This is a genomic window from Streptomyces sp. NPDC045956 (genome assembly GCF_056430705.1).
This window is the reverse complement of record NZ_JBWKKZ010000001.1, coordinates 657,632-712,625: the sequence shown is the minus strand read 5'-3', so window position 1 is coordinate 712,625 and position 54,994 is coordinate 657,632. Positions and strand designations below refer to the sequence as shown.

Genomic DNA, 54,994 nt, shown 5'->3' with positions numbered 1-54,994 from the left:
GCCGGTCAGCCCGAGGCGCAGCAGCGCGCCGTGCAGGGACTGGTTGGCGAGGTCGTCGGCCGCGCCGCCGAGGCCCACGCCGGCCAGGTGGTGCACCCAGTAGGTGTAGGAGTCCTCGGCCATGGCGGCCCAGGCGACGGCCGTGCAGGCGAGGAAGGTGACTCCGGTGGACACGGCGGCCCGTCGGCGGTCGGTGAACCACAGCAGGGGGACGAAGAGGAGCACGGTCGGCTGGAAGGCGGCGGCGACGCCGATCAGCACCCCGCCGACCCGGTCGGCGTGCTCGCCGCGCACGGCGAAGCAGCCCAGCAGGACGAGCAGGACCGGGATGATGCTGGTCTGGCCGAGCCACAGCGCGTTGCGCACGGGCAGGGACAGCATCAGCAGGCTGACCGCGACCGGCGCCGCCAGCAGCGCCGTACGGCGGCCCACCGGCTTCGGCAGGGCACGGGCGGCGACCAGGCCGAGGGCCACCACCAGCAGCAGCGAGCCGAAGGTCCAGCCCCAGCCGAGGGCCTGCTCGGCGGCGCGGGTGAACGGTTTGAGGACCAGCCCGACGAACGGCGTGCCGGTGAACTGCGTCGAGTCGTACAGCGAGCCCTCGACGTGCAGGACTCCGTGCGGCCCGACCCAGGTCTCCAGGTCCGTCAGCCGTTCCCCCCGCGGGGTGCTGAGGACCGCCGCCAGCTGTCGTACGACGAGGAGGGCGGCGACCAGCCACAGCCCGAGGCGCGCGGCCCGCAGCCGCGCTCTGGTCGCATCGACGGCCGGGGCTCCGAAAGCCTCCGCCGGTCGCCCACTGTGCTCCGCATTCGCCACGCCTCGTCGGCCTCCCGCCCCGCTCCCACCGCGCCCGTGTACGCGATGTGTTGTTCCTGCGAACCCTATGAGGCTCGCACCGCCCCCGGAGGGAGACGCAGGCAACCCCCGCTCAACCTGACCGCCGCCCGCCTTTCGCTCCGTTTTTTCTTGGACCTTCCGGCCATGTGTTCGACCGGTGACGGTGCGGAGCGGACGGGGACGCCTCCCCCCGGGAGCGAGAAGGATCACAGGTCACAGGGGGTGGAGGCGGGCCGTGACGCGGGGACGTCCCTGCGTGCACGCCCTTTCGGTGCACAGTGCAACGATAAGCGTACCGGGCGTAAGCGGCGCATCAGCGCCTATGGTCTTTTTCTGCCCGCGGCCGTGTGCCGCGGGCTTCTTCCGGCCCGGCGACAGCGCCGCCGTGCGGGTCGTGGCGTCCCTGTCCCCGTCGAAAGGTAGGCGAGCGAAGTCTTGTCGGCTGCCCCCGTCGCCGCTCACCCGTCCCGCACGAGCCCCGCTTCCCCGCCTCGCGCCGCCGCGCCCACCGCCACCGACCCCGCGCTCGTCCAACGTGCCGTGAGGGCCGCGGCGCTCGGCAACGCGATGGAGTGGTTCGACTTCGGCGTCTACAGCTACATCGCCGTGACGCTCGGCAAGGTCTTCTTCCCGTCGGGCAACCCGACCGCCCAGCTCCTCTCCACGTTCGGTGCCTTCGCGGCGGCCTTCCTGGTCCGGCCGATCGGCGGCATGGTCTTCGGTCCGCTCGGGGACCGGGTGGGACGGCAGAAGATCCTCGCCCTCACGATGATCATGATGGCCGCCGGCACCTTCGCCATCGGGTTGATCCCGTCCTACGCGACGATCGGCGTCTGGGCGCCGGTGCTGCTGCTCGTCGCCCGGCTGGTGCAGGGCTTCTCCACCGGGGGCGAGTACGCGGGCGCGTCCACCTTCATCGCCGAGTACGCGCCGGACAAGCGGCGCGGGTTCCTGGGAAGCTGGCTGGAGTTCGGCACGCTGGCCGGGTACATCGGCGGCGCCGGGCTGGTGACGCTGATGACGGCGCTGCTCTCCGACGGCGACATGACGTCCTGGGGCTGGCGCATCCCGTTCCTGATCGCGGGGCCGATGGGCATCATCGGGCTGTACCTGCGGATGCGGCTGGAGGAGACGCCGGCCTTCGCCGCCGAGGTCGAGAAGGCGGAGGCGACCCGGCCCAAGGTGCCGCTGCGCGAGATGGTCACCGGGCAGTGGAGGGCGCTGCTGCTCTGCGTCGGCCTGGTGCTGGTCTTCAACGTCACCGACTACATGCTCCTGTCGTACATGCCCAGCTATCTGACGAGCGAGCTGAAGTACGACGAGACGCACGGGCTGCTGGTCGTGCTGGCGGTGATGGCGCTGATGATGGTCGTCCAGCCGTTCGCCGGCGCGCTGACCGACCGGATCGGGCGCCGTCCGGTGATCGCGGCGGGCTGCGCGGGCTTCCTGCTCCTGTCCGTCCCCGCGCTGCTGCTGATCCGCGAGGGCAGTCTGCTCGCCGTGGGGCTGGGCATGGCGGCGCTCGGCCTGCTGCTGGTCTGCTTCACGGCGTCGATGCCGTCCGCGCTGCCCGCGCTGTTCCCGACGCGGGTGCGCTACGGGTCGCTGTCGATCGGCTTCAACGTCTCCGTCTCGCTGTTCGGCGGGACGACGCCGCTGGTGGTGACGGCGCTGATCGGGGCGACGGGCGACATGATGATGCCCGCGTACTACATGATGGCCGCGGCCGTCGTCGGCGGTGTGGCGGTGTGGTTCATGTCGGAGTCGGCCGGGCGCCCGCTGCCGGGATCGGCCCCGGCGGTCGAGGAGCGCGCGACCACCGCGTGAGCCCGCGGCCGGTGCCGCCCTCGGGGGCCCGCCCTCACGCCTCGTGGTAGAAGCCGACGTTGACGCTGCGCGGCTCCGCCCGGTCCTGGACCACGATCTCGCCGCTGCCGCCCCGGGGCAGCCCCACGGTGTCGCCGTAGCCGACCGCCTGCGCGTACCCGCCGACGGTGAGCCGGACCTCGGAGGAGGGGTCCGGCTGGGAGCCCCGCAACCAGGTCAGCTGCCACGTGCCGTCGGCCCCGCACCGGAACTCCAGGTGCACCCGGGAGACGAACAGCCAGTCGTCCGGTGTCGACAGCCGGCACACGGCCTTGTCCCGGCCCACCCGCAGCACCGCTCCCGGCTCGCTGGGCGCCTCGGCCATCTGCATGCCGGCCGTGGCACCCGCGTCCGCCGCGGTCACGGCGGCCATGGTGAGTTCGAGCACGTGCGCTCCTTCGATCGTCGCCGCCGCATAGTAAATCGGACCGGGGTGCGGTGTCCGGCACAATGGGGTCATGACCGAGCGAAAGCCCCCGGGCGTCGACTTCGAGTCCTTCGTCGACAAGCAGATCCGCGACGCGGAAGCGCGCGGCGAGTTCGCACAGTTGCCCGGCGCGGGCAAGCCCCTGCCGAGCGAGGTCGACGGCACCTACGACGAAATGTGGTGGGTCAAACGGAAGATGGCCCGCGAGGGCTTCTCCGTGCTGCCCCCGACGCTGGCGCTGCGCAAGGAGGCGGAGGACGCCCTGGAGGCGGCGGCGAAGGCCCCGTCGGAGCGGGTGGTCCGCCGCATCGTCGAGGAGATCAACGTCAAGATCCGCGACGTCATGTTCAAGCCGCCGCCCGGCCCCCCGCTGGGTCTGAAGCCCTACGACGTCGAAGAGGTCGTGGAGCGGTGGCGGGAGGGCCGGGCGGCGGAGCGGTGACGCCCACGCGTCACAGGTGCATCAGGCGGTCCGCCAGCTCGCGGTAGTCCCGCAGGGCGAGGCGGAGCTGTTCGGTGTCGGTGCTCGTCGCGCGGTCGTCCGCGCCGGTGTCGTGCCAGGACGTGCGCAGGGTCGTGCGGCGGTGCGTCACCGCGTCGGCGAGGCGGCCGGCTATCTCCTCCAGGACGCGGTCGGCCTCCTCCACGGAGGCGCGCGGCGCGTCGACGAAGCCGGCCACCGCGTGGTGGAGGCGCTGGCCGAGCTTGTCCAGCTCGTCGTGCGGGAGAAGCGTGCCGTCACCGTGCGCCGACCGGTGGCCGGAGGCGCGGTCGGGTCCGTCGGCCCGCCGACCCGGGGTGTGCTCCGGACCATCGGTCCCCAGACCGGAGGTGCGGCCCGGACCATCGGTCCCCAGACCGGACGTGCGGCCCGGACCATCGGTCCCCAGACCGGACGTGCGGCCCGGACCATCGGTCCCCAGACCGGACGTGCGGCCCGGACCGTCGGATCGCGGACCGGACGTGTGCTCCGGGCCGTCGGTCCCCAGGCGGCCGGGCGTGTGCTCCGGACCGTCCGTCCGCAGGCCCGGGGTCGTCTCGCTCCGGGTGCCCGCCGCGTGATCGGCGCGCGCTCCCGGAGCCGGCTCCGTCGGCTGCTGCGGCGGTGTGGTGCCCAGGGCCGTCTCGCCCCGGGCGTCGGGGGTCTGCCTGTCTCGCTCGACGGGGATGCCGCCGGTCTGCCGGGTCACATCGGACATGTGGCTCAACTCTCCTTCGGCTGGCGCTTGTTGAACGACCAGGTGTGCTGGGTGCGGGTGGCCGGTGCCCGACCGTCACCCTCGGCTCCGGCACGGTGCCGGCTGCCGTCGTGGCGGGAGGGGTGGACCAGTTCCTCGAAGAGCGCGCGGGCCGCGACCATGGACTCGCGCATCTCCTCCGTGCCCGCCCCGCTGTCCTGCGCGCCGTCCACCCGCGCGTGCGTCACGCGGTGCACGCGCCGGTAGCCGTCGACGTGGTGGGCGTGGTGCACGGACAGCGCCGCGAGCTGCTCCTCGTACTGCCCGCCGTCCGGGAAGCCCCGGGTGCCGGCCAGCTCGGCGAGCAGCCGGTCCGCCTCGCCGACCGCTTCGCGCGGGGAGTCGACGAAGCGCTCCTGGGCCGCGGTCCACCGCGCCTCGTACCGCTCGCGCTCGGCCGGCTCCAGCGACCGGATGTGCAGCGAACCGTGCCGCTCCACGCGCTCGGCCAGCTCACGCTCGGCGGCCTTGGTGTCGCCGTCGTGCCGGGCCACGGCCCGGTCGTACTCGGGCCCGAAGCGCCGCTTCAGGTTTCCGTGCTGGGGGCCCCGCGCGCGCCGGGCCAGTACGGCCGCTACGACGAGCACGGCGGCCACGATCACGATCAACGCGATGATCACGCCTGTGGACATGGGTGCCTTCCGGGTTCTCGGCCCTGACCGGCTCTCCGAACGGGCCGGTTCGCTGTTCGGGTTGCCTCCAAGTCCCCCCGTAAACAGCGCACGGGAGGCGCCGACGGCGCACCGGTGGGAAAATACGCTTGCGCCGGGAGCCGGCCCCTCCCGACCATGCCGGTCATGACCTGGACCGTCGCCCCCGAACCCCACGACTCCCCCGTCGCCGCCGCCCTGTGGCGGGCGTACTACACGGAGGTCAGCGACCGCTGGTACCTGCTGCACGAGGGCCGGCCCACCGAACCCGCCGAGCTGGAGCGCGAGATCGCCGCGCACTCGGGTGCCGACCTCGCGGCGCCGCGGGGGCGGTTGCTCGTCGCCCGGTACGACGGCGAACCGGCCGGCACCTCGGGCGTACGGCTGCGCGACGACACCACCGCCGAACTGACCCGGGTGTTCCTGTACGAGGAGGCGCGCGGCCGGGGCGGCGCCGCGCTGCTCGTGCGGGCCGCCGAGGACGCCGCACGGGCGCTCGGGGCCTCGCGGATGGTCCTGGACACCCGGGGGGACCTCGTCGAGGCCCGGGCCCTGTACGCGCGGCTCGGCTACACGGAGACCGAGGCGTACAAGGAGGGCCCGTACGCCGAGCACTGGTTCGAGAAGCGGCTGTCGCAGGCCGCCTGACGGCAGGTCAGCCTCTCACTCTGGACGGTGTGACCGGATATGCCTGTTTCGACGCCTGCGGGAAGCCGGTGTTCGGGGGGCGTGTGCGCGGAAGTGTGGAGAAGATCTGCATAATCCTTGGAGTTCGCGAGGGGAGTCGCGAGGGGAGGGACGAACGCGTGGAACAGCAGAAAGAGCCGCCGCAGGAGCCGCTGGAGCCTGCCGCGGGCCATTCGTGCCCGGAGTGCGGCACGCCCAGGAGGGCCGACAACACGCCCTCCTGCGCCTGCGGAACGCGGGCGTCCGACGCCCTGCGCGAAGCCCGTACGGCCCAGGCGGCAGCGGCGGAGGACTTCGACCCCCTGCGCATACGGCCCTACGTGGAGCTGGACGACCACCCCGGGCGGACACCGGCCCCCGGGACCGACCCGGCTCCGGCTCCCGGGACCGGCGGCTCCGCCCCGGCGCCCGGGACCGGCCCGGCACCGGCCTCCGCAACACCCGCGACCGGCACGCCGCTTGCTCCCGGCACCGCACCCGCACCGGACGCATCGGGCACCCCGTCCACCCCCGGCACCGCTCCCTCCTTGGGAGCGGAGACGCCCGCGTCCCCGACGCCCCCGCCGGGAACACCCGCCACCCCCACACCGGCGTCCGCGACCGGCCCCACCCCGCCCGGCAGGGCCCCCGCGCCGGACGAGGACGCCACCATGACGCTGCGCGCCGTCGGCGCCGGCACGGGCGGCTCGGGCGGCACGGGCGGCTCGGGCGGCTCGGGCGGCTCGGGTGGCTCGGGCGGCTCGGCGCCGACGGAGGCGACCTCCGTGCTGCCCACTCCGCTGGCGCCCTCGGCCGGCGCGCCCAGCGCGCACGACCTGCGCCTGTTCGAGCCGCCCGCCACCGCGCCCGCGGCACCCGCGGGGCCCGGCGCGTACGGCGCCTCCGACGGACGCCCGCCGCGCGGACGGCGTCGGGGTGTGCTGCTCAGCGCCGCCGGGGCGCTCGTGGTCGTGGTGGGCGCGGCCGGGTTCGCGAGCGGACTGTTCTCCTACGAGAGTCCCTCGCGGGACGGGGCGCTGCCGGACGAGGTCCGCGCGAGCGTGCCGGACCCGTCGACCGACGCGGTGTCCGCGGCCCCCGCGCCGAGCCCTTCGTCCGCCCGGCCGACCTCGTCCTCGCCGTCCCCGTCCGCCTCCGCGTCGCCCAGCGCGAGCCCGTCGGCCTCACCGTCGCCGTCGGCGTCGAGCGCCTCGGCCACGCCGTCGCCGTCGGCCGAGCCGACGCGGACCGAGACGACCACGCCGGCCGAGGACCCGACACCGGAGTCCGAGGAGGACGGCCCGGACCGTGACGGCGGCTCCCCGCTGCAACGCGGCGACCGCGGCCCCGAGGTCGCCGAACTCCAGCAGCGCCTGGCCCAGCTGTACCTCTACACCGGCGATATCGACGGCACCTACGGCCACCGGGTCGAGGACTCGGTCCGCACCTACCAGTGGGCACGCGGCATCCGCTCCGACGAACTGGGCGTCTACGGGCAGGACACCCGGAGCCGGCTGGAGTCCGAGACCCGCGAGCCGTGAACGCGGGCGCCGTCACGTCGGCCGCCGGCCCCACCGGACCCTTCGGCCGACGCGCACCGCAGGTCGTGGCCCAGCCGACGCGCACCCCCAGGCCGTAGCCCAGCCGGCGTGCAGCCGGCCGCCGCTCAGCCGACGTGCAGCCGCAGCGTCCCGTCCGCGCCGGCCTCCACCCGGACCCGCGTCAGGTCCTCCACGACCACGTCGGGCCCGTGCAGACCGGCCCGGGGACCGACCCCGACGACCCGCATCCCGGCGGCGCGGGCGGCGGTGATGCCGGCGCCGGAGTCCTCGAAGGCGATGCAGTCGGCGGGGGCGACGCCCAGCTCGGCCGCGCCCTTGAGGAAACCCTCGGGGTCGGGCTTGCTGGCGCCGACGGACTCGGCGGTGACCCGCACGTCCGGCTGCGCGAGCCCGGCGGCGGCCATCCGCGCCGTGGACAGCGGCACGTCCGCCGACGTCACCAGGGCGTGCGGCAGACCGTGCAGCGAGGCCAGGAACTCCGACGCCCCGGGGATCTCGACGACGCCCTCGGTGTCGGCGGTCTCCTCGGCGAGCATGCGCGCGTTGTCCGCGTGGTTCTGCTCCATGGGCCGGTCCGGCAGCAGCAGCGCCATCGACGCGTAGCCCTGCCGCCCGTGGACGACCTTCATGACCTCGTCGCCGTCCAGCCCGTGCCGGTCGGCCCAGCGCCGCCAGACGCGCTCGACGGCGGCGTCCGAGTTGACGAGGGTGCCGTCCATGTCCAGCAGCAGGGCACGGGCGGTGAGAACGGTGGTGGCGGTGGCCGTCATCGGCAGACTCCAGACGCGGGGAGGAAAACAAGGCGGCCCCGCCCGCCGGTCAGGGAGAACGGGCGGGAGCCACTTTGTTTCTCCACGGTACAAAACGCACCGGGGGTCGCGCCACCGCCCCGCCGGAACGTTCACGTGCCGTTCGCCTCACCCGGCGCCCGTCCCGCCGACATCCGTCCCGCCGGGACCCGGCCCGCGGACCGGGGCTCAGCCGGCGACCGCCTCCCACAGGCTCCACAGGCCGAGGCCCAGCATCAGCAGCGCCGCGATCTTGGTGATCAGCGCCAGCGGCACCCGCTTCATCAGGGCCTTCCCGCCGACGATGCCGAGCCCGGCCACCGCCCACAGCGCGAGCACCGCGCCGAGGCCGACGGAGAGCGGGTCGTCGTAGCGGGCCGCCAGGTTCGCCGTCATGATCTGCGTGAGGTCACCGAACTCGGCGACCAGGATGAGCATGAAGCCCGCCCCGGAGACCTTCCAGAAGGACTGGTCCTCCGGCTTGCGGATCTCCTCGTCCTCGTCGTCCTTCCGCATCAGCAGCACGGCCGCGCCGCCCAGGAACAGCATGCCGGTGACCGCGTGCACGATCTGCTGCGGCAGCAGGGTGAGCACGCTGCCGGCCGCGACCGCCAGCACGACGTGCACCAGGAAGGCGGCGGCCACGCCGGCGAAGACGTAGGAGGCCCGGTAGCGGGTGCCGAGGACGAGGCCGGCGAGCGCGGTCTTGTCCGGGAGTTCCGCGAGGAAGACGACGCCGAAGACTACGGCCGTCACGGTCAGGCTGATCAAGGTTCCTCTATCGGTCGGGGCCGCCCCACCGAGAGTGCTGATCCTGCGCTGCGGACACCTCGGCACGGCAGCACACGGTCGCCCCCGCCGTACGGCACGGGCCTGCACTGCTTGCCGAAGGTCTCGCTGGCCGGCCCCGCGCACGAGGCCTGCCTCCGGGCGCCGGCTCAGACGAGCTGAGCAGTATGTCGACGGTCCGGCGAAGAGCTACTCCCCTTCTGCGCCGTCCATAGTACGCGAGCCCCCGGGCGGCATCGAGGGGCGAAAGTCCCGGGGCGTTCCGTCACGAGTCGCGTCACACCCATAGACGTGCCATGCACACGTCACTAACTTCTTACCGACCGCACACCTGTGCGCCATGCGGCGTCGCGAGCATTCCCCCTGCCCGCGCCCCAACACCCCCACCTCCCCAGGGAGTTCGCATGTCGAAGTTCTACGCGCGTCGACGGCTCGGTTTCCTCGCCGCGTTCACCGGACTCATAGCCTCCGCCGGGCTCCTCAACGGCCCGGCCGCCTCCGCCGCCCTCCCCACCCCGGTCAGCGGCGCCACCGCCCGCTCCTACCTCGCCACCCTCACGGTGAAGACGGAGAGCCGCACCGGCTACGACCGCGACCTCTTCCCGCACTGGATCACGCAGTCCGGCGCCTGCAACACCCGCGAGACCGTCCTCAAGCGCGACGGCTCGGGCGTCGTCACCGACTCCTCCTGCGCCGCCACCAGCGGCAGCTGGTACTCCCCCTACGACGGCGCCACCTGGTCCGCCGCCGCCGACGTCGACATCGACCACCTCGTCCCGCTCGCCGAGGCCTGGGACTCGGGCGCCGGCTCCTGGACCACCTCCCGGCGCCAGTCCTTCGCCAACGACCTGACCCGCCCCCAGCTCCTCGCGGTCACCGACAACGTCAACCAGTCCAAGGGCGACCAGGACCCGGCCACCTGGATTCCCTCGCGCACCGCCTACCGCTGCACATACGCCCGAGCCTGGGTACAGGTGAAGTACTACTACGACCTCTCGGTGGACTCCGCCGAGAAGTCCGCCCTGCAAAGCCAGCTCGCGAACTGCTGACGCCCCGTCCACCACGTGTTCGGCGCGGAGCCTCCCCCTCGGCCTCCGTCGTTCCGTACCGTACGGGGCGACGGAGGAGGGGATCACCATGGCCGGACTGCGCCTGGGACCACTGCTGAGATACACCGACGGCTCGTGCGCGACCGTCTGGGTCGAGACCGACCGACCCTGCACCGCCGAGGTCCGCTGCGCCGACGGCGCCAAGGGCACGGCCCGCACCTTCCGCGTCGCGGGCCACCACTACGCCCTGGTCCCGGTGAGCGGCCTGACCCCGGGCACAGCGACGGAGTACGAGGTGCTCCTCGACGACACGCGCGTGTGGCCGCTGCCCGACTCGCCCTTCCCGCCGTCGGTGATCGCCACGTCCCCGGCGGACGGGGAGCTGCGCGTCGCCTTCGGTTCGTGCCGCTGGGCCGCGCCCCCGGCCGGCGGGAAGGACCCGGTGGGCCCGGACGCGCTGGACACCCTGGCCGCCCGCATCGCGGCCGACCCCGAGGGCGCCCGGCCCGACCTGCTGCTCCTGCTCGGCGACCAGGTGTACGCCGACGAGGTCTCCGACGCCACACGCGAGTGGATCTCCGGCCGCCGGAGCCTGGACGAGGGGCCGGGCGACCAGGTCGGTGACTACGAGGAGTACAGCCACCTCTACGACGAGTCGTGGACCGACCCGGACGTACGCTGGCTGCTGTCCACCGTGCCCAGCTGCATGATCTTCGACGACCACGACGTCATCGACGACTGGAACACCTCCGCCGCCTGGCTCGCCGACATGCGGGCCACCGACTGGTGGAACGAGCGCATCCTGAGCGGGCTGATGTCCTACTGGGTCTACCAGCAGCTGGGCAACATGTCCCCCGACGAGCTGGCCGCAGACCCCCTCTACGCGGCCGTCCGCGAGAACGAGGACGGCACGGAGGCGCTCCGCTCGTTCGCCGCGCGGGCGGACGCCGACGCGACCTCCGTCCGCTGGAGCTACCGGCGCGACTTCGGCCGCGTACGGCTGCTGATGGTCGACTCCCGCGCGGCCCGCGTCCTGGACGAGGACCACCGCGCCATGCTGGACCCGGGCGAGGAGGCCTGGCTGCGCGAGCAGGTCATGGACGACCGGGACTCCTACGACCACCTGCTGATCGGCACCTCCCTGCCCTGGCTGCTGCCCCACCTGGTGCACGACGTGGAGGCGTGGAACGCCGCGATCTGCGCCGGCGAGCGGGGTGCCCGCTGGGCCCGGCAGGGGGAGAAGATCAGGCGGGGCGCCGACCTGGAGCACTGGGCGGCCTTCCCGGCCTCCTTCGACGCCCTCGCGGACCTCATCGCCGAGGCCGGCACCGGGCCGGGGGCGCCCGCGACGGTGAGCGTGCTCTCCGGCGACGTCCACCACGCCTACGTGGCCGAGCCGTCCTGGCCGGGACGCACCCCCGACGCCCGGGTGGCGCAGCTGACCTGCTCCCCCGTCCACAACTCGGTGCCGCTCTCGATCCGGCTCGGCTTCCGCTTCGGCTGGAGCGCCCCTGCGCGAGCCCTCGGCCGGCGCATCGCCCGGCACGGGCGCTGTGCGGAGCCCGCGGTCGGCTGGCGCAAGACCGGCGGCCCCTGGTTCGGCAACCAGATCATGACACTGACCCTGCGGGGACGCTCGGCCCGGCTGCGCCTGGAGCAGGCGCAGGCGGAACGCGACGGGACGACCGCGCTGCGGGTGATCGCGGAGCGCGAGCTGGCGTAGTCGCGTACGCGGGTGACGGGGGGCGGAGCCGGGTAACGGGGGGCGGAGCCGGGTACGAAACAAGTCACACCGGCGGGCTCCGCTTCACCTGTGGGAGCGCTCCCACCTGTGGCGCGGCCCGCCGCCGTGGCGCCACCGCACGTCACGCCTTGGCCTAATGTTGAACTTGCAAGTACTCGTTAGGCTCACCTAACGTGGGCAGCCCACTCGGTTCCGTCCCCCACCGGCCCCCCGTCGGGCCGGCCCGACCGAAGGAGCACCCCCCACATGTCCGGACGCCTCGACAGCGCCCAGCCCTACGCCCTCGGCCTGTTCCGCATAGTCGTCGGCCTGCTCTTCGCCTGCCACGGCGCCGCCTCCCTCTTCGGTGTCCTGGGCGGCGCGTCGGGCGGCGGCACGATCGACGCCGGCACCTGGCCGGGCTGGTACGCGGCCGTCATCCAGTTGGTCGGCGGCACCCTGGTGATGCTCGGCCTCGGCACCCGCGCCGCCGCGCTCGTCTCCTCGGGCTCCATGGCCTACGCGTACTTCAAGGTCCACCAGCCGTCCGCCCTGTGGCCGATGGAGAACGGCGGCGAGGCCTCGGCCATGTTCTGCTGGGCCTTCCTGCTGCTCGTCTTCACCGGCTCCGGCGCCTTCGGCCTGGACCGGCTGCTCACCCGGCGCACCTCCGAGCGGCCGGAGTCCGTCACCGAGCGGCAGACGCCGGTCGCGGCCTGATCCGGACCGCGGCGCCCGGCGGGACGCCCGCCGGACCGCGGCGCCCCGCCGACCGCTCCGGACGCCCTCGCAGGTGAACGCTCCGTGGTGAAGACCTGAGCCCCCTGTGAACTGTCTGTCACACCCCCGGCGTACGCTGTATGGCTGTCATCGGCCGCTCCTGCCGTCCCCGCGTCCCGCGGCATGGCCCGGCCCACGGGGGAGGAACGGGGAGTCGTGGTGCTCGAAGGTCTCGGCAGTATCGGTGCGCTGGTCAGCAGCCCATGGATCTATGTGGTGGTGGCCGTCTCCGTGCTCCTCGACATCTTCCTTCCGGTGCTGCCGAGCGGTGTCCTGGTGATCACGGCGGCCACCGCTGCGGCCGCGGGATCGGGCGCGGCGGCGGCCGGGCGGGTTCCGCAGGACGTCCCCGACATCCTGGTCCTGACGCTCTGCGCGGCGACCGCCTCGGTCATCGGCGACCTGGCCGTCTACCGCCTCGCCTGGCGCGGCGGTCCGCGTCTGGACCGCGCGATCGCCCGGTCCCGTCGCCTGGTCACGGCGCAGGAACGTCTCGGCGGGGCGCTCGCCCGCGGTGGCGGCGCCCTCGTCGTGGTGGCCCGTTTCGCCCCGGCCGGGCGCTCGGTGGTCTCGCTGCTCGCCGGCACCGCCCACCGCCGGGTCCGCGAGTTCCTCCCCTGGTCTGCCCTCGCCGGGCTGGCCTGGGCCGCCTACAGCGTGGCCCTCGGCTACTTCGGCGGCCAGTGGCTGGGCGCCACCTGGCTGGCGACCGGAGTGTCACTGGCCGCCCTCTTCGGCGCGGGGGCCGGGGCCGCGTTCCTGATGCGCCCCAGGCCCCGGGCGACGGAGGCCTCGTAGCGGACGGGTGGCACAACCACGCCGACCCGTGCGAGCGGCGCACGCCGGTCCGCGACCGGGTGGGCGCGACAGGCTCAGGAGGCCTTCCGCGCACCGGCACGGAAAGCCGCGACGGGTTCGTTCGGGCGGCGCACACCAGGCCACGGTCCGGTGGCCGCGACAGCGGCACCAGCCTTCCGCACACCGGCACGCACAACCGCAACAGCCCGTGCGGGCACACAGGCCGGACCGCGGCCAGGTGGGACGCGACAGCGTCAGCAGGCCTTCCGGGCGGCGGCACGAAAAGCCGCGCGGGCCTGCGCGGGCGGCGCACACCAGGCCACGGTCAGGTGGCCGCGACAGCGACACGAGCCTTCCGCACACCGGCACGCACAGCCGCAGCAGCCCATGCGGGCACACAGGCCGGACCGCGGCCAGGTGGGACGCGACAGCGTCAGCAGGCCTTCCGGGCGCCCGCACGGAAAGCCGCGACGGGCCTGCGCGAGCGGCGCACGCCGGTCCACCGCCGGATGGGCGCGACGGCGTCAGGAGGCCTTCCGGGCGCCGGCGCCTCCTCGTACCTCCAGGCCGTCCAGCAGCTCGGCCGTGGCCGCGGTGATCGCCTCCACGGCCTGCTCGAAGACCTCCCGGTTGTGCGCGGCCGGCGCGCGGAACCCCGAGACCTTGCGCACGTACTGCAGGGCGGCGGCCCTGATCTCGTCCCCCGTGGCCTCCTCGGCCAGCACGGGCGGACGCAGTGTCTTGATGCTGCGGCACATGAGGTCAGTCTCCCTTCTCCAGGTCCACCCGCCAGTCGTTCGACCTGATCCAGTGGCCCTTCGGATACTCGAAGTCGGCCTGTCCGAGCAGGGTGAAGCCGGCCCTGCGGCAGACCGCGTTGGACGCGGCGTGGCCGGTGTCCGGGAAGGCGTGCAGGTACCGGTGCCGGCCGGCCGCGCGGGCCGCCCGCGTCACCGCACGGGCCGCGAGGGCGGCCAGCCCTCGCCCCTGGAACTCGGGCAGCACCGCCCACCCGGTCTCCCAGACCTCCGCGCCCCGCCAGGTCCGCTGCCAGTACCCGATCGAGCCGACGGTCTCCTCACCGTCCGCCGACACCACCCGGTACATCCGCCCCGCCTCCAGCGCGGTGTACCTCCGGTGCCGGCCGAGGAGCCGCTCCTCGCTCTCCGGGCCGCCCAGGTGCGCCGTCATCTCCGGGCTGTTCGTCCTGCGCAGCAGCCACAGGTCCCGCTCCGACCAGGGGATCAGGCGCACCTTCTCCGCGCCGCTCCCGGTCCACTCGCCCACGCCGTCCATGCTCCTCACGGTAGGGCAGGGGTCTGACATCCGGCCCCGGTCTCGGCGGCCACCCTTTCGCGTGAACCACCGACGGGAACGCGCGCCTCAAAATCGAACAGGCGTATCATTGTGCCCGTGGCTACGACCTATGACTTCCCCAGTGACCTCCTCGCCGGTCAGGAGGAACTGCACCAGGTCCGGGCCGAGCTGGCGGCCCTGCTGAAGAGACTTCCCTGGTCCGTCGAGCCACTCGACGGCTTCAGCGACGCCGGCGGCTGGCGCAAGGTCGAGCGCCCGGCCTCCCCCGGCTGGTCGGCGGACGAGCAGGCCGAGGTGGAGAAGCTCCGGCGGCGCGAGCGGGAGCTGGCCGTGTTCGTCAGCACGCACCGCTACTGGTCGCAGATCACCGGCCCCGACCAGGTGGACGCCCGCTCGGGGTTGAAGCGGGCCCATGACGCCCCGTCGGACGACACCCCGGCCACGGACGCGTGAGACGGAGACGGAGCCCGTACCGGAGGAGCACCGCCCCGAGGCGGCCGCGACGAGAGCAGCCGAGAGCGGACGAGAGCACACGAAAGGCCCCCGGAGGATCTCCGAGGGCCTTCGCACCGACGACGGCGGCGCCGGTCCTGGTGGGCGCGGACGGTTTCGAACCGCCGACATCCTGCTTGTAAGGCAGGCGCTCTACCCCTGAGCTACGCACCCAGGCCGAGTCGACAGCCTACATGGCCCCCAGCGGTGCGCGGCAACGCCCGAGGGCTCCGGACCACCCGGCGGATCGGGGACGGGGGTTATCCCCACCCCCGATCCGCCGGTGACCCGCATCCCGCCGGGGCCGGCCGCTCCGTACGGTCGAAGAGTCTCGCCGCACCGGGTCCCGCACCGCGGACCGGCCCGCCGGCGCCTCGTCGTCCGTCCCTGGGGGAAACCGTCATGTCCCGCCGCATGCTTCCGCTCCGCGCACTCGCCACCGCCGGTACCGTCGCCGCCCTCGTCGCCGGCCTCGGCGCCTGCGCCTCCGCCGACGAGGACAAGGACCCCGACCACCGGACCTTCGCCTTCCGGGGCGACACGCTGACCATCGACGCCGACGACTCCGCACTGGAGATCGTGGCCGCCGACGGCCATCCGTCCGGCGAGGTCGAGGTGACCCGGTGGTTCCAGGGCTCGGTCGCCATCGGCTCCGATCCGAAGGTGACCTGGGAGATGGACGGCGACCGGCTGAAGCTGCGGACGCACTGCTCCGGAATGGTCGCCGACTGCGCCACCAGGCACCGCGTGGAGGTGCCGCGCGGCGTCGCCGTCAAGGTGCGGTCCGACGACGGCAGCGTGCGGGCCCGGGGCTTCCGGGACAGCCTGGACATCCGCACGGCGGACGGGTCCGTGCGCGTCAGCGACTCCTCGGGGCGGCTGGAGATGCGCAGCGACGACGGTTCGCTGCACGCGGACGTCTCCGCCCGGCAGGTGAAGGCGTCGACCCAGGACGGCTCGGTCCGCCTGCGGCTCGCCACCGTCCCGGACCTGGTGGAGACCCGCAGCGACGACGGCTCCGTGCACGTCTCCCTGCCCCGGGAGACGTACAGGGTGTCCGCCGAGAGCGACGACGGCTCGGTCGACGTGTCCGTACCCCGGGACGACGCGAGCGCCCACGTGGTCGACGCCCGGACGCAGGACGGCGAAGTCACGGTCGAAACCGCGAACTGACCGGGCCCGTGTGTTCGTCCTCAACGGGTGGGAGAATGGACCCGGGCAGGCCGGACGACACGGGAGAGGGATGTGACGGCGACACCATCGCAGCCGTACTCGCCGATGGTGCCGCGCGCGCGGCGCCTGCCGCACCGCTCCCGCAGACGGCGCCCGCCCGGCGCGCTCCGCGACACGCTGACCCTCGTGGGGCTGCCCTTCCTCGCCGCGCTCGCGCTGCCCGCCGCGTTCGCCGGAGGCGGCACCCGGCGGTGGTTCGGCGGACGGGCCGAGAGCCAGCGGGCCGAGGCGCAGGCCGCCAAGGACGACGCGGCGGCCGCCTTCTACGAGCTGGACACCGCGCAGCGGGACCTCAGGATCTCGGTCGAGACGATCGCGGCCGTCGACGCCTCCCCCGCCGCCCGGCGCGCGGTCACCGACTTCGAGGCGCTCGGCCGGCGCATCGACGAGGCCAGCCACCAGTACATCGAGGCCGTCGACGCCCACGACCTCGACCGGGACGACCTGGAGGCGTCCGCCGCCTCCCGCGCCCGCGGCGAACTGACCGCCGCCAGGACCGAACTGGACCGCGTCAAGCAGGAGCTGGACCGCTTCGCCGAAGGACTCGGCCCGCTCCTCGGCAAGGCCGAGACCCAACTGGCCCGGCTGGCGCCCGCCGTCGAACGCGCCCGGCAGACCCTCCTCGCCGCCTCCGACGCCCTCGACGCCGTACGGGAGGCCGGGCTGCGGGCGGACGACCTCGCCGCCCGGCTGGCCGCCCTGGGACCGGAGCTGACCCGGCTGAACCAGGGCGCCGGCCGGCACGGCGTGCCCGAGACCCTCGACCGGGCCGAACGCGTCATCCGGGAGGCCGGGGCGGTGCGGGCGGAGGCCGAGCGGCTGCCCGAGCGGGCGGCCGAGATCGATCACCGCCTGGTCTCCCTGCGCACCCGCGCCCAGGCCCTGACCACCCGCACCGAACAGGTCGAGCCCGTGCTGAGCGAGCTGCGCCGGCGTTTCACCGTCGCCTGCTGGCAGGACCTCCAGCACGTACCGGACCAGGCCGGCGAGTCGGTCCGGCAGGCGGAGCGGAAGCTTGCCGAGGCCCGGACCGCCCGCGAGGAGCAGCGCTGGCCCGACGCCACCGCCCTGCTGTCGACCGTACGGGCGCTGCTGAACGCGACCGACGAGGCGGTCTCCGCCGCCGGTGACCGGCTGCGGCAGTTGAACGCGGTGCAGAAGGACCCGGCGCAGGAGATCGAACGCACCCGCTTCGCGATCCGTGACGCCCAGCGCCTGGCCATGGCGGGCCGCAACACCCCCGACCCCCGGCACGCGCGCCCGCTGGACGGGGCCGTGGCCCGGCTGGAGCGGGCGATCACCACGCTGGAGGGCCGGCACCCCGACTACTGGCACTTCCTGACCGAGACGGACGCCGTCCGGCGGACGGTGGCCGACGTGGTGGCCGGCATCCGGGAGGAGCGCGGCGCCGGGCACTGACCACCGCGCGGCCACCGTCCCGGACGGGTTCCCGCCGGCGGGCCGGCCCGTCCGGCCGGGCCGGTTAACCTGTGCCCATGCCTCGCTACGAGTACCGCTGCCGCAGCTGCGGCGACACCTTCGAACTGAGCCGTCCCATGGCCGAGTCCTCCGCGCCCGCCGCCTGCCCCGCGGGCCACGGGGACACGGTGAAGCTGCTGTCGACGGTCGCGGTCGGCGGCTCCTCGGCCGGACCGGCGCCCGCTCCCTCGCCGGGTGGCGGAGGCGGCGGCTGCTGCGGCGGGGGCTGCTGCGGCTGACGCCCGCGCCGCGGCCCGTACCGTCCCCGGCAGCCGTCCCTCCCGTGCCGTGCCCCCGCATATTCCCCGCCGGGCGAGGAACACGAGGAGGAAGCCGCCCAGTCTGCCGAGGACGAAGGAACCGGGGTCGCCCATGCCGTGCAGCAGGAGCCAGCCTTACCACGCGCTTCCTCAGGCTCCCTTCAGCTCCGATTTCCTAGCGTGGCCGTCATGACAGCCATCGCAGTGCAGACGGCCGCGAGCGGCGGCGCCGCACCGGAGTGGATCAACGACCTCATGGACCGGCTCGGCGCCCCGGGCGCCGGCCTCGCCATCGCGCTGGAGAACCTCTTCCCGCCGCTGCCGAGCGAGGTGATCCTGCCGCTGGCCGGTTTCGCGGCCAGCTCGGGCCGGATGAACCTGATCGCCGTCCTGCTGTGGACGACGGCCGGCTCGGTGATCGGCGCACTCGCGCTGTACGGGGTCGGCGCGCTGCTCGGCCGGGACCGCACGGTGGCGATCGCGGGGAAGCTGCCGCTGGTGAAGGTCTCCGACATCGAGAAGACGGAGGCCTGGTTCCAGAAGCACGGGACCAAGGCCGTCTTCTTCGGCCGGATGATCCCGATCTTCCGCAGTCTGATCTCCGTGCCGGCGGGCGTGGAGCGCATGCGGCTGCCCGTCTTCCTCGCCCTGACCACGCTGGGCAGCGCGATCTGGAACACCGTGTTCGTGCTCGCGGGCTACGCGCTGGGCGACAACTGGTCCAAGGTCTCGGGCATCGCCTCCACGTACTCGAAGGTGATCCTCGGACTCGCCGCCCTGGCGCTGCTGGTCTTCGTCGTCATGCGGCTGATGCGGCCGGGCGGCGGACAGCGCAGGCGGGGACGCGGCGACGGACCGGACGCACGGCCGTCGGCCGACGACGACCGCCCCGGCACCGGGGACGGTGCCGGGGCGTACGACGCCGACGAGGACGGGGTCAGCGAGTCGGACTCACGGCGTGGAGGAACTCCCGGAGGATCCGCTCACCCGCCAGCACGCCGCGCTCGGGCAAGGCGCTGATCGCCGGCGCCGTCCAGTCGGAGTCGGCCAGCTCCCCGTGGCCGGGGCGCCATCCCCGGTCCGCGGCGAGGAGCAGGTCGGCGTCGAGGAGGGAGTCGCCGGCGGCCAGCGTGAGGTCGGCGCCGGTGCGGCGGGCGACCTCGCGCACGGCGGCGCTCTTGGTGAGCGGCTTCGGGACGGCGTAGATCTTGCGGCCCTGGAGGGACACCGTCCAGCCGCGGTTCTCGGCCCACACGGCGAGTTCCTTCACCCACTCCTCGGGGAGCAGGTCCCGCTCGACGACGAGGTAGGCGAAGAGGTCCTCGGCGACCCGGTGCTTGCGCACCCACAGCGGGTCGGCGGTGTGCATGAGGTGGTCGCGGACCTCGGCCAGCGAGGCGCACTCGTCGGCCAGTCGTGCCGTCACCCGCGCGTGCCAGTCCGGGTCGGAGACGCCGTCCACCAGCAGGTGTCCGCCGTTGGCGCAGATCGCGTACTTCGACGGCGGGCCGGGGAGGTTGATGCGCTGGTACTGCTTGCGGGTCCGGGTGGTGGTCGGCACGAACAGCGCCGCGTCACCGAGGTCGGTCAGCAGCCGGGCCGCCGTCTCCGTCAGGTAGGACAGGGGCTTGCTCTCGTAGACCTCGACGCACAGCAGCCGCGGTGCCCTCAGGTCGGGCATGGTCAGCCCGAGGGCGGCGGCGGAGTAGATGAGCGTGCGGTCGAGGTCGCTGGCGACGAGTACCGGCATCAGAGCGCCACCGCCCTGCCGTCGGCTCCGGTCGCGCCCCGCGTGTACTGGGGGTGGATCAGCCCCACGCAGGTGTAGGGCAGGCCGTCGACCTCCTCGACGGGTACGCCCCGCTGTTCGGCGAGCAGGCGCACGTGGTCCAGGTCGGCGCCGGCACCGGCGCGCGCGAGCACCTTCCACGGCACGCGGCGCAGCATCACGCGGGTGGTCTCGCCGACGCCGGGCTTGACGAGGTTCACGTCGTGGATGCCGTACTCCTCGCTGATGCGCTCGACCGCGGCCCAGCCCTCCCAGGTGGGCGTGCGGTCGGCGGCGAGAAGTTCCTTGGTCTGGGCGTCGACCGCGTCGGCGACGTCCGGGAAGCGGGCGGAGACGGCGTCGAGGAAGGCCGTCGACAGGTCGGCGCCGCCGAGTTCGCGGTAGAACTTGGCGCCGTGGAAGTCGTGCGGGCCGACCAGGTCGGCGCGGAGCACGGTGCGCGAGATCAGCCCGGAGACGGTGGAGTTGAGGCACGCGGAGGGGATGAGGAAGTCGTCGCGGGTGCCGTAGGTGCGCACGCAGGAGCCGGGGTCGGCCAGTACGGCGATCTCGGGGTCGAAGCCGGTGATGCCGTCGGAGGTCTCGAAGTCGCGCAGCGCGGCGGCGAGTTCGCGGGTGATGGCGCCCTTGCCGGTCCAGCCGTCCACGAAGACGACGTCGGCGGGGTCGTGCCGGTCCGCCAGCCAGCGCAGCGCGTTGGCGTCGATGCCGCGGCCCCGCACGATGGACACGGCGTAGTGGGGCAGGTCGAGGCCGTGGCGGAACCGCGCCCAGCGGCGCATGAGGATGCCGACCGGGGTGCCCGCGCGGGCCAGGGAGACCAGGACGGGGCGGGGCGACCGTTCGGTGAGCACGATCTCGGTGACGGCGCCGACGGCGCGGGCCAGCCGGGCGGCGGAGGTGGCCAGCGCCGCGTGGAACAGCTCCTGGTACTGCTCGGTGGGCTGGTACTCCACGGGCAGGGACTCCGCGTAGTGCGCGCCGCCGCTCTGGATGGCCTCCTCGCGCTCCTCGGTCGGCGCCTCCAGCGTCACGTCCGACAGGTCCTGGAGCAGCCACCCGACCTCGTCGGGCGGGTACGAGGAGAAGTCGGGGCCGCGCAGGGGCTCGGGCAGCATGGAGGGCCTTTCGGGGGCGTGCGCGGCCGTCGGGACGTACGACGGGACGACCGCGAGCAGGACGTGCGGGACGTGGGCGGCGAGCCGGGCGGACAGTCCGCCGGGGGCGTGCAGGGCGGGGGTGTCGGCGGCCGAGTCCACGACGGCGACCACGGCGTCGAAGCCGGCGCCCGCGACGTTGTACGCGTAGCGCTCGCCGGGGCCGTCGGCCGGGTCGTCGTGCGCGGGGAAGACCAGGCGGGTGCGTATCGCGTAGCCGGGGTCGTCGACCGCGAGGACGGGAGAGCGGGTGGTGGTGGAGTAGCGCACCTCGGCGTCGACGGTTCGCTCCAGGGCGTCGGCCAGGCGCAGGGGGGCGTACATCAGCTCCTCGAACCCGAGGACGAGTACGCGGCGGGCGTCCGCGGGCAGTGCTCCCGCGATCCGCGCCGCCATCTCCGGCAGCGCCTGCTCCAGCCGCTCCCGGTGCACGGCCGTGAACCCGTGCCGCCCGCCGTCCGGGACGCCGTCGGGCCAGCCCAGGTCGACGCGGGCGACGCGGCCGGCTCCTCCCCCGGCCCCGGTCCCGGCCCCCGCACCCGTGCTCGGGGTCGGGGTCGGGCTTTCGTAGCGCGCGACCAGTTCCTGCCCCTTGTCCAGCACCCCCGGCGGCAGCCGGACCGTGCCCGAGGCGGCCGTCACCAGGTCGACGCGGGCGCCGATCTCGCGGGCGAACTCCTCCAGCCGGCCGGCGTTGGCGGGCGAGCGCATGTCGACCAGGGCCACCACGACGTACCGCTCGCGCGGGTAGCGCTCGTGCAGGGCGCGCACCGTGTTGAGCACCGTGTTGCCGGTGGAGAACTCGTCGTCGACGAGGACCAGCGCCCCGTCCCCCGCCAGCAGCGCGGGGTCCTCGGGCAGCAGCAGGTGCGAGGTCGCGTGCGAGTGGGACTCCTCGAAGCCGCCCGCCCGGGCGACCCCGGCGACCGGGCGGCGGGTGGAGTGCAGGTACGGGGCCGGCCCGAGACCGTCGGCGACCGAGTGGCCGAGGCCGGTGGCGGTCTCCGCGTAACCGAGGACGACGGCGCTCCCGGCCGCCTCGTCGCCGAGCAGGTCGCGGACGCGCCGGCCGAGGGCGACGCCGTGGCCGTACACCACGGACGGCGCCTGGGGGACGTGCTTGCCGAGCACGTTCGACACGAGCAGGTGGGCCCGCTTGGGGTTGCGGCGCAGGGCGAGGCCCAGCATGCCGGTCAGCGTCTCGTCGCCGGAGAGTTCGACGCCGAGCCGCTCGGCCACCCAGCTTCCGGACCAGACTCCGGCCCGCCCCTCGGCGCGCGACCTCTCCGTCATGTACTCGTGCCTCCCGTGGTCCACCGTGGCAGGGGTCCTTGCGTCGGTCATGGGTTCCTTGCGTTCATTCGGACAGGCCTGCGGCGAGCAGTTCCACGAAGCCGATGTCCTCGTTCGCCACCCCGAAGACCTCGGCACGCAGCAGCGTCCGTTCGGCCCAGGCGCGGTGGGGCTTCACCTCGTTCATCTTGTTCGTGTAGGCCGACCTGAGGACACCCCCACCGCAGCGTTCCGGCCGCAGGATGTCCGCCGCGTCGCTGTACTCCTCGTGGCTGACGACGGACAGCGCGTGCACGGGGAGGACGTGCGAGGGGTGGATGCAGGTCTTGCCCAGCAGGCCGTTGGCGCGGTCCAGGGAGATCTCCCGCAGCAGGCCGTCCATGGAGTGCTCGATCAGCTTCTGGCGCAGGGCGACGGCCTGGCCCTCCAGGAAGGGGCTCTGGCGCAGTTGCGGTTTGAACATCCGCTCCTGGACGCGGAAGTACTCCCAGACCGGGCCGGTCACCGTGAATCCGGTGCCGTCGACGCGGGCCAGCATGTTGACCACGTCGGCGATGACGGAGGCGACGATCTGGATGTCGTACGCCGTCATGTCGGGGCCTCTGCGCAGCCCGTAGGAGGAGCAGAAGTCGGTCACGCCGAGCCGCAGGGCGAGTACCCGGTCGCGGTACTTGTCGACCGCGCGGAAGATGCCCTCCAGCGTCTGCACGCGGGACTCCCGGTACAGCAGGTCGGGCGACTCCAGCACCGGCATGGCGAAGAGCCTGCGGCCGCAGGCGGCCTCGGCGGCGGAGAGGGCCTCCAGGAAGGGCACACCGCGTTCCTCGGTGAACTTCGGCAGCACGAAGCCGGACAGCAGGCGCACCGCGGGGCCGAGGCGCCGGACGAGGTCGGGTATCTGCTCGGGGGTGCGGACCCGGACGAACAGCAGGGGGACGTCGGCGCCGGAACGTTCCGCCAGGTCCGTGAGCTGGCGGACGAGGTTCTCCTCGCCGACCGGTACGTCGGCGTCGTCGATCGAGTCCTCCAGGCACAGCACCATCGACACCACACCGGCGGCGCCCTGCTTGAGGATGTCGTCGGCCAGTCGGGGCCGGGTGGCCGGGCTGTACAGCGTGGCGCCCAGGGCCGCGGCGAGCAGCCGGGCCGGGGAGTCCGCCGTGAAGGTGCAGGGCTCCTTGTGGAAGAGGCGCTTCCGCACTTCGGGGGCAATCTGCCCGAAATGACGCATGAGAACTCCCCCGCTAGTGTCTGGGCGACCTGCGGTCTGTCCGAAGGTGGCCGGTAATAGTACGTACGTATCCATGTCGGAGGTTCCCACCGGGCATGAATTCCAGGTAACCCGGTCGTGTCGACGGCGGCGACCGGGAGCGAGGCGACACGGACCGGGTTCCCGCCCCCGCATTGTCGTGACCAGGACCGAGAGGGCAGGATGACGGCATGACGCACGCGATGCTGAAGGGGTCGAACGTCCCGCTGCAAGCCACCACGGTACGCGCCGTACTGCGCTGGACACCCGGGCAGGGGGTCCCCGACGTCGACGCCTCCGCGCTGCTCCTGGGGCCGGACGACCGCGTGCGTTCCGACGAGGACTTCGTCTTCTACAACCAGCCGCGGCATCCCTCGGGGCAGGTCTGGCGGCTGGGCAAGAAGCGGGTCGGCGAGGATCTGACCGACACGATCCAGACAGATCTGACCGGGGTCGAGGCCTCGGTGGGCCGGATCCTGCTGGTGGCGTCGGCGGACGGCGTCTCCTTCGACCGGGTCCGCTCCCTGCGCATCCTGCTGCACGACGCCTCGGCCGCCGACGCGGAGCCGCTGGCCTCCTTCGACGTCAAGCCGGAGACGGGCCAGGAGACGGCGCTGATCTGCGGCGAACTGTACCGGCGCGGGGAGGGGTGGAAGTTCCGGGCGCTGGGCGAGGGCTACTCGAACGGGCTGAAGGGCCTGGCGACCGACTTCGGCATCTCGGTGGACGAGTCGGAGGGGGCGGAGGACCCCATGGCGGCCCCGCGGTCCGCGCCCGTCCCGCCGGCGGCCGGTCCGGACGAGCCGACGACCGTGCAGCCCCTCCCGGAGGTCTCGCGTCCGCTGCCGCCGGAACAGCCCCCGGGGGTACCGGCCCAGCCCGCCTACGGCTATCCGCAGCAGCCGCCGGCGGCCCAGCCGGCCTACGGCTATCCGCAGCCGGCCGGCCGCCCCGGCCACGGATACCCGCAGGCGCCCGCCGCCGCGGGGGTCACCGGTGCGCAGTCCGGCTACGGCTACCCGCCGCCGGCCACCGGGACGCCCGACCCGGACTTCCGGCTGCCGCCGCAGGGCCCCCAGTTCATCGGGCGCTGACCGGCGCGGGAGGAGGGGCCGGGCGTCAGCGCTCGGCCTTGCTCTTGTGGCCCCGGCCCCATTGCAGGCCCCACCCGTACAGCCGGTCCAGCTCGCCCTGGAAGCCGTACACGAACTTCACCTCGCGGCGGACGACGATCTCGCCCTTCACGTTCTCGATCATCACCACGGCGCAGGACCGGGCCTGCGGGTGACGCTCGTCGAGGCCTATCTCGATCCGCGGGCCGTTGCTCGGGTACAGCGTGACGATGGCGTGCGTCCGGTCGAAGGCCGGGGTCTGGTCGTAGATGTAGGCGAAGAGCAGGAGGCGCTTGATGGCGTCCTTGTGGTCGAGGTTGACGTAGATCGTCTCCCCGGACGCGGAGCCGAACCGGTCGTCGCCGCTGAGCTTGACGTACGGCGGGGCGTTGACGTCGCCGAGGAAGCCGCCGAGCGGCTGGACGACCCCGCGGGTGCCGTCCTGGAGCTCGTAGAGGCAGCCGAGGTCGAGGTCGACGTTGACCATGCTCTGGCTGTGGCCGACGACCTCGGGGGGCTTGAGCGCCTTGAAGGGGTGCCGCAGCAGGCTCTCGCGCTGCGAACCCATGATGTCCGAGGTCCGCATCCGCCAGGTGAGGTTGACGCGCAGGTTGCCGGTGGCCGCGCCCTGCCGGTCCAGGGAGACCTGGCTGTGCCGTTTGGTCAGCTGGATGGAGTTGGTCGCCGCGCTGCCCGAGTCGAACTCGCTCTCGCGGCCGCGCCACAGCCCGTCCAAGAAACCCATTCCCGCCCCCATCTCATCGACCGCCGAACGCCGACACAGACCACTGACGCAGACCGCCGACGGGGCGGCCCCGAGGAAACGTCCTCGTCGACCGCCCCGCACAGAGCGTTCCTCGTCCGGGCCCTGTTCACACCAACGGAGCAGGCGCACCGGGGGTGAACCCGGCCCGGGAAGAGCAGGGTTTCACACCCCGGAGGAGACCTCCGCCTTCTCCTTGCCGCCGTCGCCCCCGGCCGCGGCGAGCCGCTTGTTGCGGCGGACCGAGGACCAGAAGGAGGCGCCGATCAGGACCACGCCGATCATGCCGGTGATGAACTCGTTGATCTCGTACTGGATGGTGACCAGGAGGACGGCGGCGAGGGCGCCGATGGCGTAGTGGGCGCCGTGCTCCAGGTAGACGTAGTCGTCGAGGGTGCCCTCGCGGACCAGGTAGACGGTCAGGGACCGGACGTACATGGCGCCGATGCCGAGGCCCAGGGCCATCAGGACGATGTCGTTGGTGATGGCGAAGGCGCCGATGACGCCGTCGAAGGAGAACGACGCGTCCAGGACCTCCAGGTAGAGGAACATGAAGAACGCGGCCTTGCCGGCGAGCTTGACGGCCGACTTGGGCTTGCCGGCCCGTTCGGCCTGCTCCTCCGCCTCGTGCTCGCGCTCCTCCTCCTCTTCGAGCTTGTCCTCGAAGAAGCCGGAGAGACCACCCACGACCAGGTAGGTGATGAGACCGGCGATGCCGGAGAGCAGGACCGTCTCGGCCTTGTCGGCGTGGGTGCCGCCGTGCTGGTGGGCGTGGGCGCCGAAGGTGATGGCGGAGACGAGCAGCACGATCAGGGCGATGCAGACCGACAGCATGTCGACCTTGCCGAGCTTGGCCAGCGCGCGCTCCAGCGGAGCGAGCCACTTGATCTCCCGGTCCTCGAAGATGAAGTCGAGGAAGATCATCAGGAGGAACATGCCACCGAAGGCGGCGATCGACGGGTGGGCGTCGGTCACCAGCTCCTGGTAGCGGTCCTTGTCGGTGAGCGCGAGGTCGACGGCCTCGATCGGGCCGAGCGACGCGCTGATGGCGACGATCACGACCGGGAAGACCAGGCGCATGCCGAACACGGCGATCAGGATGCCGATGGTGAGGAAGATCTTCTGCCAGAAGGCATTCATCTTCTTCAGGATCCCGGCGTTGACCACCGCGTTGTCGAAGGACAGCGAGATCTCCAGGACGGACAGGATCGCCACGACGCCGAAGGCGGCCCACCCCCCGTAGAAGACCGCGGCCACCAGGCCGAGCGCGGTGACCGCGAACGACCACCCGAAGGTTTTCAGAACCACTGGCTACCCAATCGTATGTGTACGGGGCTCCCCCGCGCCGTACGCGGCTTTACGAAACGTTGACGCCGAAGTCTAGAGCGATGCCCCGGAGCCCCGACGCGTACCCCTGTCCCACCGCGCGGAACTTCCATTCGGCCTGGTACCGGTAGAGCTCGCCGAAGATCATCGCGGTCTCCGTGGAGGCGTCCTCGCTGAGGTCGTACCGGGCGAGTTCCTGGCCGTCGGCCTGGTTGACGACCCGGATGAAGGCGTTGCTGACCTGGCCGAAGGTCTGGCCCCGCTCGTCGGCCATGTGGATCGAGACCGGAAAGACGATCTTGTCGCAGTGGGCCGGCACCGCCGAGAGGTCGACCAGTACCGACTCGTCGTCACCGTCACCCTCACCGGTGAGGTTGTCGCCGGTGTGCTCGACGGAGCCGTCCGGGCTCTTGAGCTGGTTGTAGAAGACGAACCACTCGTCGCCGAGCACCCGGCCGCTGCTGCACACCAGCGCGCTGGCGTCCAGGTCGAAGGGTGCTCCGGTGGTGGAACGCGCGTCCCAGCCCAGCCCGACCAGTACCTGTGTGAGGTTCGGTGCGGCCTTGGACAGGGAGACGTTGCCCCCCTTGGCAAGCGTGACGCCCATGGTGATCCCTCCCCGGGTGATGGTTCTCGGTTGTCCTGCGCGTCCGGCGCCGCACGTAAACCGTGCGGCGCCGGACGGTCGGGGCGGTGGCCCCGGATGTGGCGGTGACTCAGACGTTCACGCCGAAGTCCTGCGCGATGCCGCGCAGACCCGAGGCGTAGCCCTGGCCGATGGCGCGGAACTTCCACTCCGCGCCGTGCCGGTACAGCTCGCCGAAGACCATGGCGGTCTCGGTGGAGGCGTCCTCGGACAGGTCGTACCGGGCGATCTCGGCGCCGCCGGCCTGGTTGACGACGCGGATGAACGCGTTGCGCACCTGGCCGAAGGACTGCTGGCGGTTCTCGGCATCGTAGATCGAGACCGGGAAGGTGATCTTCTCGACGTCGGCGGGGACGGTGGCGAGGTCGATCTTGATCTGCTCGTCGTCGCCCTCGCCCTCACCGGTGAGGTTGTCGCCGGTGTGCTCGACCGATCCGTCCGGGCTCTTCAGGTTGTTGAAGAAGATGAAGTGCGCGTCGCTGGCGACCTTGCCGCCGCTGTTCAGCAGCAGCGCGCTGGCGTCGAGGTCGAAGTCGGTACCGGTCGTGGTGCGGATGTCCCACCCCAGACCGACGATGACCGCGGTGAGGCCGGGGGCCTCCTTGGTCAGCGAAACGTTGCCGCCCTTGCTGAGGCTGACTCCCACGAGTCCTCCATTGGTGTCCAGGGGCGGGGAGCCCCGTAGTGCGTGGATATCGGATCAACGATTCGATCCTAGTGACGGGTTCCCGCCCCCCGCAGGCCCTGGGACCGACAAATCACTCGGTGTCGAACCGATGCCGGTCGGAAGGAGTCGGTCAGAGGGAGTCGAGCGCCTTCACGTACTCGGTCAGGTCGCGGGCGTCGGGCAGGCCGTTGCGCACGGTCCAGCGGACGACGCCCTCCCGGTCGATGATGAAGGTGCCGCGGACGGCGCACCCCTTGTCCTCGTCGAAGACGCCGTACGCGCGCGAGACGTTGCCGTGCGGCCAGAAGTCGGACAGCAGCGGGTACTCCAGGCGCTCCTGCTCGGAGAAGACGCGCAGGGTGTGGATGGAGTCGTTGGACACGGCGAGCACCTGGGTGTCGCGGTCGGAGAACTGCGGAAGGTTGTCCCGCACCTCGCACAGCTCACCGGTGCACACGCCGGTGAAGGCGAACGGGTAGAAGAGCAGCACGACGTTCCTGCGGCCTCGGAAGTCGGACAGCCGGACGGTCGCGCCGTGGTTGTCCTTCAGCTCGAAGTCGGGGGCCTTGTCGCCGACCTGGATCGCCATGTCCTGTTCGTCCCTTCCGTGGATGGTTCGCTGGAAACACCCTACGCAGGAACCCTCACGGACCCGCGGACGGGCCGACGGCGGTCGGCCCGTCCGGAGTCGGGTGGTGCGGAGCCCGGCCGGCTACCGCTTGGACTTGGCGGCCTTGGGCGTGGCCAGTCGGCTGCCGCTCCAGTCCTTGCCGACGCTGACGCTCTTGGACGCCGTCAGTCCGGCCGTCGTCGCGGCTTCCGAGATGTCACTGGCCTCGACGTACCCAGACCGGCCGGTCTTCGGCGTCAGAAGGAGGATCGACCCGCCCTCTTCGATGTACGTGGTGGCATCCACCAGCGCATCCGTCAGGTCGCCGTCGTCGTCACGGAACCACAGCACGACGGCATCGGCCACGTCCTCGTAGTCCTCGTCCACCAGCTCGCCCTCGACGGCGCCCTCAATGGCCTCGCGGAGCTCCTGGTCGACGTCGTCGTCGTAGCCGATCTCCTGGACCACCTGCCCGGGCTGGAAACCCAGCCTGGCGGCAGGGTTCGTCCGCTCCTCCGCGTGGTCCGCGGTCGCGCTCACGGGTTGCCTCCTGATCATGTCTTGGTGAATGTCTCAGCCACGCGCGTGCGCGAAGCATTGGCCGTAGTCCACACGGGCGGGACGGATCGCGCAAGTACCCGGCGACTGGGACCGCCGAAACGGTGACGATCCCGGCCGTGTCGCCGCAACTCCAGCCATGCCGTCCAGACCAAAGGTGACGTACACCACACCTATCTGCCCCGTTTGCGTATTTGGGAACCACGTGTGGGTACGAGACTCGAATGAACGTGCCCCCGATCCCCATGGGGGAACCGGTTACCCCACGGTACAGATGACGTTTGCCCTCGCGAGGTACACGATGGTGAATCGGCGGGGAATCGGCGCAGACACCCGGCAAAGTGGCCCTCCGACAGCGAAGGAACAGCGTGGCTTCCGCATCCGATCGCAATGATCGCAGTCCGATCATCATTGGCGGCCTCCCGAGTCAGGTCCCCGACTTCGACCCCGAGGAGACCCAGGAGTGGCTCGACTCCCTCGACGCCGCCGTCGACGAGCGCGGCAGGGAGCGGGCCCGCTACCTGATGCTGCGGCTGATCGAGCGGGCCCGCGAGAAGCGCGTGGCCGTGCCCGAGATGCGCAGCACGGACTACGTCAACACCATCCCGACCAAGAGCGAGCCGTTCTTCCCGGGCAACGAGGAGATCGAGCGCAGGATCCTCAACGCCACCCGCTGGAACGCGGCGGTGATGGTCTCGCGCGCCCAGCGGCCCGGTATCGGGGTGGGCGGGCACATCGCGACCTTCGCCTCCTCGGCGTCCCTGTACGACGTGGGCTTCAACCACTTCTTCCGGGGCAAGGACGAGGGCGACGGCGGTGACCAGGTCTTCTTCCAGGGTCACGCCTCGCCGGGCATCTACGCGCGCGCGTACCTGCTCGACCGGCTCAGCGAGGAGCACCTGGACGGCTTCCGGCAGGAGAAGTCCAAGGCGCCGCACATGCTGTCGTCGTACCCGCACCCGCGGTCGATGCCGGACTTCTGGGAGTTCCCGACGGTCTCGATGGGCCTCGGCCCGATCGGGGCGATCTACCAGGCCCGGATGAACCGCTACATGCACGCGCGCGGGATCGCGGACACCTCCCGCTCGCACGTGTGGGCCTACCTCGGCGACGGCGAGATGGACGAGCCCGAGTCGCTGGGCCAGCTCTCCATCGCCGCCCGGGAGGGCCTGGACAACCTGACCTTCGTGGTCAACTGCAACCTCCAGCGCCTGGACGGCCCGGTGCGCGGCAACGGCAAGATCATCCAGGAGCTGGAGTCGGTCTTCCGGGGCGCCGGCTGGAACGTGATCAAGCTGGTGTGGGACCGCACCTGGGACCCGCTGCTCGCGCAGGACCGCGACGGCGTGCTGGTCAACCGGATGAACACCACGCCCGACGGCCAGTACCAGACCTACGCCACCGAGTCCGGCGCCTACATCCGCGACCACTTCTTCGGCGACGACCACCGGCTGCGCGCGATGGTCGAGAACATGACCGACGACCAGATCCTGCACCTGGGCCGCGGCGGTCACGACCACCGGAAGATCTACGCGGCCTACAAGGCGGCGCTGGAGCACAAGGGCCAGCCGACGGTCATCCTCGCCAAGACGATCAAGGGCTGGACGCTGGGGCCGAACTTCGAGGGCCGCAACGCCACGCACCAGATGAAGAAGCTGACGGTCGACGACCTCAAGCGCTTCCGCGACCGGCTGCACCTGCCGATCTCCGACAAGGAGCTGGAGTCCGGCGCGCCGCCGTACTACCACCCCGGCCGGGACACCGAGGAGATCCAGTACATGCACGACCGCCGGCTGGGTCTCGGCGGCTACGTCCCGACCCGTGTCGTGCGGTCGAAACCGCTCGCGCTACCGAACGCCAAGACGTACGCGACCGTGAAGAAGGGGTCCGGGCAGCAGTCCATCGCGACGACGATGGCCTTCGTGCGGCTGCTGAAAGACCTCATGCGGGACAAGGAACTCGGCAAGCGCTTCGTACTGATCGCACCGGACGAGTACCGCACGTTCGGCATGGACTCGTTCTTCCCGAGTGCGAAGATCTACAACCCGCTCGGGCAGCAGTACGAGTCGGTGGACCGGGAGCTGCTGCTCGCCTACAAGGAGGCCCCGACCGGGCAGATGCTGCACGACGGCATCTCGGAGGCCGGCTGCACGGCCTCGCTGATCGCGGCCGGATCGGCGTACGCCACGCACGGCGAGCCGCTGATCCCGGTCTACGTCTTCTACTCGATGTTCGGTTTCCAGCGCACCGGCGACCAGTTCTGGCAGATGGGCGACCAGTTGGCGCGCGGTTTCGTACTGGGTGCGACCGCGGGCCGCACGACCCTGACCGGTGAGGGGCTCCAGCACGCGGACGGCCACTCGCAGCTGCTGGCCTCGACGAACCCGGCGTGCGTGGCGTACGACCCGGCCTTCGGCTTCGAGATCGCGCACATCGTCGAGGACGGCCTGCGCCGGATGTACGGCGGGGACGAGGAGCACCCGCACGGCGAGGACGTCTTCTACTACCTCACCGTCTACAACGAGCCGATCCGGCACCCCGCCGAGCCGGAGAACGTGGACGTCGAGGGCATCCTCAGGGGCATCCACCGCTTCAGCGAGGCCACCGGCGGTTCGATCCCGGCGCAGATCATGGCGTCCGGCGTCGCGGTGCCGTGGGCCGTCGAGGCGCAGCGGATCCTCGCCGAGGAGTGGGACGTGCGGGCCGACGTCTGGTCGGCGACCTCCTGGAACGAGCTGCGGCGCGACGCGGTGGCCTGCGAGGAGCACAACCTGCTGCACCCCGAGGAGGAGCAGCGGGTCCCGTACGTGACGCGCAAGCTGGCCGGCGCGCAGGGCCCGTTCGTGGCCGTGTCCGACTGGATGCGGGCGGTGCCGGACCAGATCGCGCGCTGGGTGCCGGGCACGTACCAGTCGCTGGGCGCGGACGGATGGGGCTTCGCGGACACCCGCGGTGCGGCGCGGCGGTTCTTCCACATCGACGCGGAGTCGATCGTGGTGGGGGTGCTGAGCGAGCTGGCCCGGGAGGGGAAGGTCGACCGGTCGGTGCTGAAGCAGGCGGTGGACCGGTACCGGCTGCTCGACGTGACGGCGGCCGACCCGGGCGTGGCCGGCGGGGACGCCTAGGTACGGGCACGGCGTCCGGGGCGGCGGGGTTCCGGCTCCGCCGCCCCGGGCGGCCTCCGGGCTCCCTACGATGCGGGGATGGCGCGTACGGGCGAGGGCATCGAGCGGCGGACGGCACGGGAGCGTTGGGAGCGGCGCACCCAGCGGCCGCTGCTGGCGCTGGCCGTGCTGTTCGCGGTGGCGTACGCGGTCCCCATCGTGAACAGTTCCGCGAGCGGCTCCCTGACCCGGGCGTGCGCGCTGGCGGAGTGGCTGGTGTGGGCGGCCTTCGTCGTGGACTACGTGGTGCGGCTGGTGCTGAGCGAGGACCGCCGGCGGTTCGTCCGTACGCACTGGCTGGACCTGTGCGCGGTGGCGTTGCTCCGGCCGCTGCGGCTGCTGCGGCTGGTCTCCACCCTGCTGCTGGTCGGGCGGCGTGCGCGGATGGCCCCGCAGATCCGGCTGACGACGTACGTCGCCGGGGCGGTGGTGGGGCTGCTGATGTTCGGTTCGCTCGCGGTGCTGTCCGTGGAGCGGGACGCGCCCGGCGGGAACATCCGCACGCTGGGGGACGCGCTGTGGTGGTCGTTCACCACGATGACGACCGTGGGGTACGGGGACCACGCGCCGACCACCGGGGTGGGGCGGCTGCTGGCCGTCGGCCTGATGCTGTCCGGCATCGCGCTGCTCGGTGTGGTGACGGCGAACATCGCGGCGTGGTTCCTGGCGCGCTTCGAGCGGGACGACGTGGAGGAGCGGCGGCAGACCGAGGCGATCCGGGCGCTGACGGAGGAGGTGCGGGCCCTGCAGGCGGAGGTCGCGGGACTGAGGGGGGCCGGAGAGCCTGGACCCGCCGGTGCTGCTCCGGCGTCCGTTGCCGGTCCGGCGTCCGTTGCCGCCTCGGCCCGTGTCCCCGCCGTCTCCGACGCCGCGGAGTAGCGCGGGCCCGGGGTCTCTCCCCCGGCGTGGTCGCGGGTCAGAGGAGACCGTTGCCCAGGGGTGCCGCGCCGATGAGCCACAGGACCGCCAGGACCGTGTCGATGACGCCCAGGACGACCGCGACCACGGCCGGAACCGGGCGGGGGCCCGCCCAGGTGCGGCCCATGGCCAGTCGGCCGCAGACGATCGCGGCGGGGCCGAGGACGATCCCCAGCACGAAGAAGCCGGCGACCGCGCAGACGAGTCCGGCGACGGCGAGGGTCGCGCGATCCGGCCCGGTCCGTGACCACGTCCGGCCACGTGAGCGGGGGTGCCTGCGCGATCCGGTGCCGAAGCCTGCCATCGTCAACTCCCTGAACTCATCGTGGAGTTCGGGTACCCCCCTGCGGCGGCTCATGCCTGCCGCGGACGTGCTGCCTGCGCGCTGCCCCCCTCCGGCAGCGCGCCGCAGCCACTCGCCCTCCGTGCCCTGCGGAGGACTTGACCCACTGTGACCTGCGCGGTCGGCGGGAGGCCAGGGGTTCACCGGCCCTGTCACCCGGATGGGCGAAACAGGGCCGGTAACGCGCGGAACATCCTCAGATGTGGCCCACGCCGGCGCCGGCCTCCGCGTTCGCGCCGCGCTTGGTGAGGAAGGCGACCAGCACGGCGACGGCCGCGACACCGGCGGCCACGAGCGACGCGAGGCTCATGCCGGAGATGAAGGTGTCGTGCGCGACCTCCGTGACCTTCGCGACCATCGGCCCCGGCATGCCCTCGGCCACCGGTGCCGCGCCGACCTGCACCGCCTCGGAGGCCTGGCCCAGCTCTTCCGGCGTCAGCTTCGGAAGGCCTGCGTCCGCCCAGTTGCCCGCCAGGTCGTTGTCGACCTTGGAGGCCATCACGGCGCCCAGCACGGCCGTGCCGAGGCTGCCGCCGATCTGCATCGCCGCCTGCTGGAGACCGCCGGCGACACCGGACAGCTCCATCGGCGCGTTGCCGACGATGACCTCGGTGGCACCGACCATGACGGGCGCGAGGCCGAGGCCCAGCAGGGCGAACCAGAGCGACATGATGCCGCTGCCGGTGTCCGTCTCCAGCGTGGACATGCCGTACATGGCGAGCGCGGTGAACGCCATGCCGCCCGCGAGCGGGATGCGCGGGCCGACCTTGGTGATCATCACGCCGGCCAGCGGCGAGCCGACGATCATCATGCCGGTGAGCGGCAGCAGGTGCAGGCCGGCGTCGATGGGGCTCATGCCGTGCACGTTCTGGAGGTAGAACGTCACGAAGAACAGGCCGCCCATGAAGGCGATCGCCATCATGACCATGAGGACGACACCCGCCGACAGCGGGACGGAACGGAACAGCCCCAGCGGGATCAGCGGCTCCCTGACCCTCGTCTCCCAGAAGGCGAACAGCCCGAAGCCCACGACGGACACGACGAGGAACAGCCACGTCTTCCCGTCGCCCCAGCCCCACTCGGGGGCCTTGATGAGCGCCCAGACCAGACAGAACATCGCGGCGGACAGCAGGGCTATGCCGAGGAGGTCGAAGGAGCGCGGGGCGTTCACCGCGCGGTGGTCCAGCAGGATCATGACGCCGAGGACCACGGCGAGGACGCCCACCGGCACGTTGATGAAGAACACGGACTGCCAGTTGACGTGCTCGACCAGGACGCCGCCGAGGATCGGGCCGCCCGCGGTGGAGGCGCCGATGACCATGCCCCAGATGCCGATGGCCATGTTGAGCTTCTCGGCCGGGAAGGTCGCCCGGAGCAGGCCGAGCGCGGCCGGCATCAGCAGGGCACCGAAGACGCCCTGGAGCACGCGGAAGGCGACGACCAGCGGAATGGTGTCGGACAGGCCGATGGCACCGGAGGCGGCGGCGAACCCGACCACGCCGATGAGGAAGGTCTGCCGGTGGCCGAAGCGGTCCCCGAGCTTGCCCGCGGTGATCAGGGAGACCGCGAGGGCGAGGAAGTAGGCGTTGGTGATCCACTGGACGTCGGCGAAGCTGGCCTTCAGGTCGACCTGGATCGCCGGGTTGGCGATGGCCACGATGGTGCCGTCGAGGGCCACCATCATGACCCCTACGGCGACGGTGACGAGGGTGAGCCAGGGGTGGCCGCGCAGTCCGCCGGCCGGTGCCGGGCCCGACGGACCGGACGAGGTCCCCCCGTCCCCCGGTCCCGTCTTGTCGATGGTGGTCTGACTAGTCATACGTTCGAGGCTAGTGACAGTCACTGACAGTTGACAAACCATTTCACTAGTCGGTAACTGACATGTCATCTCCCTCTAGCCTGAACTGCGGAAACGACGGCGGGGCAGCATGCCGGCGCCGACCCGAGGAGCGAATCTGTTGAACATGGCGGACACGGCCACCCCACCGGGCCTGCGTGAGCGCAAGAAGCGGCGCACCCGGGACACGCTGCTGCGGTCCGCCCTGGAGCTGTTCACCGACCGGGGCTACGAGGAGACGACCGTCGACGACATCGCCGAGTCGGCCGATGTCTCGCAGCGCACCTTCTTCCGCTACTTCGCCAGCAAGGAGGACGCGGCCTTCTTCGTGGCGCGGCTCGCGGAGTCGCACTTCGTCGAGGCGGTCCGCCGCCGCCCGCCCGGCGAGCCGCCGCCGGCCGCCATGCGCCGGGCGCTCGACGAGAGCTGGGACACCATCGGCGAGGCCGTCGAGCGGCTGGTCCCGCTGGAGCTGCACATGCGCTTCTACCAGGTGATCGAGTCGACACCCGCGCTGCTCGCCGCCCATCTGCGGCGGGCGGCGGAGCTGGAGGAGGAGATCGCCCGGGTCGTCGCCGACCGCGAGAGCCTCGACATCGACGCGGACCCGCGTCCCCGCGTGGTCGTGGCCGTCTTCGGCGCGGTGATCCGGGTGGCGGAACGGATCTGGTCGGCGCGCGGCGACGCCGGCCTCGCGGCGCTGCGCGAGCTGGCCGCCGCCCACCTCGATCAGGTGGAACCCGCGCTCACGGGCGACTGGCGGAGCGCCCACGGGGCCGGACGGGCGGACCCAACCCCGTAGCGCATGATCGAAACGTGATCCGTGTCACTGGATTCCCGCGAGACCGTCCCGTTCTCCTAGTGTGTCCTCCCAGTGACTTCCTTCGACACCTCCCCGCAGCTGAACGTCTGGCGCGCACTGCTCGCCCTGGCCGTGGTGTTCGTGATGCTGGCGACCACCGGCTGGACCGCCCTGCGCAACCAGCGGGGCCCCACGGCCCTCGAAGCGTCGGTCACGGCCTGGGAGCACGGCCGGATCGACGGCCGCCGGCTGCCCGACGCGCAGGCGTCCCCCGCCCGGCTGGCCCGCTTCTTCGCCTCGCTCACCGAGTGGCAGCGCACCAGCCTCGCCCGCCGCTACTCCCTGGCCGTCGGCAACATGAACGGCGCCCCCGTCGACCTGCGCTACCTCGCCAACCGCGCGGCGCTGCGCAAGGCCCGCGCCGTGGAGCGGCTGCGCATGCACGACAAGCGCCTGTCGCTGTCGGGCCAGCACGAGGCCGGCCGGCGTGCGGACCAGTACGAGGCGCTGCTCCGCCGCGACCGGCACATCCTCGCCTTCGATCCGGCGGGTGCGGGCAAGGTCGCCGAGGTCTTCGGCGACCTGGGCCGCGCCGAGCGCGTGTCGGTCGTCGTGCCCGGCGTCGACACCGAGCTGCTCACCTTCCAGCGCACCCACCGCAAGTACTCGGCGCCCGTCGGCATGGCCGAGTCGCTCCACACGGCCGAGCGCGCGGCGAGCCCCGGCACCGACACGGCCGTGATCGCCTGGGCCGACTACACCTCCCCCAGCGGCCTCGGCATGGAGGCGGCCACGGCGATCCGCGCCGAGCACGGGGCCGCCCGGCTGAACGCGCTGCTGCGGGCGCTGCCCGGCCGCGCCCCCGTCTCGCTGTTCTGCCACAGCTACGGCTCGGTGGTGTGCGGCGTCGCCGCCGACGCGCTGCCCCGCCGGGTGACCGACATCGCGGTGGCCGGCAGCCCCGGCATGCGCGTCGAGAAGGCCGCCCAGCTGCACACCTCGGCCCGGGTGTGGGCGATGCGGGACGCCGACGACTGGATCCAGGACGTGCCGTACCTGGAGGTCGGCGGCCTCGGGCACGGCGCCGACCCGGTGTCCCCGGCGTTCGGGGCGCGCCTCCTGTCCGCGCGGGGCGCCCAGGGGCACAGCGGCTACTTCGTGCCGGGCACGGAGAGCCTCCGGAACTTCGCGCAGATCGGCGTTGGCGCATACCCCACGGTCGCCTGCGCCGGCGAGAACGACACATGCCGGGCGGATTTGTCCGCGACGGCGGCGGCCTGACGCGCGTAGAGGCGCAGATACTCCGGTTTGCACGGGGAGGGGACGGAAGTGCTCGTGCCGCATACGATGAGCCGCATGGGTGACGTACTGGCCGGATTTCATGCCGCCTGGGAGTTCGAGTCCGACTCCGTGCTCATCCGCTACGAACGGGGGATTCGGACGCCCAAGCTGTTCCAGGCCCTCGGGGAACGCCGTGTCCCCGTCGAGGCGATCGCCGGGGTGACGCTCACGCCCGGCCGGCGGGGCACCGTCGTGCTGCGCATGGAGTTGCGCCCGGGCGCCGACCCGCTGATGGAGGCGGCGGCCGGGCAGCTGAAGGAGAGCGGTGACCCGTACCGGCTCGTCCTGCCCGCCGAGCGGGAGACGCTCGCGGAGTACTACGCCGACGAGCTGCGCGCCCTGCTGACCGGGTCCGACGAGACGGAGCGGTACCTCGTCGCGGCGCCCGAGGCGCCGCTGCACTTCAAGGCGTACGACGGGAAGGCGTCCTTCGACGGCAAGGCGGTGTCCTTCCGCTGGTCCTGGACGGGCGCCTCGTCGGCGAAGTGGAAGGCCGGCGACCAGAGCTTCCCGGTCGCCGGGCTGGGCGGGGTGGAGTGGCGGTCCCCCGAGGCCTTCGAGGGGTACCTGAGGCTGCTGCCGAGGGAGCCCGCGCCCGTCGCCCCGCAGGCCGACCAGGACCCCGCCTCGGTCGTCTTCGGGCTCGGGTACGGGCCGGTGCACGAGTCGCTGCCGTTCGCCGCCGCGGTGCTGGCGGCGGTGCGGGAGCGGGGCGGGGGCGCCCCGGTGCCGGTGCCGGTCCCGGCGCCCCGGCGCGACCCCGCGGACATCGCCGAGCGGATCCGGCACCTGGGTGAGCTGCACCAGCAGGGGCTGGTCACGGACGAGGAGTTCTCCTCGAAGAAGGCCGAGCTGCTGGCGGAGCTGTGACGCCGCTCTACTCCCGCCCGGCGGACGTGAACGTCATGTCCGCGTACCGGTCGCCCGCGACCTTGCCCGCGATCGGCTCCAGCGCCGCCAGTTCCTCCTCGGTGAGGACGATCCGCGTCGCGCCCGTGTTCTCCTCCACCCGGGCCGGCCTGCGCGTTCCCGGGATCGGGATCACCGGCAGGCCGTGCACCCGGGCCTGCTGCTGGACCCAGGCCAGGGCGATCTGGCCGAGGGTGGCGTCGTGGGCCTCGGCGACCGTGCGGACGGGGTCGAGGAGGGCCGCGTTGGCCGCCGCGTTGTCGCCGGTGAAGCGGGGCTGCTGACGGCGGAAGTCGCCGTCCGTCAGGTCGCGGTCGGCGTGGACGAAGGAGCCGGTGAGGAAGCCCCGGCCGAGCGGCGAGTACGGCACCAGGGCCACGCCCAGCTCGCGGGCGGCCGGCACCACGCCCGCCTCGATGTCCCGGCTGAACAGCGACCACTCCGACTGCACGGCGGCGATCGGGTGCACCGTCTGCGCGGCGCGCAGCTCCGCCCCCGTCACCTCGCTCAGCCCGAGGTGCTTGACCTTGCCCTCGCGGACGAGGTCGGCCATGACGGCGACGGTCTCCTCGACCGGCACGTTCACGTCGCGCCGGTGCATGTAGTAGAGGTCGATGACGTCGACGTCCAGCCGCCGCAGACTCGCCTCGACCGCCTGGCGGACGTACGGCGCGTCGTTGCGGATGATCCGCTTCGTCGGGTCGTCCGGCGGGATCGACAGGGCGAACTTGGTCGCGATGACGACCTCGTCGCGGTGTGCCTTGAAGAACGGCGACAGGAACCGCTCGTTGTCGCCCGCCCCGTACGCGTCCGCCGTGTCGTAGAGCGTGACGCCCAGCTCCAGCGCCCGCTCCAGGGTCGCCCGCGACGCGTCGGCGTCGACGGGACCGTAGGCGAAGCTCATGCCCATGCAGCCCAGGCCCTGGACGCCCACCAGCGGGCCCTGGTCGCCGAGCCGTACCGTCGGGATGCTGTGGTCGGTCATCGGGTCGTCTCCGTTCCGCGGGCGCGGCCCGCGTCCCCGTAGAAGCTGATCTTGCGGTCGAGTACCGCGAGGGTGTCCTGGAGTTCGGCGATGCGCGTCAGCACGTCGCGGCGGGTGGACTCCAGCAGTTCCCGCCGGTCGCGGTAGGTGCCCTCGCCCTCGCGCACCAGCTCCGCGTACCGGACCATGTCGGCGACCGGCATGCCGGTCATGCGCAGCTTGCCGACGAAGTCGAGCCAGTCCAGGTCGCGGTTGCTGTAGCGGCGCTGGCCGGTGTGCGAGCGGTCGATGTGGGACATCAGCCCGATCCGCTCGTACCAGCGCAGCGTGTGGGCCGTCAGGCCGGTGAAGGCGACGACCTCGCTGATGGTGTAGCGGTCCTGCCCGTCGGGGCGGGGGTGGCGCGGGGGCGGGGCGGAGCAGATGTCCGTACCGGTGGCGTTGTTCGGCGCGAGGGTCCTGGCCTTGGTCTCCATCACCGTCATGCACTCCACGCTATGACCTTGGAGTGCACTCCAGGCAAGCGCCCGCGGAAGAGAGCGGGGGTGGGGCGCCGCCGCCGGAAATGGGCAGGACAGCCGACGGGGCGGGTCACTAGCGTGCGGGCATGAGTCCCGTACGCCGTGCCGTGGCCGCCGACGCGGCCGAAGTGCTCCGCCTGCGCCAGGTGATGCTGGACGCGGTGGGCCGCCCGCCCTCCACCGACTGGCACGCCGACTCGCTGCCCGTGCTGCGGGCGCGGCTCGCCGACCCGGACGGCGACTTCGCCGCGTTCGTGGCCGACCACCCGGAGCGGCCGGAGGCGCTGGCGGCGCTGGTGGTGGGCACGGTGGAGTACCGGATCGGGCGGGCCGGCAATCCGCGGGGGCTGACCGGGTACGTCTTCAGCGTCGCCACGGACCCCGGGGCCCGGCGTCGCGGATACGCCCGCGCCTGCATGGAGGCACTGCTGGAGTGGTTCCGCGAGCGGGGCGCCGGGCACGTCATGCTCACCGCGTCCCCGGACGCGGAGCCGCTGTACGCGTCGATGGGCTTCACCCGGGACACCGACCCCTCCATGCGGCTGCACCTGTGACCCGCTTAGGCTCACGGGCATGTCCTTGAAGAGCCTCGCGTCGATCGAGAACTGGCCCGTCCCCACCGCCGCGGCGGGTGCCGTACGCGCCGACGGCACGATCCTGGGCACCCACGGCCCCCTCGCGCACCGCTTCCCCCTCGCCTCGGTCACCAAGCCGCTCGCGGCGTACGCGGCGCTGGTCGCGTACGAGGAGGGTGCCGTGGAGCTGGACGAGCCGGCCGGTCCCCCCGGGTCGACGGTGCGCCACCTGCTGGCGCACACCTCCGGGCTGGCCTTCGACGAGCACCGGGTGACCGCCCCGCCCGGGGAGCGGCGGCTGTACTCCAACGCCGGTTTCGAGCAGCTCGGCGACCACATCGCGAAGGCGGCGGACATGTCGTTCGCCGAGTACGCGCGGCAGGCGGTGCTGGAGCCGCTGGGCATGACGTCCACGACGCTGGACGGCTCCCCGGCTAAGGACGGCGTCTCCACGGTGGAGGACCTGCTCCGCTTCGCCGCCGAGGTCCAGGCCCCGCGCCTGCTGGACCCGCGCACGGTCGCCGAGGCGATGACGGTGCAGTACCCGGGCCGCAAGGGCGTGCTGCCGGGCTACGGCCACCAGAACCCCAACGACTGGGGCCTCGGCTTCGAGATCCGCGACGGGAAGTCCCCCCACTGGACGGGCGCCGCCTCCTCGCCCCGCACCTTCGGCCACTTTGGCCAGTCGGGCACGTTCCTGTGGATCGACCCGGACGCCGGACTCGCCTGCGTGGCCCTGACCGACCGCGCCTTCGGCCCGTGGGCGGTCGAGACGTGGCCGCCGTTCACGGACGCGGTGCTGGCGGAGGTGCGGGGCTGAGGCGTCACGCCGTACGGCGACGGGCGGACCAGTTACACGGTTCACACCACAGAGGATGACGCGCTCCGCATACGCTCGACTACACAGAGGGACGAACGTCTCCGAACGTTGCCGCCCGCCCCGCCCGTAGTCCCGGAGTGAGTGAGGTACCGCAGTGGCCCACATCCAGTCCCTCGACCCGACCGCCTCCCCGCTCGACTACTACGGCTGGGAGCTGCGCCGCCAACGCGAGGCCCACGGCCTCAACCAGGCCCAGCTCGGCGAGATCATCTTCTGCACCGGCTCACTGGTCGGCCAGATCGAGACCACGAGGAAGGTCCCGACCAGGGACTTCTCCGAACGGGTCGACGCCGCCCTCGGCACGGACGGCCTCTTCTCCCGCCTGATCGGCCTGGTGCTGCGCAGCCAACTGCCCACGTGGTTCCAGCCGTACGCGGAGATGGAGGCGAAGGCGACGTACATCTCCACGTACCAGGCGCAGTTGGTGTACGGGCTGGTGCAGACGGAGGAGTACGCGCGGGCGGTGCTGGACGTGGAGCACCGGGGCAACGTGGACGAGATGGTCGCCGCCCGGATGGAGCGTCAGCGCATCCTCCTGCGCCACCGGCCGCCCGCCCTGTGGGTCGTCCTGGACGAGGCCGCCCTGCTGCGGGAGATCGGCGGCCGGGACGTGATGCGCGGGCAACTCGCCCGCCTGTTGGACTACGCGACCGCGCCCTGGGTGCAGATCCAGGTCCTGCCGCTGACCTCGGGCCAACACACGGGCATGATGGGGACGTTCACTCTTCTGCGGTTCGACACCGACCCCGACCTCTTCTACAAGGACGGCTACGACCAAGGCCACATGACCGCCAGCCCAGAGGTGATCAAGGAACGCTCGTTCGGCTACGCTCGACTGCAAGCCTCAGCCCTCTCCCCCGAGGACTCGGTGAGACTGATCACCCGCGTGATGGAGGAACGCTATGCGACCCCGCACAGCACTGAGCAACGTTGAGTGGCGCAGGTCCAGCTACAGCGGAAGCAACGGCGGTGAGTGCGTCGAGGTCGCCGAGGGCCACGCCACCGACTCCGTTCCCGTGCGGGACAGCAAGAACCCGGCCGGGCCAGTCGTCACCGTCGGTGCGCACGCCTGGCGGGCGTTCGTCCAGGGCCTGCGGTAGGCAGTCCGAGCCCTGCGGATACCGCCGTTACGAGGGGCGCGTTCCGGTCAATCCCCGTCTGTCGTCCACGCATGCCGGGACAGCACCTCCCGGCAGGTGACACACAGGATCCACAGGGGATTTTCACTCCTTCTCCATGATCGCGTTTCAGTCGAGCACGGTTCGCGATCTTGTGACGTGATCATGTCGCATGCCTAGGGTGCCCCGTCGCGCCGGCCGGGGATCCCTGCCCTCCGGCTGGATCAAGTGCGCCCAGAAGATCGCCCCGGGAGGCGCGAGCGGCAGCGCGAGCGGCTGCGCCTGGGCCCTGGTGGACGTCGCGAGCCTGTTCGCAGGCAAGATCCTCAGGCCTATCGCGGACGCGGTCAAGGCGCTCGACGCCGCCGCGAAGACCGGTGTCCGCTTCACCGACGCCTACAAGGCCCTGCGTGCACTCAACCTGCCCGAAGCGGCCGTCGCAGGCATCACCAGAGCGTCCTTCCAGCAGCTTCGGGCTCTGTGCCTCAAAGGCAACCCGACTGCCAAGGCACGCGGTCCCAGGCCCGCTGAGGCACTCTCGGGCGATACTGCCGTCCTCGCTCGTAGTATCAACTGCCCCACCTACATCGACGTCTACCCGAGCGGACTTGGGATCGTCGCTGATATCGACAAGGACGGCCTCGTCTCGTTCGTCATCAAGGCGGGCAAGGACACGCCAAGAGGCAGTGAGATGCGTAACGCCGCACTTGCCCACTTCGGCAGCCATGTGAAGGGAGTCAAGGCGTACTGGCAGAACGGCGGTGACCTGAGCGACGACCTCGACTCCTTCAACGCCGCCGTCCGAGGCGGCGCTTCACTCGAAGAGGCGGCACTGGCTACGTTCACCGGAAAGATGTCTCAGAGAGCGGGATACCCCCATGTGGAGATAACTGAGCTCCGAGGCATGCCGGGCCATTACACGAACGTGGGAGCGGCGTTCAGGTAACAAGTTGCCGATCACGGGTTGCCACACGTGCGCCGGGGTGGGCTCCCTCGGGAGGAGCCCACCCCGGCGCACTTCGGAAGCACCAAAGGTGCACACGAGGAGGGGCTGAGTCCAGGATGAACGAAGTGGAGAAGGTTGCAGGCGAGCTACAGGCGGCTCACGCAGAAGGGATGGACGCGGTCGATCTTGCTCTGCTCTCCCGAGAGAGCCTGGGAGCGACATTCGGCGTCATCTCATTCATCGCCGTCTTCCGTCACGCGTTCGCCATCCCGCTCCCCGTGTTGCAGCGTGCCCAGGCATGGGAGCGATTCGGTTGGGGAGGCACGCACATCACTGACGAGGAGTTTCGTGCCGTCCTTTCACCATGGCTGACACGACAGCAGCAGGACGACTGAGTCCAGGTCACCGACGTCCTCAAGGACCCTTCGCCATCTCCCACACCAGCACCTCCGCCCGTGTCACCGCCACCGCGTCCAGCGCCTCGGCGTCCGTGACGCGGGCCGCGTCGCCCGCGTTCAGGGTCTCCCCGCCCAGCGTCACCTCGCCCCGCACCACGTGCACGTACACGTACGCCCCGTCCGGCACCGCCGTCCGCTCGCCCGCTGCCAGGCGGCGGACGTGGAGCATCGCGCCGGCCTCGGGGACGGCGTACGGGGTGGAGTCGGCGATGCCGCGGACGATGTCGTAGGCGGGGTCGCCGCCGGGGGTGAGCGGGGCCAGCCACATCTGGACGAAGGTCAGGGGCGCGGGGCCGTCGTTGCGCTCGACGTGGCGGACGCCGGCCGCGGAGCTGAGGCGCTGGACGTCGCCGGCGCGGACGACCGTCTCGTGGCCGGCGGTGTCGCGGTGGGTCAGCTCGCCCTCCACCACCCACGTGACGATCTCGGTGTGGCTGTGCGGGTGCTCGTCGAAGCCGGCGCCGGGGGCCAGACGCTCCTCGTTGCAGGCGAGCAGGGCGCCGAAGCGGAGGTTGTCGGGGTCGTAGTGGGGGCCGAAGGAGAAGGCGTGGCGGGAGACGATCCCGGCTGCCGGATCACCGCCCGGGAAGCGCTCGTCGGCGCGGCGTACGTCCATCACGTCGTTCACCGTAGCCCCGGCGGCACACCCGCCCGTCCCGATAAGGCAGTCTTGTCCCCGTGCCCGAACCCGAAACCGGCAAGCCCGACGCCCCCACCCGGCCCGTCCACTCGCACACCGCGACCCTGAAGCGGCTGGAGCAGTCCGCCGGATCGCTCGCCGCGCAGGCCATCGCGCGGATGGACGAGACACTGCCGTGGTACCGGGCCATGCCACCGGAGAACCGTTCCTGGATCGGGCTGGTCGCCCAGGCGGGCATCGCCGCCTTCACCGAGTGGTTCCGGCACCCGGACGCCCCGCAGGCCATCTCCACCGACGTCTTCGGCACCGCGCCGCGCGAGCTGACCCGGGCCATCACGCTGCGGCAGACCGTGGAGATGGTGCGGACGACGATCGAGGTCATGGAGTCCGCGATCGACGAGGTCGCCGCTCCCGGGGACGAGTCGGTCCTGCGCGAGGCGCTGCTGGTGTACGCCCGGGAGATCGCCTTCGCGACCGCCCAGGTCTACGCGCAGGCCGCCGAGGCACGCGGTGCCTGGGACGCGCGGCTGGAGTCGCTGGTCGTGAACGCCGTGCTCAGCGGCGAGGCCGACGAGGGGGCCGTGTCGCGGGCCGCCGCCCTCGGGTGGAACTCCCCCGAGCACGTGTGCGTGGTGCTGGGCACGGCCCCCGACGGCGACTCCGAGCTGACCGTGGAGGCCATCCGGCGCGCGGCCCGGCACGCCAAGCTCCAGGTGCTGACCGGGGTGCTCGGGGACCGGCTGGTGGTGATCGCGGGGGGCAGCGACAACCCCCTCGCGGTGGCCAAGTCGCTGATCGGGCCGTTCGCCCAGGGCGCGGTCGTGGCCGGTCCCGTGGTGCCGGACCTGCTGGCCGCGACCCGGTCCGCGCAGGCCGCCGCCGCCGGGCTCAAGGCGTGCACCGCCTGGCAGGACGCCCCCCGCCCCGTGCTGGCCGACGATCTGCTGCCGGAGCGCGCCATCGCCTCCGACCCCTCGGCCCGCGAGCAGTTGGTGGAGGAGATCTACAGACCGCTGGAGGAGGCCGGTGCAGCCTTGCTCGAGACGCTCAGCGTCTATCTCGAACAGGCGAGCAGTCTCGAAGGCGCCGCCCGGATGCTCTTCGTTCACCCGAACACCGTGCGCTACCGGCTCCGACGTGTGACTGACGTCACCGGATGGTCACCCTCTGATGTACGGTCTGCGTTCACACTGCGGATCGCGCTCATCCTGGGGCGTCTGGCCGATGGAGATCCGCAACTCTAAGCTTTTGTCGGGGGTCCACAAAACCCCCTCCCGTTCTTCGTCCCTGTCCCCACGGGCGGCCGTGGCCGTCCTCAAGAGAGAGTGTGAGAGTGCTCGTACTCGTCGCTCCCGGCCAGGGCGCCCAGACGCCCGGCTTCCTGACTGACTGGCTCGCCCTGCCCGGCGCCGCTGACCGCGTCGCCGCCTGGTCCGACGCCATTGGACTCGATCTCGCCCACTACGGCACCAAGGCCGACGCGGACGAGATCCGAGACACGTCCGTGGCACAGCCGCTGCTCGTGGCGGCCGGCATCCTCTCCGCCGCGGCACTCGGTGACATCGCCGACCTCGCGCCCGGCGCCGTCGCCGGCCACAGCGTCGGCGAGTTCACGGCCGCCGCCTTCGCGGGCGTCCTCGACGACACGGCCGCGGTGTCCCTCGTACGCCGTCGGGGCCTGGCGATGGCCGAGGCCGCCGCCGTCACCGAGACCGGCATGTCCGCGCTGCTCGGCGGCGACCCCGAGGTGAGCGTCGCGCACCTGGAGAAGCTCGGCCTGACCCCGGCGAACATGAACGGCGCCGGTCAGATCGTGGCCGCCGGCACCATGGAGCAGCTGGCCGCGCTGAGCGAGGACAAGCCCGAGGGCGTGCGCAAGGTCGTCGCGCTGAAGGTGGCCGGCGCCTTCCACACGCAGCACATGGCGCCCGCGGTCGACAAGCTCGCCGAGGCCGCGAAGGCGCTGACGCCGGCCGACCCCAAGGTGACGTACGTCTCCAACAAGGACGGACAGGCCGTCGCCTCCGGTGCCGAGGTGCTGGAGCGGCTGGTCGGCCAGGTCGCCAACCCGGTCCGCTGGGACCGTTGCATGGAGACGTTCCAGGAGCTGGGCGTCACCGCGCTGATCGAGGTGTGCCCCGGTGGCACGCTCACCGGGCTGGCCAAGCGCGCGCTGCCGGGCGTGAAGACGCTGGCCCTGAAGTCCCCCGCCGATCTCGACGCGGCCCGCGAGCTCGTCGCCGAGCACGCCCAGCAGGCCTGACAAGGAGCGCGAGAGCATGTCGAAGATCAAGCCCAGCAAGGGCGCCCCGTACGCGCGCATCCTCGGCGTCGGCGGTTACCGCCCGACGCGGGTGGTGCCGAACGAGGTGATCCTCGAGAAGATCGACTCGTCCGACGAGTGGATCCGCTCGCGCTCCGGCATCGAGACGCGGCACTGGGCCTCGCCCGAGGAGACCGTCGCGGCGATGTCGATCGAGGCCTCCGGCAAGGCCATCGCGGACGCCGGGATCGCCGCCTCGCAGATCGGCGCGGTGGTGGTCTCGACCGTGTCGCACTTCAGCCAGACCCCGGCCGTCGCGACCGAGATCGCGGACAAGCTGGGCACGGACAAGGCCGCCGCCTTCGACATCTCGGCGGGCTGCGCGGGCTTCGGTTACGGCCTGACCCTCGCCAAGGGCATGGTCGTCGAGGGCTCGGCGGAGTACGTCCTGGTCATCGGCGTGGAGCGGCTCTCCGACCTGACCGACCTGGAGGACCGGGCCACGGCCTTCCTCTTCGGCGACGGCGCGGGCGCGGTCGTGGTCGGCCCCTCCCAGGAGCCGGCGATCGGCCCGACCGTCTGGGGCTCGGAGGGCGACAAGTCCGAGACGATCAAGCAGACGGTCTCCTGGGACCGGTTCGCGATCGGCGACGTCTCCGAGCTGCCCCTCGACAGCGAGGGCAACGTGAAGTTTCCTGCGATCACGCAGGAGGGCCAGGCGGTGTTCCGCTGGGCCGTGTTCGAGATGGCGAAGGTCGCCCAGCAGGCGCTGGACGCGGCCGGGATCAGCCCGGACGACCTGGACGTCTTCATCCCGCACCAGGCCAACGTGCGGATCATCGACTCGATGGTGAAGACACTGAAGCTGCCGGAGCACGTCATGGTCGCCCGTGACATCCGCACCACCGGCAACACCTCGGCCGCCTCGATCCCGCTCGCGATGGAGCGGCTCCTGGCGACCGGCGAGGCGAAGAGCGGCGACACCGCGCTCGTCATCGGCTTCGGGGCGGGTCTCGTCTACGCCGCGACGGTCGTTACCCTCCCCTAGGCACTCCGTGCCGGATCATCCGGTCCGGGACGGAGACCAGCACCAACCCGCCGCCGACGCGGCGGGCCGCCACACCCTCTGGAAACTACGAAGGAGCGCCATCATGGCCGCCACTCAGGAAGAGATCGTCGCCGGTCTCGCCGAGATCGTGAACGAGATCGCCGGCATCCCGGTTGAGGACGTCCAGCTGGACAAGTCCTTCACCGACGACCTGGACGTCGACTCGCTGTCCATGGTCGAGGTCGTCGTCGCCGCCGAAGAGCGCTTCGACGTCAAGATCCCGGACGAGGACGTCAAGAACCTCAAGACGGTCGGCGACGCGACCAACTACATCCTCAAGAACCAGGGCTGATCCACCGATCACCGTCCTGGGCTGACTGCCCCGCCACCCGGCGGTGGCGCCGTACGAATCCCGTATCCCGTTGGAGAAAGAATTCCCGTGAGCTCGACCAATCGCACCGTGGTCGTCACCGGTATCGGCGCAACCACACCGCTGGGTGGCGACGCAGCCTCTACCTGGGAAGGCCTGGTCGCCGGCAAGTCCGGCGTCAAGCCCCTGGAGCAGGAGTGGGCCGCCGACCAGGCGGTCCGCATCGCCGCACCGGTCGCCGTGGACCCCTCCGAGGTCATCCCGCGGCCCCAGGCCCGCCGCCTGGACCGCTCGGCCCAGTTCGCGCTGATCGCGGCGCAGGAGGCCTGGAAGGACGCCGGTTACTCCGGCAAGGCGGGCGAGAGCCCCGCCGAGGAGGGGGCGGCCCAGGTCGACCCCGACCGTCTCGGCGCGGTCATCGCCTCCGGCATCGGTGGCGTGACGACCCTCCTCGACCAGTACGACGTGCTGAAGGAGAAGGGCGTCCGCCGCGTCTCCCCGCACACCGTCCCCATGCTGATGCCCAACGGTCCCTCCGCCAACGTGGGCCTGGCCGTGGGCGCCCGGGCGGGCGTGCACACGCCGGTCTCCGCCTGCGCGTCGGGCGCCGAGGCCATCGGCTACGCCATCGAGATGATCCGCACCGGCCGCGCCGACGTCGTCGTCGCGGGTGGCACGGAGGCGGCGATCCACCCGCTGCCCATCGCCGCGTTCGGCAACATGATGGCGATGTCCAAGAACAACGACGACCCGCAGGGCGCCTCCCGCCCCTTCGACACGGGCCGTGACGGTTTCGTCCTCGGTGAGGGCGCCGGCGTCCTCGTCCTGGAGTCCGCCGAGCACGCCGAGGCCCGCGGTGCCCGCGTCTACGCGGAGGCGGTCGGCCAGGGCATCTCCGCCGACAGCCACGACATCGTGCAGCCGGAGCCGGAGGGCCGCGGCATCTCGCACGCCCTCCAGAACCTGCTGGACCGCACCGACCTGGACCCGGCCGAGATCGTGCACGTCAACGCGCACGCCACCTCGACGCCGGCCGGTGACATCGCCGAGCTGAAGGCGCTGCGCAAGGTCCTCGGCGACGACGTGGACCACATGGCGGTCTCCGGCACCAAGTCGATGACCGGTCACCTCCTCGGTGGTGCCGGCGGCGTCGAGTCCGTCGCGACGGTGCTCGCCCTGTACCACCGGGTGGCCCCGCCGACCATCAACGTCGACAACCTCGACCCCGAGGCCGAGGCCGCGGCGGACATCGTCCGCGGCGAGGCCCGCAAGCTGCCCGTCGAGGGCCGGATCGCCGCGCTGAACGACTCGTTCGGCTTCGGCGGACACAACGTGGTGCTGGCCTTCCGCACGGTCTGAGCCGCCCTCGTACGCACGGGAAGGGCCCCCACCGGCCGGTGGGGGCCCTTCCCGTGCGTGGGCGGCGTACGTCGGCGGTCAGACCACCTGGTGGAGCCAGCGGACCGGGGCGCCCTCGCCCGCGTGGCGGAAGGACTCCAGTTCGTCGTCCCAGGGCTTGCCGAGGAGTCTCGCGATGTCGGACTCCAGGTCGGTCTCGCCGCTCCGGGAGCGGACCAGGGCGGCGCGCAGCCGGTCCTCGGGGACGAGGATGTCGCCGTGGATGCCGGTGACGGCGTGGAAGATGCCGAGGTCGGGGGTGCAGCTGTAGCGCTCGCCCTCCGCGTTCGCGGACGGTTCCGCGGTGACCTCGAAGCGCAGCAGCTGCCAGCCGCGCAGCGCGGAGGCGAGCTGGGAGGCGGTGCCGGCCCGGCCCTGCCAGGAGAACTCCGAGCGCCAGGTGCCGGGCGCGGCGGGCTGCCGGATCCAGTCCAGGCTCACGCGCGTCCCGAGCACCCCGGCGACGGCCCACTCGACGTGCGGGCACAGCGCGCGCGGCGCGGAGTGCACGTACAGAACTCCACGTGTCGTCACCGGAACCTCCGGGCTGAGCGGGACATCTCGGAACGGGCGGAACGGCTGTGGCCGGGCGGGCCACGTGAGGCCGAGGCTACCGTGCGCCGGGGCGCGGAGTGTGACGTACCGTCGGTCCCGGTGCCGACAAACCCCGGGTATTCACCCAGTAGGACGCTTGTACGGGTGTGAGCCGTTGCATCGCCGCTCGCGGGAACCCCCGCGCGGTGTCATGGGTTGAGGACACTGGAGGCACGAGGCGAGGGGTGGGAGCCACATGGGTCAGGGGTCGGAGCAGGGTGCGCGGCGTGTCCGGCGCCGTTCGCGTGCCGTGCTCGCCGTGCTGGCGGCCGCCGTCCTCGGCGTGACGGGCTGCGACGCCGTGGGCGGCGACGCCTCCCCCGGCCCGTCCGCCTCGGCCTCGAAGCGGACGCGTCCGGCCCCCGTCTGGGACACCAGCCCCGCGTCGGTCGCCGCCGTGGGGGACTCCATCACGCGCGGCTTCGACGCCTGCACGGTCCTGTCCGACTGTCCCGAGGTCTCGTGGGCGACCGGCAGCAGCGCCGAGGTCGACAGCCTCGCGGTGCGGCTGCTCGGGCGGTCCGGGGCGGCCGGGCGGAGTTGGAACTACGCGGTCACCGGGTCCCGGATGGAGGACCTGCCCGGGCAGATGACGCGGGCGGCGGCGCGCGGCCCGCAGCTCGTCGCGGTGATGGTCGGGGCGAACGACGCCTGCCGCGCCACCACCTCGGCGATGACCCCGGTGGCGGACTTCCGGGACCGGTTCGAGGAGGCCATGGCCACCCTGCGCGCGAAACTGCCGAAGGCCCAGGTGTACGTGGCGAGCATCCCGGACCTCAAGCGGCTGTGGTCCGAGGGGCGCACCAATCCGCTGGGCAAGCAGGTGTGGAAGCTGGGCCTGTGCCCCTCGATGCTGGGTGACGCGGACGCCACGGACGCGGCGGCGACGCAGCGCCGCAACACCGTGCGGGACCGGGTGCGGGCCTACAACGACGTACTGCGGGACGTCTGCGCGAAGGACCGCCGGTGCCGCACCGACGGCGGTGCGGTGCACGAGTTCCGTTTCGGCACCGACCAGTTGAGCCGCTGGGACTGGTTCCACCCGAGCGTGAGCGGCCAGGCCCGGCTGGCGGAGATCGCGTACCGCGCGGTGACCGCGAAAAAACCCTGAAACCGCCCTGACCTGCGGGTGTCCTAGAGTTCCGCACATGAACGAACTCTTCGGCACACTTTCCGACGGCACCCCGGTCCACCGCTGGACCCTGGAGCGGGCCGGAGTACGGGTCCGGGTCCTGTCGTACGGCGGGATCGTGCAGTCGGCCGAGATCCCCGACCGGGACGGCCACGCCGCCGACGTGGTGCTGGGGTTCGCGGACCTGGACGGCTATCTGGCCCATCCGGGGCCCTACTTGGGCGCGCTCGTCGGGCGGTACGCCAACCGGATCGCGGGCGGCCGCTTCCCGCTGGACGGGCGGACGTACGCGACGGTGTGCAACGAGGGGCCGAACTCGCTGCACGGCGGCGAGCGGGGCTTCGACAAGCGCGTGTGGGACGTGGAGCCCCTCGGGGACGGCGGGCACGGCATCCGGCTCAGCCGGGTCAGCCCGGACGGCGAGGAGGGCTTCCCCGGCCGGGTGGAGATCGCGACGACGTACACGCTGGACGGGTCGGGTGCGCTGCGGATCGCCTACGAGGCGGTGACGGACGCGCCGACCGTGCTGAACCCGACCAACCACAGCTACTTCAACCTCGCCGGTTCCGGCCACGCGGGCGGCCACGAGCTGCGGCTGGCCGCCTCCCGGATCACGCCGGTCGACGCCGCCCTGATCCCGACGGGCGAACTGCGGGACGTGACGGGCACGCGCTTCGACTTCCGGCGGGCGCGCGAGGTCGGTTCGGGCTTCGACCACAACTTCGTCCTGGACAAGGGGGTGACGGACACCGCCGTGGAGGTCGCCGAGCTGTCCGACCCCGTGTCGGGGCGGGTGCTCACGGTGTCGACGACCGAGCCGGGCCTCCAGCTCTACACCGCCGACCACCTGGGCGAGCCCTTCGCGCCCGGTGCGGGCGTCGCGCTGGAGACGCAGCACTTCCCGGACTCCCCGAACCGGCCGGAGTTCCCCGGCACGGTGCTGCGGCCGGGTGAGGTGTTCCGCTCGGAGACGGTGTACGCCTTCTCGGCGCGGTGACCGGTGACCGATGACCGATGACCGCGGGCCGGCCCGGCGAGCCCCGGCCCGGCCGTCAGGTTCCGGGCCGGGGCTGTTCGCGGGGGGACGCCGTCTGGAGACGTCCCGGTTCAGACGGTAATCGTCGCGGTGATCCCACGGTCCGCGATCGGGCGTCCGATCACGAGTTCGTACGAACCCTTCACAAACGCCCACGAGCCGGTCGGCCCCGCCCCGGACCCCGTGCCGGGGCCTTCGAGGCCGCCCACCAAGCCGTGCCGTAGCGCACGCCCCTCCCGTCACGCGATACTGCCGCCGTCCGGCAGCGCACCCCACGGCGACGGAAGGACCTGGACTCCCTTGACACACATACGCGTTCGGACCGGCGTACTCGGACTGGCCCTGGTGGCGGGGCTGGTGGCCCCGGCGACGGCCACGGCGGCTCCTCCGGACCCCTCCCCCGTGTCCGCCCCCACCGTCGAGGAACGGCGCCTCGACGGGGAGGTGCCCCGCGAGATCCTGCGGCGCTCCGGGTTCGACGGGGTGACGCCGGCGTTCGCCCGCGTACTCGACCGGGCGGACTCCTACCGGAAGGCCCGCCGGGTCGTCGCCCGCGAGGGCACCGCGCTGTGGCGGCGGGCCGTGGACCGGGCGCAGGGGCGCGGGCCGGCGCGCGGGGACCTCAGCCGCGACGACGACCGCCCGCTGTACTGGGCGCGGCTCGGGATGACGCGGGAACTGCGCGCCTGGGCACCCGGCTTCCGGCTGTCCGAGGGACGGCGGGCGGCGCTGCTCGACGTGCTGGAGCGGGCCTCCCGCGGCCAGAGCGATCTGCGCCTGCCCCGCGGTGAGCGGGACGAGGGCGTCGAGCGGGTCCTGCTGACCGGCTTCGACCCCTTCACCCTCGACCGTGACATCCGGATCTCCAACCCCTCCGGCGCCACCGCGCTCGCCCTGGACGGCACGGTGATCGACACGCCGGACGGGCCCGCGCGCGTGGAGACGGCCGTGTTCCCGGTGCGCTGGCGGGACTTCGCCGAGGGGACGGTGGAGCGGGCGCTGCGGCCGTACCTGCCACGGGTGGACCTGTTCACGACCGTGAGCCAGGGGCGGGTCGGGCGCTTCGACGTGGAGCGGACCAACGGGGCCTGGCGGGGCGGCTTCGCGGACAACGAGAACGTCTCCCGCACGGAGACGGTGCCCGTCACCGACCCGTCCACGCAGCCGCAGTGGACGACGACCACGCTGCCCCACGAGGCGATCACGGCCGCGGACACCGGGCGCTTCCCCGTGTACGACAACACGAGCGTCACCGAGATCCCGGCGGGCGGCACCGAGCCGGTCGTACGGCCCGAGGGGCCCACTCCGGGGTCGACGGCCCGCGCGGGGGGCGGCGGGGACTACCTGTCCAACGAGATCGCCTACCGGGCCACGCTGCTGCGGGACCGGCTCGGGCTGCGCGGCACGCTGCCGGGCGGGCACGTGCACACCCCGGTGCTGCAGTTCGGCGCCGGGAACACCGATCCGGCGACCGGGGCGGTCACCGATCCCGCGTTCGTGCGCAACCGGCTGGACATCGTGGCGCAGGTGCGGGCGATCGTGGCCGCGGCGGTCAGTGCGCCGGGGCCGGACCGGGGCTGACCACCGGGTCCGTGGAGCCGCCGTCGGAGCGGTCGTCGTCGCCGTCGCGGGTCTCCTCGCCCAGCAGCTCACGGGCGAGGAGGGTGGCGCCGGCGACCGCGCCCGGCATCAGGAAGACCGCGACGAACGGCACCAGGAAGGCCACGCCGAGCGGCGTGCCGAAGCCCCAGACCAGCCTCTTGCGGGAGCGCAGGAGGGCGAGGCGGTCGCGGAGCTGGACCCCGCGGCGCTGGAGGGCGACGGAGGTCAGTTCCTCGGTGAGGAAGAAGCCGGTGACGAAGAACCCGATCACCGGGACCACCGTCTGCCCGATGAGCGGGATGAAACCGAGGGCGAAGAGCAGCACGCCCCATCCGAGGGCACGGACCAGGATCCGGAGGCTGTCGCGGCCCGAGATCCACAGCTCGCGCAGGAGCGGCAGGTTCGACTCGGGAGCGGTGCCGTCCGGGGAGACGTCGCGGTCGACCCGTTCGGAGAGGCTCTCGTAGAACGGCTGGCCCACCAGCAGCGTGACGGCGGTGAAGGTGAGGACGGCCAGCAGCAGGGCGAGGGCGAACAGGACGGCGGTGAGGAAGCCGCGGAAGAGTCCGGCCCAGGGGCTGGACCAGTCGTCGGCGAACGGGGTCGCCCAGGCCACGAAGTCGGTGCCCCACAGGGCCAGTCCGACCAGTGCCGCCGCGTACAGGACCAGGGTGATCAGACCCGGCAGGAGGCCGAAGCCGTAGCTCCTGCCGTGCCGGGCCACCCATCGCTGGCCCTTCAGAAGGTGACCGAAACCCGCCCCGAGATCGCGCATGGGCGGAACTCTACCGGGCACCTTCGGGGCGCCCTCGCCGCGATGGAGTCGCACCCGTACCGGGCCGCACCGGGTCGCTGAGCGCGCGGACGGCCGCGGGGGGGGGGAAAGGGGGGGGGGGGGGGGGGGGGGGGGTGGGGGGGGGTGGGGGGGGGGGGGGAGGGGGGAAGGGAGGGAGGGTTGTGCGGAGGTATCCCGTTTGGGGGGTGGCG

General features: G+C 72.4%; 57 protein-coding genes and 1 tRNA gene (1 of these 58 only partly in view). 33 read left to right on the top strand and 25 right to left on the bottom strand.

Annotation, left to right across the window (positions count from 1 at the left end; all coding sequences use genetic code 11):
- A protein-coding gene (locus AC07FV_RS03100) for a bifunctional glycosyltransferase 87/phosphatase PAP2 family protein (protein WP_479084228.1) crosses the window boundary here: on the bottom strand, positions 1-819 show its beginning. 1,323 nt of this gene lie to the left of the window's left edge; the window shows 819 of its 2,142 coding nt (coding positions 1-819); the start codon lies at positions 817-819; the stop codon falls past the left edge of the window.
- A 456-nt stretch (positions 820-1,275) separates the two neighbouring features.
- Between AC07FV_RS03100 and proP the strand changes: the two genes are divergently transcribed.
- On the top strand, positions 1,276-2,667 hold the full coding sequence (gene proP, locus AC07FV_RS03095) for a glycine betaine/L-proline transporter ProP (RefSeq protein ID WP_479084227.1): 1,392 nt from the start codon (positions 1,276-1,278) through the stop codon (positions 2,665-2,667).
- Between the two features lie 34 nt (positions 2,668-2,701).
- On the opposite strand, the gene AC07FV_RS03090 is transcribed toward proP, so the two are convergent.
- Positions 2,702-3,094 (bottom strand): FHA domain-containing protein, encoded by a 393-nt coding sequence (locus AC07FV_RS03090; RefSeq protein WP_479084225.1) that lies wholly within the window; start codon positions 3,092-3,094, stop codon positions 2,702-2,704.
- Between the two features lie 70 nt (positions 3,095-3,164).
- Here AC07FV_RS03090 and AC07FV_RS03085 point away from each other — a divergent pair, with 70 nt between their 5' ends.
- Positions 3,165-3,575 (top strand): DnaJ family domain-containing protein, encoded by a 411-nt coding sequence (locus tag AC07FV_RS03085; RefSeq protein WP_479084224.1) that lies wholly within the window; start codon positions 3,165-3,167, stop codon positions 3,573-3,575.
- 10 nt (positions 3,576-3,585) lie between these two features.
- Here AC07FV_RS03085 and AC07FV_RS03080 read toward each other — a convergent pair whose 3' ends face one another.
- Entirely contained in the window at positions 3,586-4,332 is a 747-nt protein-coding gene (locus tag AC07FV_RS03080) for a hypothetical protein (RefSeq protein ID WP_479084222.1), read from the bottom strand.
- A 5-nt stretch (positions 4,333-4,337) separates the two neighbouring features.
- Positions 4,338-5,003, bottom strand: a complete 666-nt coding sequence (locus AC07FV_RS03075) for a hypothetical protein (protein ID WP_479084220.1) — start codon at positions 5,001-5,003, stop codon at positions 4,338-4,340.
- 165 nt (positions 5,004-5,168) lie between these two features.
- On the opposite strand from AC07FV_RS03075, the gene AC07FV_RS03070 reads away from it, so the two are divergent.
- Positions 5,169-5,669 carry a GNAT family N-acetyltransferase gene (locus tag AC07FV_RS03070; protein WP_479084219.1) on the top strand — a complete coding sequence of 167 codons (501 nt, stop codon included), beginning with the start codon at positions 5,169-5,171 and terminating at the stop codon, positions 5,667-5,669.
- A 158-nt stretch (positions 5,670-5,827) separates the two neighbouring features.
- Positions 5,828-7,228: a peptidoglycan-binding domain-containing protein gene (locus AC07FV_RS03065; protein WP_479084217.1), complete on the top strand. Its 1,401-nt coding sequence runs from the start codon at positions 5,828-5,830 to the stop codon at positions 7,226-7,228.
- A gap of 125 nt (positions 7,229-7,353) precedes the next feature.
- Here AC07FV_RS03065 and AC07FV_RS03060 read toward each other — a convergent pair whose 3' ends face one another.
- Together AC07FV_RS03060 and AC07FV_RS03055 are read right to left on the bottom strand one after the other, a co-directional pair.
- Positions 7,354-8,019 carry an HAD family hydrolase gene (locus AC07FV_RS03060; RefSeq protein ID WP_479084215.1) on the bottom strand — a complete coding sequence of 222 codons (666 nt, stop codon included), beginning with the start codon at positions 8,017-8,019 and terminating at the stop codon, positions 7,354-7,356.
- Between the two features lie 207 nt (positions 8,020-8,226).
- The gene (locus AC07FV_RS03055) at positions 8,227-8,808 is read right to left on the bottom strand and encodes a TMEM165/GDT1 family protein (RefSeq protein WP_479084214.1); all 582 of its coding nucleotides are present in this window, start codon (positions 8,806-8,808) and stop codon (positions 8,227-8,229) included.
- 422 nt (positions 8,809-9,230) lie between these two features.
- Here AC07FV_RS03055 and AC07FV_RS03050 point away from each other — a divergent pair, with 422 nt between their 5' ends.
- From AC07FV_RS03050 to AC07FV_RS03035, 4 genes are all read left to right on the top strand, one after another.
- Positions 9,231-9,875 (top strand): HNH endonuclease family protein, encoded by a 645-nt coding sequence (locus AC07FV_RS03050; protein WP_479084212.1) that lies wholly within the window; start codon positions 9,231-9,233, stop codon positions 9,873-9,875.
- Between the two features lie 88 nt (positions 9,876-9,963).
- Entirely contained in the window at positions 9,964-11,598 is a 1,635-nt protein-coding gene (locus tag AC07FV_RS03045; RefSeq protein WP_479084210.1) for an alkaline phosphatase D family protein, read from the top strand.
- A gap of 267 nt (positions 11,599-11,865) precedes the next feature.
- A complete protein-coding gene (locus AC07FV_RS03040; protein WP_479084209.1) occupies positions 11,866-12,318 on the top strand; it encodes a DoxX family protein in 453 nt (150 codons plus the stop codon).
- A gap of 219 nt (positions 12,319-12,537) precedes the next feature.
- Positions 12,538-13,176 carry a DedA family protein gene (locus AC07FV_RS03035; RefSeq protein WP_479084877.1) on the top strand — a complete coding sequence of 213 codons (639 nt, stop codon included), beginning with the start codon at positions 12,538-12,540 and terminating at the stop codon, positions 13,174-13,176.
- 524 nt (positions 13,177-13,700) lie between these two features.
- On the opposite strand, the gene AC07FV_RS03030 is transcribed toward AC07FV_RS03035, so the two are convergent.
- Together AC07FV_RS03030 and AC07FV_RS03025 are read right to left on the bottom strand one after the other, a co-directional pair.
- A complete protein-coding gene (locus AC07FV_RS03030; RefSeq protein ID WP_383641938.1) occupies positions 13,701-13,934 on the bottom strand; it encodes a DUF2277 domain-containing protein in 234 nt (77 codons plus the stop codon).
- Between the two features lie 4 nt (positions 13,935-13,938).
- Positions 13,939-14,472, bottom strand: coding sequence for a GNAT family N-acetyltransferase (locus AC07FV_RS03025; protein WP_479084207.1), 534 nt, complete (start codon positions 14,470-14,472; stop codon positions 13,939-13,941).
- A 117-nt stretch (positions 14,473-14,589) separates the two neighbouring features.
- Between AC07FV_RS03025 and AC07FV_RS03020 the strand changes: the two genes are divergently transcribed.
- On the top strand, positions 14,590-14,946 hold the full coding sequence (locus AC07FV_RS03020) for a hypothetical protein (RefSeq protein ID WP_479084206.1): 357 nt from the start codon (positions 14,590-14,592) through the stop codon (positions 14,944-14,946).
- A 138-nt stretch (positions 14,947-15,084) separates the two neighbouring features.
- Here AC07FV_RS03020 and AC07FV_RS03015 read toward each other — a convergent pair.
- A tRNA-Val gene (locus tag AC07FV_RS03015) sits at positions 15,085-15,159 on the bottom strand.
- 228 nt (positions 15,160-15,387) lie between these two features.
- On the opposite strand from AC07FV_RS03015, the gene AC07FV_RS03010 reads away from it, so the two are divergent.
- The 4 genes from AC07FV_RS03010 to AC07FV_RS02995 all read left to right on the top strand — a co-directional run bounded on the left by AC07FV_RS03010 (position 15,388) and on the right by AC07FV_RS02995 (position 18,977).
- Positions 15,388-16,158, top strand: coding sequence for a DUF4097 family beta strand repeat-containing protein (locus AC07FV_RS03010; RefSeq protein WP_479084204.1), 771 nt, complete (start codon positions 15,388-15,390; stop codon positions 16,156-16,158).
- A gap of 72 nt (positions 16,159-16,230) precedes the next feature.
- A complete protein-coding gene (locus AC07FV_RS03005) occupies positions 16,231-17,637 on the top strand; it encodes a coiled-coil domain-containing protein (RefSeq protein WP_479084202.1) in 1,407 nt (468 codons plus the stop codon).
- 77 nt (positions 17,638-17,714) lie between these two features.
- A complete protein-coding gene (locus tag AC07FV_RS03000; protein ID WP_356611353.1) occupies positions 17,715-17,936 on the top strand; it encodes an FmdB family zinc ribbon protein in 222 nt (73 codons plus the stop codon).
- 210 nt (positions 17,937-18,146) lie between these two features.
- Entirely contained in the window at positions 18,147-18,977 is an 831-nt protein-coding gene (locus AC07FV_RS02995) for a DedA family protein (RefSeq protein WP_479084201.1), read from the top strand.
- Here the strand turns inward: AC07FV_RS02995 and AC07FV_RS02990 are convergent.
- From AC07FV_RS02990 to AC07FV_RS02980, 3 genes are all read right to left on the bottom strand, one after another.
- Entirely contained in the window at positions 18,895-19,707 is an 813-nt protein-coding gene (locus AC07FV_RS02990) for an HAD family hydrolase (protein WP_479084199.1), read from the bottom strand. The two genes, AC07FV_RS02995 and AC07FV_RS02990, sit on opposite strands and share 83 nt — an antisense overlap.
- Positions 19,707-22,196, bottom strand: coding sequence for a phosphoribosyltransferase (locus AC07FV_RS02985; protein WP_479084876.1), 2,490 nt, complete (start codon positions 22,194-22,196; stop codon positions 19,707-19,709). Before AC07FV_RS02985 ends, AC07FV_RS02990 begins: the two co-directional genes overlap by 1 nt.
- 64 nt (positions 22,197-22,260) lie before the next feature.
- Complete coding sequence (locus AC07FV_RS02980; RefSeq protein WP_479084197.1) at positions 22,261-23,427, bottom strand: HpcH/HpaI aldolase/citrate lyase family protein; 1,167 nt, start codon at positions 23,425-23,427, stop codon at positions 22,261-22,263.
- A gap of 209 nt (positions 23,428-23,636) precedes the next feature.
- Between AC07FV_RS02980 and AC07FV_RS02975 the strand changes: the two genes are divergently transcribed.
- Complete coding sequence (locus AC07FV_RS02975) at positions 23,637-24,539, top strand: TerD family protein (RefSeq protein ID WP_479084196.1); 903 nt, start codon at positions 23,637-23,639, stop codon at positions 24,537-24,539.
- Between the two features lie 25 nt (positions 24,540-24,564).
- On the opposite strand, the gene AC07FV_RS02970 is transcribed toward AC07FV_RS02975, so the two are convergent.
- The 6 genes from AC07FV_RS02970 to AC07FV_RS02945 all read right to left on the bottom strand — a co-directional run bounded on the left by AC07FV_RS02970 (position 24,565) and on the right by AC07FV_RS02945 (position 29,109).
- Positions 24,565-25,302: a TerD family protein gene (locus AC07FV_RS02970; protein ID WP_479084194.1), complete on the bottom strand. Its 738-nt coding sequence runs from the start codon at positions 25,300-25,302 to the stop codon at positions 24,565-24,567.
- A gap of 183 nt (positions 25,303-25,485) precedes the next feature.
- Positions 25,486-26,628: a DUF475 domain-containing protein gene (locus tag AC07FV_RS02965; protein ID WP_053130132.1), complete on the bottom strand. Its 1,143-nt coding sequence runs from the start codon at positions 26,626-26,628 to the stop codon at positions 25,486-25,488.
- Positions 26,629-26,677: 49 nt separating this feature from the next.
- Positions 26,678-27,253: a TerD family protein gene (locus AC07FV_RS02960; RefSeq protein ID WP_383641970.1), complete on the bottom strand. Its 576-nt coding sequence runs from the start codon at positions 27,251-27,253 to the stop codon at positions 26,678-26,680.
- A gap of 109 nt (positions 27,254-27,362) precedes the next feature.
- Complete coding sequence (locus AC07FV_RS02955; RefSeq protein ID WP_053130137.1) at positions 27,363-27,938, bottom strand: calcium homeostasis/redox stress adaptation protein; 576 nt, start codon at positions 27,936-27,938, stop codon at positions 27,363-27,365.
- A gap of 151 nt (positions 27,939-28,089) precedes the next feature.
- Entirely contained in the window at positions 28,090-28,548 is a 459-nt protein-coding gene (locus tag AC07FV_RS02950; RefSeq protein WP_384688066.1) for a peroxiredoxin, read from the bottom strand.
- Positions 28,549-28,671: 123 nt separating this feature from the next.
- Positions 28,672-29,109, bottom strand: a complete 438-nt coding sequence (locus AC07FV_RS02945; protein ID WP_053130143.1) for a DUF3052 domain-containing protein — start codon at positions 29,107-29,109, stop codon at positions 28,672-28,674.
- Between the two features lie 386 nt (positions 29,110-29,495).
- On the opposite strand from AC07FV_RS02945, the gene aceE reads away from it, so the two are divergent.
- Together aceE and AC07FV_RS02935 are read left to right on the top strand one after the other, a co-directional pair.
- Complete coding sequence (aceE, locus tag AC07FV_RS02940) at positions 29,496-32,252, top strand: pyruvate dehydrogenase (acetyl-transferring), homodimeric type (protein ID WP_479084193.1); 2,757 nt, start codon at positions 29,496-29,498, stop codon at positions 32,250-32,252.
- 78 nt (positions 32,253-32,330) lie between these two features.
- Positions 32,331-33,170: a potassium channel family protein gene (locus tag AC07FV_RS02935; protein WP_479084192.1), complete on the top strand. Its 840-nt coding sequence runs from the start codon at positions 32,331-32,333 to the stop codon at positions 33,168-33,170.
- Positions 33,171-33,207: 37 nt separating this feature from the next.
- On the opposite strand, the gene AC07FV_RS02930 is transcribed toward AC07FV_RS02935, so the two are convergent.
- A complete protein-coding gene (locus tag AC07FV_RS02930; RefSeq protein WP_479084191.1) occupies positions 33,208-33,513 on the bottom strand; it encodes a small hydrophobic protein in 306 nt (101 codons plus the stop codon).
- Between the two features lie 235 nt (positions 33,514-33,748).
- Positions 33,749-35,371 (bottom strand): MFS transporter, encoded by a 1,623-nt coding sequence (locus tag AC07FV_RS02925; RefSeq protein ID WP_479084189.1) that lies wholly within the window; start codon positions 35,369-35,371, stop codon positions 33,749-33,751.
- Positions 35,372-35,516: 145 nt separating this feature from the next.
- On the opposite strand from AC07FV_RS02925, the gene AC07FV_RS02920 reads away from it, so the two are divergent.
- The 3 genes from AC07FV_RS02920 to AC07FV_RS02910 all read left to right on the top strand — a co-directional run bounded on the left by AC07FV_RS02920 (position 35,517) and on the right by AC07FV_RS02910 (position 38,402).
- Entirely contained in the window at positions 35,517-36,191 is a 675-nt protein-coding gene (locus AC07FV_RS02920) for a TetR family transcriptional regulator (protein WP_479084188.1), read from the top strand.
- A 72-nt stretch (positions 36,192-36,263) separates the two neighbouring features.
- A complete protein-coding gene (locus tag AC07FV_RS02915; RefSeq protein ID WP_479084186.1) occupies positions 36,264-37,472 on the top strand; it encodes an alpha/beta hydrolase in 1,209 nt (402 codons plus the stop codon).
- Positions 37,473-37,547: 75 nt separating this feature from the next.
- Positions 37,548-38,402 (top strand): DUF4429 domain-containing protein, encoded by an 855-nt coding sequence (locus tag AC07FV_RS02910; protein ID WP_479084184.1) that lies wholly within the window; start codon positions 37,548-37,550, stop codon positions 38,400-38,402.
- Between the two features lie 7 nt (positions 38,403-38,409).
- Here the strand turns inward: AC07FV_RS02910 and AC07FV_RS02905 are convergent, their stop codons facing one another.
- Together AC07FV_RS02905 and AC07FV_RS02900 are read right to left on the bottom strand one after the other, a co-directional pair.
- Complete coding sequence (locus tag AC07FV_RS02905; protein WP_479084182.1) at positions 38,410-39,426, bottom strand: aldo/keto reductase; 1,017 nt, start codon at positions 39,424-39,426, stop codon at positions 38,410-38,412.
- Positions 39,423-39,911, bottom strand: coding sequence for a MerR family transcriptional regulator (locus AC07FV_RS02900; protein ID WP_479084180.1), 489 nt, complete (start codon positions 39,909-39,911; stop codon positions 39,423-39,425). The genes AC07FV_RS02905 and AC07FV_RS02900 overlap by 4 nt, the downstream gene beginning before the upstream one ends.
- Before the next feature lie 122 nt (positions 39,912-40,033).
- Between AC07FV_RS02900 and AC07FV_RS02895 the strand changes: the two genes are divergently transcribed.
- The 6 genes from AC07FV_RS02895 to AC07FV_RS02870 all read left to right on the top strand — a co-directional run bounded on the left by AC07FV_RS02895 (position 40,034) and on the right by AC07FV_RS02870 (position 43,861).
- Positions 40,034-40,501, top strand: a complete 468-nt coding sequence (locus tag AC07FV_RS02895) for a GNAT family N-acetyltransferase (protein ID WP_479084178.1) — start codon at positions 40,034-40,036, stop codon at positions 40,499-40,501.
- Positions 40,502-40,520: 19 nt separating this feature from the next.
- Entirely contained in the window at positions 40,521-41,342 is an 822-nt protein-coding gene (locus AC07FV_RS02890; RefSeq protein WP_479084176.1) for a serine hydrolase domain-containing protein, read from the top strand.
- 154 nt (positions 41,343-41,496) lie between these two features.
- Positions 41,497-42,336: a helix-turn-helix domain-containing protein gene (locus AC07FV_RS02885; RefSeq protein ID WP_479084174.1), complete on the top strand. Its 840-nt coding sequence runs from the start codon at positions 41,497-41,499 to the stop codon at positions 42,334-42,336.
- Positions 42,305-42,502, top strand: coding sequence for a DUF397 domain-containing protein (locus tag AC07FV_RS02880; RefSeq protein ID WP_479084172.1), 198 nt, complete (start codon positions 42,305-42,307; stop codon positions 42,500-42,502). The genes AC07FV_RS02885 and AC07FV_RS02880 overlap by 32 nt, the downstream gene beginning before the upstream one ends.
- Before the next feature lie 310 nt (positions 42,503-42,812).
- Entirely contained in the window at positions 42,813-43,466 is a 654-nt protein-coding gene (locus AC07FV_RS02875; protein ID WP_479084170.1) for a hypothetical protein, read from the top strand.
- A 116-nt stretch (positions 43,467-43,582) separates the two neighbouring features.
- A complete protein-coding gene (locus AC07FV_RS02870) occupies positions 43,583-43,861 on the top strand; it encodes a hypothetical protein (RefSeq protein ID WP_479084169.1) in 279 nt (92 codons plus the stop codon).
- A 19-nt stretch (positions 43,862-43,880) separates the two neighbouring features.
- On the opposite strand, the gene AC07FV_RS02865 is transcribed toward AC07FV_RS02870, so the two are convergent.
- Entirely contained in the window at positions 43,881-44,540 is a 660-nt protein-coding gene (locus AC07FV_RS02865; protein ID WP_479084875.1) for a pirin family protein, read from the bottom strand.
- A 62-nt stretch (positions 44,541-44,602) separates the two neighbouring features.
- On the opposite strand from AC07FV_RS02865, the gene fasR reads away from it, so the two are divergent.
- The 5 genes from fasR (at position 44,603) to AC07FV_RS02840 (ending at position 49,604) form a co-directional block, all read left to right on the top strand.
- The gene (gene fasR / locus AC07FV_RS02860; RefSeq protein WP_356603047.1) at positions 44,603-45,808 is read left to right on the top strand and encodes a fatty acid biosynthesis transcriptional regulator FasR; all 1,206 of its coding nucleotides are present in this window, start codon (positions 44,603-44,605) and stop codon (positions 45,806-45,808) included.
- Positions 45,809-45,897: 89 nt separating this feature from the next.
- The gene (locus AC07FV_RS02855) at positions 45,898-46,827 is read left to right on the top strand and encodes an ACP S-malonyltransferase (protein ID WP_383642014.1); all 930 of its coding nucleotides are present in this window, start codon (positions 45,898-45,900) and stop codon (positions 46,825-46,827) included.
- A gap of 16 nt (positions 46,828-46,843) precedes the next feature.
- A complete protein-coding gene (locus tag AC07FV_RS02850) occupies positions 46,844-47,875 on the top strand; it encodes a ketoacyl-ACP synthase III (protein WP_356603051.1) in 1,032 nt (343 codons plus the stop codon).
- 103 nt (positions 47,876-47,978) lie between these two features.
- A complete protein-coding gene (locus AC07FV_RS02845) occupies positions 47,979-48,227 on the top strand; it encodes an acyl carrier protein (RefSeq protein WP_053130192.1) in 249 nt (82 codons plus the stop codon).
- Positions 48,228-48,314: 87 nt separating this feature from the next.
- Positions 48,315-49,604 carry a beta-ketoacyl-[acyl-carrier-protein] synthase family protein gene (locus tag AC07FV_RS02840; RefSeq protein ID WP_479084167.1) on the top strand — a complete coding sequence of 430 codons (1,290 nt, stop codon included), beginning with the start codon at positions 48,315-48,317 and terminating at the stop codon, positions 49,602-49,604.
- Between the two features lie 78 nt (positions 49,605-49,682).
- Here the strand turns inward: AC07FV_RS02840 and AC07FV_RS02835 are convergent, their stop codons facing one another.
- Positions 49,683-50,177: a DUF3145 domain-containing protein gene (locus tag AC07FV_RS02835; protein WP_479084165.1), complete on the bottom strand. Its 495-nt coding sequence runs from the start codon at positions 50,175-50,177 to the stop codon at positions 49,683-49,685.
- 256 nt (positions 50,178-50,433) lie between these two features.
- Here AC07FV_RS02835 and AC07FV_RS02830 point away from each other — a divergent pair, with 256 nt between their 5' ends.
- From AC07FV_RS02830 to AC07FV_RS02820, 3 genes are all read left to right on the top strand, one after another.
- Positions 50,434-51,348 carry an SGNH/GDSL hydrolase family protein gene (locus AC07FV_RS02830; RefSeq protein WP_479084163.1) on the top strand — a complete coding sequence of 305 codons (915 nt, stop codon included), beginning with the start codon at positions 50,434-50,436 and terminating at the stop codon, positions 51,346-51,348.
- A 37-nt stretch (positions 51,349-51,385) separates the two neighbouring features.
- Positions 51,386-52,366: an aldose epimerase family protein gene (locus AC07FV_RS02825; RefSeq protein ID WP_479084161.1), complete on the top strand. Its 981-nt coding sequence runs from the start codon at positions 51,386-51,388 to the stop codon at positions 52,364-52,366.
- A gap of 339 nt (positions 52,367-52,705) precedes the next feature.
- Complete coding sequence (locus AC07FV_RS02820; RefSeq protein ID WP_479084159.1) at positions 52,706-53,986, top strand: pyroglutamyl-peptidase I; 1,281 nt, start codon at positions 52,706-52,708, stop codon at positions 53,984-53,986.
- Here the strand turns inward: AC07FV_RS02820 and AC07FV_RS02815 are convergent.
- Positions 53,958-54,782, bottom strand: a complete 825-nt coding sequence (locus AC07FV_RS02815; protein WP_479084157.1) for an EI24 domain-containing protein — start codon at positions 54,780-54,782, stop codon at positions 53,958-53,960. The genes AC07FV_RS02820 and AC07FV_RS02815 overlap by 29 nt on opposite strands.
- Positions 54,783-54,994 lie beyond the last annotated feature (212 nt).

Bases quoted from the DNA above. Each gene is read 5' to 3' on its own strand.
- AC07FV_RS03085 (WP_479084224.1), top strand. From the start codon at position 3,165: ATGACCGAGCGAAAGCCCCCGGGCGTCGACTTCGAGTCCTTCGTCGAC.
- AC07FV_RS03080 (WP_479084222.1), bottom strand. From the start codon at position 4,332: ATGTCCGATGTGACCCGGCAGACCGGCGGCATCCCCGTCGAGCGAGAC.
- AC07FV_RS03075 (WP_479084220.1), bottom strand. From the start codon at position 5,003: ATGTCCACAGGCGTGATCATCGCGTTGATCGTGATCGTGGCCGCCGTG.
- AC07FV_RS03070 (WP_479084219.1), top strand. From the start codon at position 5,169: ATGACCTGGACCGTCGCCCCCGAACCCCACGACTCCCCCGTCGCCGCC.
- AC07FV_RS03060 (WP_479084215.1), bottom strand. From the start codon at position 8,019: ATGACGGCCACCGCCACCACCGTTCTCACCGCCCGTGCCCTGCTGCTG.
- AC07FV_RS03050 (WP_479084212.1), top strand. From the start codon at position 9,231: ATGTCGAAGTTCTACGCGCGTCGACGGCTCGGTTTCCTCGCCGCGTTC.
- AC07FV_RS03045 (WP_479084210.1), top strand. From the start codon at position 9,964: ATGGCCGGACTGCGCCTGGGACCACTGCTGAGATACACCGACGGCTCG.
- AC07FV_RS03040 (WP_479084209.1), top strand. From the start codon at position 11,866: ATGTCCGGACGCCTCGACAGCGCCCAGCCCTACGCCCTCGGCCTGTTC.
- AC07FV_RS03030 (WP_383641938.1), bottom strand. From the start codon at position 13,934: ATGTGCCGCAGCATCAAGACACTGCGTCCGCCCGTGCTGGCCGAGGAG.
- AC07FV_RS03025 (WP_479084207.1), bottom strand. From the start codon at position 14,472: ATGGACGGCGTGGGCGAGTGGACCGGGAGCGGCGCGGAGAAGGTGCGC.
- AC07FV_RS03010 (WP_479084204.1), top strand. From the start codon at position 15,388: ATGTCCCGCCGCATGCTTCCGCTCCGCGCACTCGCCACCGCCGGTACC.
- AC07FV_RS03000 (WP_356611353.1), top strand. From the start codon at position 17,715: ATGCCTCGCTACGAGTACCGCTGCCGCAGCTGCGGCGACACCTTCGAA.
- AC07FV_RS02995 (WP_479084201.1), top strand. From the start codon at position 18,147: ATGACAGCCATCGCAGTGCAGACGGCCGCGAGCGGCGGCGCCGCACCG.
- AC07FV_RS02990 (WP_479084199.1), bottom strand. From the start codon at position 19,707: ATGCCGGTACTCGTCGCCAGCGACCTCGACCGCACGCTCATCTACTCC.
- AC07FV_RS02985 (WP_479084876.1), bottom strand. From the start codon at position 22,196: ATGACGGAGAGGTCGCGCGCCGAGGGGCGGGCCGGAGTCTGGTCCGGA.
- AC07FV_RS02980 (WP_479084197.1), bottom strand. From the start codon at position 23,427: ATGCGTCATTTCGGGCAGATTGCCCCCGAAGTGCGGAAGCGCCTCTTC.
- AC07FV_RS02975 (WP_479084196.1), top strand. From the start codon at position 23,637: ATGACGCACGCGATGCTGAAGGGGTCGAACGTCCCGCTGCAAGCCACC.
- AC07FV_RS02970 (WP_479084194.1), bottom strand. From the start codon at position 25,302: ATGGGTTTCTTGGACGGGCTGTGGCGCGGCCGCGAGAGCGAGTTCGAC.
- AC07FV_RS02960 (WP_383641970.1), bottom strand. From the start codon at position 27,253: ATGGGCGTCACGCTTGCCAAGGGGGGCAACGTCTCCCTGTCCAAGGCC.
- AC07FV_RS02950 (WP_384688066.1), bottom strand. From the start codon at position 28,548: ATGGCGATCCAGGTCGGCGACAAGGCCCCCGACTTCGAGCTGAAGGAC.
- AC07FV_RS02935 (WP_479084192.1), top strand. From the start codon at position 32,331: ATGGCGCGTACGGGCGAGGGCATCGAGCGGCGGACGGCACGGGAGCGT.
- AC07FV_RS02930 (WP_479084191.1), bottom strand. From the start codon at position 33,513: ATGGCAGGCTTCGGCACCGGATCGCGCAGGCACCCCCGCTCACGTGGC.
- AC07FV_RS02925 (WP_479084189.1), bottom strand. From the start codon at position 35,371: ATGACTAGTCAGACCACCATCGACAAGACGGGACCGGGGGACGGGGGG.
- AC07FV_RS02920 (WP_479084188.1), top strand. From the start codon at position 35,517: ATGGCGGACACGGCCACCCCACCGGGCCTGCGTGAGCGCAAGAAGCGG.
- AC07FV_RS02910 (WP_479084184.1), top strand. From the start codon at position 37,548: ATGGGTGACGTACTGGCCGGATTTCATGCCGCCTGGGAGTTCGAGTCC.
- AC07FV_RS02905 (WP_479084182.1), bottom strand. From the start codon at position 39,426: ATGACCGACCACAGCATCCCGACGGTACGGCTCGGCGACCAGGGCCCG.
- AC07FV_RS02900 (WP_479084180.1), bottom strand. From the start codon at position 39,911: ATGACGGTGATGGAGACCAAGGCCAGGACCCTCGCGCCGAACAACGCC.
- AC07FV_RS02895 (WP_479084178.1), top strand. From the start codon at position 40,034: ATGAGTCCCGTACGCCGTGCCGTGGCCGCCGACGCGGCCGAAGTGCTC.
- AC07FV_RS02890 (WP_479084176.1), top strand. From the start codon at position 40,521: ATGTCCTTGAAGAGCCTCGCGTCGATCGAGAACTGGCCCGTCCCCACC.
- AC07FV_RS02880 (WP_479084172.1), top strand. From the start codon at position 42,305: ATGCGACCCCGCACAGCACTGAGCAACGTTGAGTGGCGCAGGTCCAGC.
- AC07FV_RS02870 (WP_479084169.1), top strand. From the start codon at position 43,583: ATGAACGAAGTGGAGAAGGTTGCAGGCGAGCTACAGGCGGCTCACGCA.
- AC07FV_RS02865 (WP_479084875.1), bottom strand. From the start codon at position 44,540: ATGGACGTACGCCGCGCCGACGAGCGCTTCCCGGGCGGTGATCCGGCA.
- AC07FV_RS02850 (WP_356603051.1), top strand. From the start codon at position 46,844: ATGTCGAAGATCAAGCCCAGCAAGGGCGCCCCGTACGCGCGCATCCTC.
- AC07FV_RS02845 (WP_053130192.1), top strand. From the start codon at position 47,979: ATGGCCGCCACTCAGGAAGAGATCGTCGCCGGTCTCGCCGAGATCGTG.
- AC07FV_RS02830 (WP_479084163.1), top strand. From the start codon at position 50,434: ATGGGTCAGGGGTCGGAGCAGGGTGCGCGGCGTGTCCGGCGCCGTTCG.
- AC07FV_RS02825 (WP_479084161.1), top strand. From the start codon at position 51,386: ATGAACGAACTCTTCGGCACACTTTCCGACGGCACCCCGGTCCACCGC.
- AC07FV_RS02815 (WP_479084157.1), bottom strand. From the start codon at position 54,782: ATGCGCGATCTCGGGGCGGGTTTCGGTCACCTTCTGAAGGGCCAGCGA.